The following is a 56,071-nucleotide window of genomic DNA, read 5'->3' on the forward strand; positions in this document are numbered from 1 at the left end:
CGATGAAGCCACCGCGGTAGTTCTTCAGGTAGTCGCGCAGCCACACGATCGAGTCGGCGTCGAGGTGGTTGGTCGGCTCGTCGAGGAGGAGCGTGTCGGCGTCCGAGAAGAGGATGCGGGCGAGCTCGACGCGGCGGCGCTGACCACCGGAGAGGGTGTGCAGGGGCTGGCCGAGCACCCGGTCGGGCAGGCCGAGGGCGGCGGAGATCGTCGCGGCCTCGGACTCGGCGGCGTACCCGCCCTTGGTCAGGAACTCCGTCTCCTGGCGCTCGTACTGCCGCATCGCCTTCTCGCGGGTGGCGCCGGAGCCGGAGGAGATGCGCTCCTCGTTCATGCGCATCTTCTTGAGCAGGACGTCCAGGCCGCGCGCGGAGAGGATCCGGTCGCTGGCCAGGACGTCGAGGTCGCCGGTGCGCGGGTCCTGCGGGAGGTAGCCGACCTCGCCCGAGCGGGCGATGCTGCCGCCGGCCGGCGTCCCCTCGCCCGCGAGGCACTTGGTGAGGGTGGTCTTGCCCGCTCCGTTGCGGCCGACGAGGCCGATGCGGTCGCCCTTGGCGATACGGAAGGACGCGTTCTCGATGAGGATGCGGGCGCCGGCGCGCAGCTCGATGCCGGTGGCGGTGATCACGGAAATACTCCAGGGCGGTGGGGACGGCGGAAGGGGGGCAGGGACGCGAGTCTTCGGCGCCGCTAATCCGCGAGGAGATTTGCCATGGAAGCCATTCTACCGGGGGCGCGCAACTACTTTGCGGGGCGCCCGGCGGCGGCCGGGCGCCGACCCGGGTCCCCCGTTCGGCCCCCGTACGGCGCCGCCGCGGGGCCGGGCATACCAGGATGAAGGGATCGGTACTCGCCGCAGGGGCGGACACGTGACCTCCCCCACTTCACGATGAGAGGGCGTGCGGGATGCAGTTCGACGACGACGCCAATCTGGACACATCCGAGGTCAAGGACGTCCGGAACAGCCGCATCCCCGGAGGCAGGGCCACCATCGGTGGCGGCATCGTGGGCCTCATCGCGCTGGTGATGGGGCTGCTCTTCGGGGTGGGGCCCGAACAGCTCGGGCTCTCCGACGGCAGCCCGGAGCCCGCCGCCACCTCCTCCTCGGCCGCCCAGGTGCAGCAGACCTGCAAGACCGGCCGGGACGCGAACGCGCGGGAGGACTGTCGGCTGGTCGCCGTGGTCAACAGCACGCAGGACTTCTGGAAGCAGGAGTTCACCAAGCGGGGCGGGCAGTACACCCCGGCGCAGACGGTCTTCTTCACCGGGAAGGTCGGCACCGCCTGCGGCACGGCCACCTCGGCGGTGGGCCCGTTCTACTGCCCCGGCGACCAGAAGGTCTACCTCGACCTGGGGTTCTTCAACGAGCTGCGGACCAAGTTCGGCGCGAGCGGCGGCCCGTTCGCCCAGGCCTACGTGATCGCCCACGAGTACGGGCACCACATCCAGAACCTGACCGGCACCCTGCAGAAGGCCCAGGACGGACGGCAGGGCGCGAACAGCAACGCGGTCAAGGTGGAGCTCCAGGCCGACTGCTACGCGGGGGTGTGGGCGCACAACGCCACCAAGACCCCGGACAAGTCCACCGGGCGGCCGCTGATCACCAGCCTGACCGAGCAGGACATCAAGGACGGCCTCGACGCGGCGGCGGCGGTCGGCGACGACCGGATCCAGGAGAAGTTCCAGGGGCGGGTGACCCCGGAGTCCTGGACGCACGGCAGCGCCGAGCAGCGCCAGCAGTGGTTCTACCAGGGCTACCGGACGGGCGACATGGCCCAGTGCAACACCTTCCGCTGACTGTCGCACCCTCCTGCGAGACTGGTGACCCGGGTCATATCGACGAGAGGGAGTGATCGCCGTGGCAGGTGTTCCGACCATCTTTCCGACGCTGCTCTACCGCGACGCCCAGGCCGCCATCAAACAGCTGACCGAGGCCTTCGGCTTCACCCAGGCCGCCGTGTACGAGGGTGAGGACGGCGCGGTCATGCACGCCGAGCTGGCCTACGGCAACGGCATGGTGATGCTGGGCAGCAAGGGCCGGGGCGGGGTCTTCGACGCGGCCATGGCCGACGCCGGCCCGACCGGGGTGTACATCGTGGTCGAGGACGTGGACGCGCACCACCGCCGGGCCGCGGAGCACGGAGTGGAGATCCTCATGCCGCCGACCGACCAGGACTACGGGTCCCGGGACTACATGGCCCGCGACGGCGAGGGCAACATCTGGAGCTTCGGGACGTACGCGCCGCAGGTCTGACCCGCGGCGCGCACGTCCGCGTCGGCTCAGACCCCGCCGGTGTGCACCTGGAAGGCGGCGCGGCGCATCGCCTTGGCCAGGGCCGGGTCGGGGTGCGCGGCCGCCAGCGCCACGAGCACCTGCACGGTGCGCGGGTGACCGACCGCCCGGACCTCGTCCAGCAGCCGGGGCACGGTGGTGCGCACGGCCGAGTCGAGGTGGCGGGCCAGCAGCTCCGCCTCGCCGTGGTCGGCGATGGCCGCGGCGGTGTCGACCCACAGCCAGGTCGATTCCTCGCGGGTGAGCACCTCCTGGGCCTCGTCGGGGTCCACCCCGTCGTGCTCGGCGAGCCAGAGCAGGGCGTAGGGACGCAGCGCGGCCTCGCGCGATGCGGCCCGGACCTCGGGCTCGGCCCGGGCGCCGACCACGCGCAGCGCCTCGAAGGCCAGGCCGCGCAGCAGCGCGTCCTCCCCGCGGGCGGCGTGCAGCAGCTCGCTGACGGCGTGGCCGACGGGGCGGGCGGCGAGCCAGGCCTGGTATTCGGCGCGGGCCGGGCCGGGGGTGAGTCGGGCGCAGCCGTGCAGCATGGCCGCGGCCGACTGCTCGATGTTCCCGGCGGGGCTCTGCGCGGCCACGCAGATCTGCTCCAACTTGACCCAGACCGCCCAGCTGCCGAGCGGGGTGAGCGCGGCCATGGCGGGGCCCAGCGTGACGGCGTCCACGGCGGCCAGGCCGCCGAGGGCCCAGCGCAGCAGGCGGGCCAGCGGGACGGGACGGTCGGCGGCGCCGGGCCCCTGGGGGTCGGACGCGGGGACGTCGTAGGGGACTTCGCAGCGCTCGTCGCGCAGTTCGACGACGCGCTGGCCGAGCAGGTCCAGCAGCGCGGGGACGGTCACCGGGCCCGCGGAGAGCTGGAGCAGGGAGAGGACCTGGGGCATCGACTCGACCACGTCGGCGACGGCCGAGGGGGCGATGTCGGCGGGTGCCGGGTGGACGAGCGACCAGGCGTCGAAGAGCGCGACCCAGCCGCGCAGGACCGCCGTGTCGTCGCGGTCCCAGGCGCGCAGCCGCCAGCCGGGGCGGGCGTGGCCGCCGTGCACCTCGACGAGGCCGGCGAGGCGCGCCCGGTCCCAACCGACCTGGATCTGGCCGTGCGTCAGGCCCAGGTGGTGGGCGGCCCGTTCGACGTCGGCGGGGGGCAGCGCGCCCGCGGGGGCGGGCCGGGACCCGTCCGCGACACCGAGGTGGTGTTCGGCCCAGCGGGCCAGGCGCACGGCGTCAGCCAGCGAGGCGCGGGCCCGGTTCGCGAGGTCGGGCGCGGCGGGGGTGCCCGCCGGCGGCCGGGGTGTCGGCCGGGTGCTCCGGTCCGTCACTGCCTTGCGGGCCGTGGCGACGGAGCGCGGAGAGACGAGTCGGAGTCTGGAGTCGCGAGCCAACTGCTCATCAGGCTTTCGGGACGTCACGGAAGCAGTCTCGCCCGTCACCGCCCGAAAGCCCAAACGGAACCGTTCGTTACCACTGGAGGGTGATGGTCGATAACGGTGCAAACCACCCTTCCCGTCACGGTGGCTACATAAGAGGGGTGAGGAACCTGCGCAGGGCTTCCTCATAGCCCGCGGGATCCGCGTTCCACATCGCCCCGTGCGGGGCGCCCGGGACGGTCCGCAGGGTGACGAGGTCGGGCCGGGCCGCGGCGAGGCGGCGCGAGGGCTCCCAGGGCGCGAGGGCGTCGTCCGGCCCGTGGAAGATCAGTACGGGCATCCGCAGCGCCGCCGGATCGGCCCCCGGGGGCTGCCGGTCGACCCGGAGCCCGGTGCGGCCCTCGGCGGCCCGCACCGCGAGCGGGAGCAGCGCGGCCGGGGTGCCCCGGGCCGCGGCGAGCCGCTCCAGGGTGGTGCGCCAGTCCAGCACCGGGGAGTCGAGGACCAGGCCGGAGATCCTGCCGGCGAGGGCGGAGCGCTCCGCGGCGAGCAGGGCCATGGTGGCGCCGGTGGACCAGCCGTGCAGGACGACCCGGCGGGCACCGAAGCGGAGGGCGTAGCGGATGGCCGCGTCCACGTCGCGCCACTCCGAGGCGCCGAGGTGCCCGAGGCCGTCCGGCGGGCGGGGGGCGCCGAGGTCGCCGCGGTAGGCGAGGTCGAGGACCGGGAGGCGGTGGTGGTTCAGGAAGGGCATGACCACCATCGGGTGTTCCCGGGTGCCGCCGAGCCCGTGGACGGTGATCACTCAGGTGTCGCGGACGGCGGGCACGAACCACGCGGGCAGGGCGCCCAGCTCCCCCGGCACGTCGACGTCGGCGTGGTCGAGCCCGAGCGCGGTGCGCGGGTCGCCCACGTGGATCTGGGGTGTCAGGCGGACCCGGGTGCCGGGGGCCAGCGTGCCGTGGGTGACCCCCACCAGCCGCCGCACGACGGTGTCCGGGGCGTGCGGGGCGTCGGGCAGGACCGCCCCGACGACCGCGTGCACCCCGGGCGCGGCCAGCGCGTACGTGCCGGGCCACCGGGAGGCGAGCGAGAGCGTCAGCGCGACCCGGTCCGCCGCGGTGGAGTGGACGCTGAGCCGGGGCCCGCCGGGCAGCGGCCGGCCGGGCTCGTTGCGCAGGGCCGCGTCGGCCGCGTGCCGGCCGACCGCGACCGCGGCGACCGTGGCCGCCGCGGCCAGGCCTGCGGCGGCGGTGAGGGTGGCGGTGACGGCCGCTGCCGTCGTCGTTGCGGAGCGCACCGCTCCAGTGTCGACCGGCACGCCCGCCCCGGCCAGTGGAGCGGTTGGTCCCGGCCGGCGGAGCCGAGCGTTCCGCAGGGTCCGGGTCCGGACCAGGGTCCAGGCGGGGTCCGCTCCGCCTCCGCTCAGGTTCCGCTCCGCCGCCGCTCCGGGCGTGATCTGGATCTCGTCCGGGCGTCGGGGCGAGTGGCCGGGCGGGCCGGAATGCCCCCGTCCGGCCAGTAGTCAACCCCGGCCTGACGTGCGTAAATCGATGTATCGACCCATCAACCGGGACGAGGGCCCCAAACCGACCCCTGACCGGTACACCGCTCCGCCCGTTCCAGTTCATCTTCCGTTCACTCAGATTGCCTACGGTCGGCTAGCCACTGACGTCAAACAGAAGCCTGGGTAAATGGAGCACATAACGCTTCTCCTCGGGATCGTGATCATCACCGCTCTCGTGTTCGACTTCACGAACGGTTTTCACGACACGGCCAACGCGATGGCTACCACCATCTCGACCGGCGCGCTCAAGCCCAAGACGGCGGTGGCCATGTCCGCCGTGCTGAACCTCGTCGGCGCTTTCATGTCCGTGGAGGTCGCCAAGACGATCTCCAAGGGCCTGGTCAACGAAGAAGGCATCCAGCCGGAAGTGATCTTCGCCGCGCTCGTCGGCGCGATCCTCTGGAACCTCGTCACCTGGCTGGTCGGCCTGCCGTCCAGCTCCTCGCACGCCCTGATGGGCGGCCTGGTCGGCGCGGCCGTCGCCTCCGCCGGCCTCGGCGCCGTCAACGGCGACACGCTCGTCACCAAGGTGCTGCTCCCCGCGATCGCCGCGCCGATCGTCGCCGGTGTGGCCGCGATGCTGGCCTCCAAGCTGACCTACAAGCTGGGCGCCAACGTCGACGAGAAGACCTCCGCCAAGGGCTACAAGGCCGGTCAGATCGCCTCGGCCGGTCTGGTCTCCCTCGCGCACGGCACCAACGACGCGCAGAAGACCATGGGCATCATCACCCTCGCGCTGGTCGCGGGCGGGGCGCTCGCGCCCGGCTCCAACCCTCCGGTCTGGGTCATCGTCTCCGCCGGCATGGCGATCGCGATGGGCACCTACCTCGGCGGCTGGCGCATCATCCGCACCATGGGCAGCGGCCTGACCGACCTCCAGCCGCAGCAGGGCTTCGCGGCCCAGACCTCGGCCGCGAGCGTCATCCTGGCCTCCTCCAGCCTCGGCTTCTCCCTCTCCACCACCCACGCCTGCTCCGGTGCGGTCATGGGTGCGGGTCTCGGTCGCAAGGGCGGCGTGGTCCGCTGGTCCACCGCCAGCCGGATGTTCATCGCCTGGGGCCTGACCCTGCCGGCCGCCGCCCTGGTGGCCGCGGGCGCCGAGCTGGTCATGCGCACCGGTGACGTCGGCGTGGCCGCCGTCGCCCTCTTCCTCGTCGGCTCCTGCGTCGCCATCTGGCTGATCTCGCGCCGCCAGGTCGTCGACCACACCAACGTGAACGAGGCCGCCGAGCCCACCGACACCACGGTCGAGGCACCGGGCGTGGTCACCACCGCGATCGCCGCCGTGGCCGTCCCGCCGGTCGCGGGCACCACCGCCGCGGTCACGGACGAGGCCTTCAAGGCGACCATCCCGACCCCGGCCCCGGCCGCTCCCCCGGCACCGGCGGCTCCCGCCGCCGCGGTCTGACCCACAGAGGAATCGGCAGTATGAAGATCGACTGGGCAGCACTCGGCTCCGTGTTCGGCGTCAGCCTCTCCGCGACCGTCGCCCTCGTGACCCTCTTCACCCTGGGCATCGTGGGCCTGTCGAAGCACGAGACCGCGACCGGCCAGGGCGGCACCGCCCACCTGGCGCGCACCGGCGCGTACGCCTGCTTCGCACTGTGCGCGGTGGCCGTCGGCTACGCGATCTACCTGATCGTCAGCTGACACCCCGGACACCCCCGGGCGCCCCTCCCGCACCAGCACGTCCGAAAGCTCCCTCCGGCCCGCGGCCGGGGGGAGCTTTCGCAGGTCAACGGCAAGTTGACGGGCGTTCGCGGTGCGTGGTGGACTGCCCGAGCCAATACGGCGGCATGAAGAGGAAGTCCGGTGCGAATCCGGCGCGGTCCCGCCACTGTCACCGAGGAGCCGAAGGCTCCCGGAAGCCAGGAACTCTCGCCACCGGACACGTCGAACCAGGGCGCGGACCCTGAGTGAGGACCTACCTGCCACATGCGTGCCGATCGCGTTTTCGCGTACGGCGCGACGGCCGGCCTGATCGGCGACCGGATCCTCGGTGATCCGCGCCGCGGGCATCCCGTCGCCGCCTTCGGGCGGGCCGCCGCCACCGTCGAACGAGCCCTGTGGGGCAAGAGCCGCGCCCGGGGCGCGGTCCACACCCTGGTGTGCGCCGGGGGCGCGGCCGCCGTCGGCGCGCTCGGCGCCCGCGCCGTGCGCTCCCGGCCCGCCGCCGCCCGCATCGCCCTGACCGCCGCCGCGACCTGGGCGGTGGTCGGCGGCACCTCGCTGGGCCGCGAGGCCCGCGCCATCGGGGGCGCGCTCGCCGCCGGGGACACCGAGGTGGCCCGCGAGCGGCTGCCGCACCTGTGCGGGCGCGACCCGCAGGCCCTGGACGACCAGCAGATCGCCCGCGCCGTCGTGGAGTCGGTCGCCGAGAACACCTCCGACGCCGTCGTCGGCGCCCTGGTCTGGGGCGCCCTGGCGGGAGTGCCCGGGCTGCTGGGCTTCCGCGCCGTGAACACCCTCGACGCGATGGTCGGCCACAAGTCCCCCCGCTACCTGCGCTACGGCTGGGCCTCGGCCCGGCTCGACGACGTCGCGGGCTGGCCGGGCGCGCGGCTGACCGCGCTGGCCGCCGTACTGGCCGGACCGGACCGGCGGGGCGCCGTACGGGCCTGGCGCGCGGACGCCGCGGCGCACCCCAGCCCGAACGCCGGACCGGTGGAGGCCTCCTTCGCCGGGGCGCTCGGGGTCCGCCTCGGCGGGACCCTGGCGTACGCCGGGCGCGTGGAGCACCGGGCGGTGCTGAACGGGGCGGCGGGCCGCCCGGTCGAGGTCGCGGACATCGAGCGGGCCGTGCGGCTGTCGCGTCGGGTGACCTGGATCTCCCTCGGGGCCTGCGTGTCCTTGCGGGTGTTGGTGGCACATTGCACATCGGGCCGCAGCGGTCCGGCCCGTACGACGAAGGCGAAGGGACGCGCATGAGCGGCGCACGGCGCGGCGGGGGGCTCCTGGTCGCCGGGACCACTTCCGACGCGGGCAAGAGCGTGGTCACGGCGGGCATCTGCCGCTGGCTGGCCCGCCAGGGCGTGAAGGTGGCCCCCTTCAAGGCCCAGAACATGTCGCTGAACTCCTTCGTCACCCTGGAGGGCGCCGAGATCGGCCGCGCCCAGGCGATGCAGGCCCAGGCGGCCCGGGTCGAGCCGACCGCCCTGATGAACCCGGTGCTGCTCAAGCCCGGCAGCGACAGCAGCAGCCAGGTGGTGCTGCTGGGCAAGCCGGTGGGCGAGATGAGCGCCCGTGGCTACCACGGAGGGCGCCAGGAACAGCTGCTCGGCATCGTCACGGACTGCCTGGAGCAACTGCGGGGCACGTATGACGCCGTGATCTGCGAGGGGGCGGGCAGTCCGGCCGAGATCAACCTGCGGCGCACGGACATCGTGAACATGGGGATCGCACGGGCCGCGCGCTTCCCGGTGGTCGTGGTCGGCGACATCGACCGCGGCGGGGTCTTCGCCTCGTTCTTCGGCACGACGGCGCTGCTGTCCCCCGAGGACCAGTCGCTGATCGCGGGCTACCTAGTCAACAAGTTCCGCGGTGACGTCTCCCTGCTGGAGCCGGGCATGGAGATGCTGCGGGGCCTGACCGGGCGCGCGACGTACGGCGTGCTCCCCTTCCAGCACGGCCTCGGCATCGACGAGGAGGACGGCCTGCGCGTCTCCCTGCGCGGCGCCGTACGGGAATCCGTGGTCGCCCCGCCGGTCGGCGAGGACGTGCTGCGGGTCGCCGTCTGCGCGGTGCCCCTGATGTCGAACTTCACGGACGTCGACGCGCTGGCCGCCGAACCGGGCGTCGTGGTGCGCTTCGTGGACCGGGCCGAGGAACTGGCCGACGCCGACCTGGTCGTCGTACCGGGCACCCGCGGCACCGTGAAGGCGCTGGCCTGGCTGCGCGAGCGCGGGCTCGCCGACGCGCTGGCCCGACGGGCCGCCGAGGGGCGCCCGGTGCTGGGCATCTGCGGCGGCTTCCAGGCCCTGGGCGAATCCATCGACGACGAGGTCGAATCCCGGGCCGGGGTCGTCGACGGGCTCGGGCTGCTGCCGGTGCGCGTCCGCTTCGCGCGGGAGAAGACCCTCGCCCGGCCCAGCGGGCAGGCGCTCGGCGAGAGCGTCCAGGGGTACGAGATCCACCACGGCGTGGCCGACGTGCGGGGCGGGACCCCCTTCCTGGACGGGTGCCGGGTCGGCGAGGTGTGGGGCACCCACTGGCACGGGTCGCTGGAGAGCGACGGCTTCCGGCGGGCCTTCCTGCGGGAGGTCGCGCGCGCGGCCGGGCGGCGGTTCGTGCCGGCGCCCGACACATCGTTCGGCTCCCTGCGGGAGGAGCAGTTGGACCTGCTCGGCGACCTGATCGAGGAGCACGCGGACACGGACGCGCTGCTGCGGCTGATCGAGCACGGCGCCCCCGCCGGCCTGCCGTTCCTCCCCCCGGGTGCGCCGTGACGGCCGCCCGGGGCCTGCGGGGGCTCTCCCCTACCCGCCCCTTCCCGAAACCGGGCTCCGCCCGGACCCGCGCCTCCAACGCCGGCGAGGCTGGAATCACCCAAGGAGTGAGCAACGCATGAGCACGCCCTACCCGTTCACCGCAGTGGTCGGCCAGGCCGACCTGCGCCTGGCGCTCCTGCTCAATGCCGTGAGCCCCGCGGTCGGCGGCGTGCTCGTGCGCGGCGAGAAGGGGACGGCCAAGTCCACGGCCGTCCGCGCTCTGTCCGCGCTGCTGCCGCAGGTCGACGTCGTCGCGGGCTGCCGGTTCAGCTGCGCGCCCGCCGCGCCCGACCCGGCCTGCCCCGACGGCCCGCACGAGGGCGGTCCGGGCACGGCACGGCCCGCGCGGATGGTGGAGCTGCCGGTCGGCGCCTCCGAGGACCGGCTGGTGGGCGCACTCGACATCGAACGCGCCCTGTCCGAAGGCGTGAAGGCCTTCGAGCCGGGCCTGCTGGCCGACGCGCACCGCGGGATCCTCTACGTCGACGAGGTCAACCTGCTGCACGACCACCTCATCGACCTGCTCCTCGACGCGGCGGCGATGGGCGCCTCCTACGTGGAGCGCGAGGGCGTCTCCGTCCGGCACGCCGCCCGCTTCCTGCTGGTCGGCACGATGAACCCGGAGGAGGGCGAGCTGCGGCCGCAGCTGCTGGACCGCTTCGGGCTGACCGTCGAGGTCGCCGCCTCCCGCGAGCCCGCGCAGCGCGTCGAGGTGGTGCGCCGCCGGCTCTCGTACGAGGACGACCCCGCGGCCTTCGCCGGGCGCTGGGCCGAGGACGAGGCGGACGTACGGACCCGGGTCGTCGCGGCGCGGGCCCTGCTGGGCCGCGTGGTCCTGGGGGACGGCGCCCTGATGCGGATCGCCGCGACCTGCGCCGCCTTCGAGGTGGACGGGATGCGCGCCGACATCGTGATGGCGCGCACCGCCACCGCGCTGGCCGCCTGGGCCGGACGGACGGACGTGCGCAAGGAGGACGTGCGGCAGGCCGCGCTGCTGGCGCTGCCGCACCGGCGGCGGCGCAACCCCTTCGACGCACCGGGGCTGGACGAGGACAAGCTCGACGAGATCCTCGACTCCTTCCCGGACGAGGAGCCGGAGCCGGAACCCGACCCGGAGCCCGAGCCGGAGGGCCCGGACGACGGCGGACCGGAAGGCGGCACGGACGGCGGACCGGGTGACGGACCCGAAGGCGGACCCGACGGCGGACCCGACGGCGGGCCCGACGACGGCGGGGCGCCGCCCCAGGACCACGGCCGCGATCCGGCGTCGGAGTCGGCCCCGGAGGGGGACCCCGAGCCCGCCGCGGAGCCCGCACCGGCCCGTGCCGACGCGGCCGACGGTCCCACCCAGGCCGCCGTGGGGGCCGCGGACCCCTTCCGGACCAAGATGCTCAGCGTCCCGGGGCTCGGCGAGGGCGCGTCCGGACGGCGCTCGCGGGCCCGTACCGCGCACGGGCGCACGACCGGCGCCCAGCGCCCCCGGGGCCAGCTGACCAAGCTGCACCTCGCGGCGACCGTCCAGGCGGCCGCCCCGCACCAACTCGCCCGCGGGCGCAGCGGCCGCGGCCTGGTCGTGCGCAAGGACGACCTGCGCCAGGCGACCCGGGAGGGGCGCGAGGGCAACCTCGTCCTCTTCGTCGTCGACGCCTCGGGATCGATGGCGGCCCGCAAGCGGATGGGCGCGGTCAAGGGCGCGGTCCTGTCCCTGCTGCTGGACGCCTACCAGCGGCGCGACAAGGTCGGCCTGATCACCTTCCGCGGGACCGGCGCCGAGCTGGCGCTGCCGCCCACCTCTTCGGTGGACGCGGCGGCGGCCCGGCTGGAGCAGCTGCCGACCGGCGGGCGCACCCCGCTGGCGGCGGGTCTCCTCAAGGCCCACGAGGTGCTGCGCATCGAGCGGCTCCGCGATCCCTCGCGCCGCCCGCTGCTGGTCGTCGTCACCGACGGCCGCGCCACCTCGGCGGGAGCGGCGGGCGGTGACGCCCGGGCGCTCGCGCGCCGGGCGGCGCTGCTGCTCCAGGGCCAGCACGTCGCCTCGGTCGTCGTGGACTGCGAGTCGGGCCCGGTCCGGCTCGGTCTGGCCGGGGTACTGGCCACCGATCTGGGCGGTCCCGCCGTGACCCTCGACGGGCTGCGGGCCGATTCGCTGGCCGGGCTCGTGAAGGACGTGCGCACCGCCGTGTCGGCGCAGCACCAGAACCAGAAGCAGAACCAGCACGCGCACCAGACGCAGACCCGGACCCAGACGCAGACCCAGACCCGGACCCGCACCCAGAGGAAGGCCGCCTAATGCCCCAGGGACAGCCCACCGTCGTCCCCGACGACGGACTCACCACGCGTCAGCGCCGCAACCGCCCGCTGGTCTTCGTCCACACCGGCCCCGGCAAGGGCAAGTCGACGGCCGCCTTCGGCCTGGCGCTGCGCGCCTGGAACCAGGGCTGGCCCGTCGGGGTGTTCCAGTTCGTCAAGTCGGCGAAGTGGAAGGTCGGCGAGGAGAACGCGCTCAAGGCCCTCGGCGAGACGGGCAAGGGCGGCCCGGTCGTCTGGCACAAGATGGGCGAGGGGTGGTCCTGGGTCCAGCGCGACGCGCAGCTCGACAACGAGCAGGCGGCCAAGGAGGGTTGGGAGCAGGTCAAGCGCGACCTGGCCGCCGAGACGCACACCCTGTACGTCCTGGACGAGTTCACGTACGCGCTGCACTGGGGATGGATCGACGTGGACGAGGTGATCGAGGTGCTGCGGGACCGTCCCGGAACCCAGCACGTGGTCATCACCGGCCGCAACGCCCCCGAGAAGCTCGTGGAGTTCGCCGACCTGGTCACCGAGATGACCAAGGTCAAGCACCCCATGGACACCGGCCAGAAGGGCCAGAGAGGCATCGAGTGGTGACGTCCGTGACCGTCCCGCGCCTGGTGATCGCCGCTCCGTCGTCCGGCAGCGGCAAGACCACCGTCGCGACGGGCCTGATGGCGGCCTTCACGGAGCGCGGCCTCGCCGTGTCCCCGCACAAGGCCGGGCCCGATTACATCGACCCGGGTTACCACGCGCTGGCCACCGGCCGCCCGGGCCGCAACCTGGACTCCTTCATGTCCGGGCCGGAGCTGATCGGTCCGCTGTTCGCGCACGGCTCGGCCGGGTGCGACCTCGCCGTGGTCGAAGGGGTGATGGGCCTCTACGACGGGGCCGCCGGGCGCGGTGAGCTGGCCTCGACCGCGCAGGTCGCCAAGCTGCTGCGGGCGCCGGTGGTGCTCGTGGTGGACGCCTCCTCGCAGTCCCGCTCGGTGGCGGCCCTCGCGCACGGCTTCGCGTCCTTCGACCCGCAGGTGCGGATCGGGGGCGTGATCCTCAACAAGGTCGGCTCCGACCGGCACGAGGTGATGCTGCGGGAGGCGCTGGAGGAGGCCGGGATGCCGGTGCTCGGCGTGCTGCGCCGGGTGCCGCAGGTCGCGGCGCCCTCGCGGCACCTGGGTCTGGTCCCGGTCGCCGAGCGCCGAGCGGACGCGCTGGCCTCGGTGGCCGCGCTGGCCGAGCAGGTGCGGGCGGGGTGCGACCTGGAGGCCCTGATGGCGCTGGCGCGGACCGCGCCGCCGCTGGACTGCGAGGCGTGGGACCCCGCGCGGGTGCCCGAGGGCGAGGCGTGGCACGACCCCGCCGCGGACGCCGGGCGGCGCCCGGTGGTCGCCGTCGCGGGCGGCCCCGCGTTCACGTTCTCCTACGCCGAGCACGCGGAGCTGCTGACCGCGGCCGGTGCGCGGGTCGTCACCTTCGACCCGCTGCGGGACGAGGCCCTGCCGGCGGGCACGGCCGGGCTGGTCATCGGCGGCGGCTTCCCCGAGATGTACGCGCCGGAGCTGTCGGCCAACACGCCGCTGCGCGCCGCGGTGGCCGCGTTCGCCGCGTCGGGGGCCCCGGTGGCCGCCGAGTGCGCCGGGCTGCTCTACCTGGCCGGTTCGCTGGACGGGAAGCCGATGTGCGGGGTGCTGGACGCCGACGCACGGATGTCGGACCGGCTCACCCTCGGCTACCGCGAGGCGGTCGCGATCTCGGACAGCCCGCTGGCGCCGGCCGGGACCCGGCTGCGCGGGCACGAGTTCCACCGCACGGTGATCGACCCCGGCGCGGGCAACGCCCCCGACGGGTCCGGGGCGGCTCCGGCATGGGGGTTCACCCACCCCGAGCGTCGGGTCGAGGGCTTCGTCCGGGGCGGCGTCCACGCGAGTTACCTGCACACCCACTGGGCCGCCCAGCCGTCGGTGGCGTGGCGCTTCGTGGCCGCCGCGCGCGCGGCGGCGGGTTCCGCTTCCGGTTCCGGTTCTGACGCCGGGTGAACTCAGTCCGCGAGGCCGACGACCAGCCAGATGCCCGCCACGCCGCCCACCGTGCACATCAGCGTGGACAGGGCGGGGTGGCGGTGGTGCGCCTCGGGCAGGATCTCGGCGGACGCGAGGTAGAGCAGGATGCCGGCGAAGAAGCCGAGGTATCCCCCGAGCGGTTCCTCCGGAAGGGTGAACAGCAGGGTGGAGGCGGCTCCGACGACCGGGGCCACGGCGTCGGCGAAGAGCATCATCAGGGCCTTGCGGCGGGCGTTCCCGTACAGGCTCGTCAGGGTGTAGGTGTTGAACCCGTCGGCGAAGTCGTGGGTGATCACGGCCAGCGCGACGGCCACCCCCATCCCGCCGCCGACCTGGAAGGCCGCCCCCAGCGCCACCCCGTCGGCGAGGCTGTGGCCGACCATGGCGCCCGCGGCCGTCAGGCCGACCTGGGGGACCCGGGCGCTCTGTTCCCCGTGGCCGGAGCCGTGTCCGGAGCCGTTCTCGGCGCCGTGCGCGGCCTGGCGGACCGCCAGGACCCGCTCCACCACGTGCGCGACGAGGAACCCGGCCACGAAGAGCAGCAGGGCCAGCGGGACGCCGAACACCTCGTGCCCGGCCGCCCTCATCGCCTCGGGCAGCAGGTCCAGGCCCACCACGCCGAGCATCAGTCCACCGGCGAGGCCCAGCACGAGGTGGCGGCGGTCGGTGACGCGTTGCGCCGTCCACCCGCCCGCCAGCGTCATCAGGAACGCGCCCAACGCCACGATCACGGCCATAGGCCCCTGAATACCGACTGCCGGGCCCGCGCGCACCTTCACGCGCGGGGTGGCGGACGACGCAATGTTGACGGCTGACGATGTCGAGGGAGCGAGGACCCCGGGTGGGCGAGCAAGGCGGTTACAGCGGGTACGAACGGGTGGTCGTCGGAGTCGGCGGGCGCTCGGGGGTCACGGCGGAGGAGATCTGCTCCCTGGTCGAGGAGACCCTGCGCGGCGCCGGGCTGGCGGTGGCCGCGGTCACCGCGCTGGCCACGGTCGAGTCGAAGGCCGCCGAGGCGGGGATCTCCGGCGCCGCGGAACGCTTCGGCGTACCGCTGCTGACGTACGGGCCCCAGGAGCTGGAGCGGATCGCGGTCCCGCATCCGAGCGAGGCCGTACGGGCGGCGGCGGCGACCCCCTCGGTGGCCGAGGCGGCGGCGCTGGCGGGCGGCGGTGAGCTGCTCGTGCCCAAGCGGAAGTCGGCGGCGGCCACCTGCGCCGTGGCCCGGGCGGAGGCGCACGACCTGCGCCACCACGGGGACGCGGAGCTGGTGGACGCGCCGGGGCGGTTGGTGGACCTGGCCGTCAACGTCCGGTCGGACACTCCCCCGGCCTGGCTCAAGGAGCGGATCGCCGCCTCGCTGGACACCCTTTCGGCCTATCCGGACGGGCGGGTGGCGCGGGCCGCGGTGGCCGCGCGCCACGGGCTGCCGGTGGAGCGGGTGCTGCTGACGGCCGGTGCGGCGGAGGCCTTCGTGCTGATCGCGCGGGCGCTGGGCGCCGTACGGCCGGTGGTGGTGCACCCGCAGTTCACCGAGCCGGAGGCGGCCCTGCGGGACGCCGGGCACCGGGTGGAGCGGGTGCTGCTGCGGCCGGAGGACGGTTTCCGGCTGGACCCGGCGGCGATACCCGAGGACGCGGACCTCGTGGTCATCGGCAATCCGACCAATCCGACCTCGGTGCTGCACCCGGCGGCGGGGTTGGCCGCGCTGGCCCGGCCGGGGCGGACGCTGGTGGTCGACGAGGCGTTCATGGACGCGGTGCCGGGGGAACGCGAGGCGCTGGCCGGGCGGACGGACGTGCCCGGGCTGGTGGTGCTGCGGAGCCTGACCAAGACGTGGGGGCTGGCGGGGCTGCGGATCGGCTACGTGCTGGCCGAGCCCGCCGTGATCGCCGCGCTGTCGGCGGCGCAGCCGCTGTGGCCGGTGTCGAGCCCTGCACTCGCGGCGGCCGAGGCGTGCGTGGCCCCGGCGGCGCTGGCCGAGGCGGAGGCCGCCGCGCGGCAGATCGAGGTGGACCGGGCTCACCTGTTGGCGGGGCTGGCCGAGTTCGACGAGGTCACGGTGGCCGGGGTGGCGGCCGGGCCCTTCGTACTGATCCGGGTGGACCGGGCACTGGAGGTGCGGGCCCGGCTGCGGGCCCTCGGCTTCGCCGTCCGGCGCGGGGACACCTTCCCCGGGCTGGACCGGTCCTGGCTGCGGCTGGCGGTGCGCGACCGGGCGACGACGGGCCGGCTGCTCCAGGCGCTGGACCACGCGCTGACGCTGACGTCGCCCTGACCGGTTCCGGGCGCCTCCCTCCTCCCGTCTCCCCTCGCCCGGCACGAACGACCGTGCGAGAGTGTGCCGACACGCACGGTGGCCGGGACCGGCCGGCCCGCAGGTTCGGGGGAAGACCAGGATGAGGACGTCCGCGAAGATCACGACGGGGGTGGCCGGACTCGCGCTCGTCGCCGGGGGCGTCTACGCCGTGCCGAGGCTGCTCGACGACGGGGGCCGCCCGGCGGCCGCGCAGCGGCTGGGCGGTGACGCGCCCGAGCCGGTCAGGAGCGGCGCGACCACGCCGCCCGGCGCCCGGCCCTTCACCCTCGTCGCCACGGGCGACATCATCCCGTACCCGTCGATCATCGAGCGCTCGGCCCTCGACGCGGGGGGCGACGGGCACGACTTCCGCAAGATACTCGGGGGCGTCAAGGCCGTCGTGAGCGCCGCGGACATGGCGGTGTGCCACCACGAGATACCGTACGGCGAGCCCGGCGGCCCCTTCACCGGGTACCCGACCTTCAAGGCCCCGCACGAGCTGGCCGACGCGCTCAAGGACACCGGGTACGACAGCTGCTCGACGGCCTCGAACCACACGCTGGACGCCGGATACCCCGGCCTCGCCCGGACCCTGGACCACCTCGACCAGGTCGGCATCAAGCACACGGGCTCGGCCCGCGGCGCGGCGGAGGCCGCCACACCCGTCCTGTTCGAGGCGGGCGGCGCGAAGGTCGCCCAGCTGTCGTACACCTACGGCACGAACGGCATCCCGGTCCCCGAGGGCAAGCCCTGGTCCGTGAACCTCATCGACCAGCAGCGGATCATCGCCGACGCCCGCGCGGCGCGGGCCGCGGGTGCGAACGTGGTGGTGCTCAGCGTGCACTGGGGCACCGAATGGCAGACGGCCCCCGACGAGCAGCAGCTGGAGCTGGCACAGGCGTTGACCGCCTCGCGGACCGAGGCCGGGCCGGACCTCGACCTGATCCTCGGCACCCACAACCACGTGCCGCAGCCGTACGAGAAGGTCAACGGCACGTGGGTGGTCTACGGGATGGGCGACCAGGTCGCCAGCTTCGTGCCGCCGGAGATGAAGCGCGGCAACATGGGCTCGATCCCGCGCTTCACCTTCACCCCGTCGACCGAGCGGCCGGGCCGCTGGGAGGTGACGAGGGCCGAGTTCCTCACCGAGTACTCGGACATGACCCCGCCGTTCCGCGTGGTGTGCGCCGCCTGCGCCGCCTCGGACGCCGCTCTGGGCGCCGCGAAGCGGGCGGAGTACGCGGCCGTCGACCGGCAGGTGACGGAGGCCGTGCTCTCGCGCGGGGCCGGCGAACAGGGCCTGACGCACGCCACCCGCTAGGGGCGCGGCTCGGCTCGGCCTACTGGATCCGGCCGCGGCCCCGGTTGCGGGTCACGACGAGGGCCGCCGCACCCATGCCGAGCAGCAGCAGCGCGCCGCCCGCCACGTACGGGGTGACCGAACCGGCCCCGGTCTCCGCCAGGTTGGCCTGCGCCCCGGCGGACCGGGGCTTGACGTCCGCGACGGCGGCCGGCTTCGCCGAGACCTGCGTCGAGGGCGCGGTGGAGGGTGCCGGCGACGGCGCGATGCCGCCGGGGCCCTCGCAGTGCGCCTCGGCCAGGACCACCTCGCCGGTCACCTGGGCGACGTTGAGGTTGCCGGGGTTCACCGACACCTTGAGCCGCAGGGCGGCGGCCGCGGCGGTGGTCGAGGTGGTCCGCGTACCGGAGAGCTCCATGTCGACCTCGCCCACGCCCGGGACGGAGATCCTGGTCGGGCCGCCCGCGGAGAGGGTGATCCGCTTGCCGAGCGCGGTCACCGTGCCGAGCACGTTGGAGCCGGCCACCGGCTTCTTCCCCGGCTCGCACACGGCCTTCGAGGTGACCTTCTCCACCTCGATCAGGGAGAGCGCGGGCAGTCCGGGGACGTGGACCTTGGCGTGGACCAGGTTCACCTCGGCCCGCGCCCCGGTCTTGTCCGCCGTCGCCTTCGAGGTGGCGACGTCGGCGCGCAGGACGTTCACCGGCTGCCCCTTGTCGACTCCGTCGAGGGTGACGGTCAGGGCAGTCTTCGCGGCGTCGGCGGGCGCGCTGACCTCGTTCAAGGTGGCCGTGAGCGGTACGTCGACGGTCTTGTTGAGCAGGCCCACGTCGAGCCCGGCGCGCAGGACGACGGCGCCGGCCTTGCCGGAGCCGCCCGCGCTGCCCGTGCCCGCGGCTCCGGAGCCGCCCGTGGCGTGGGCGGCGGGTGCGGTGAGCAGGGCGACCGCTCCGGCGGCGAGCAGGGCGGCCGCGGGCATGCGGAAGGTGTTGCTGTTCAAGGTGGTGGAACCCCCAGGGAGGTGGGAGCCGTCGCGCCGCCAATGGGGGACATCGCGCGCCGACGGCCTGGACCCCGGAATCTTTACGCACGGAGAGTGAACGCGTGACGACCTGACGTGAGTTCACCCCAAAGGGTGGTTTCCACGCACATATTCGATTCTGGTGGCACGGGAGTGCGCCTCACACGGCACGGAGGTGCGCCGAAACCTCACGGACCACAGGTTTCGGCCACACCGGCCACAGCTAACGACCGGACGCACGACCGTGTCACGCCCCGGTCAACTCCGCGCGCTCAGCCCCGGATCCGCCCCGCCAGCACCACCCGACGCGGATCGGCCAGCACGGACACGTCCGCCCGCGGGTCCTCGCCGTAGACCACCAGGTCCGCCCGGGCGCCCTCCTCCAGACCGGGCCGCCCCAGCCACGCACGGGCCCCCCACGTCGTCGCCGACAGCGCGGCCGACGCCGGGATCCCGGCCTTCACCAGCTCGGCCACCTCGGCGGCGACCAGCCCGTGGGGCAGCGAACCGCCCGCGTCCGTACCGACGTAGACCGGCACGCCCGCGTCGTACGCCGAGCGCACCGTGTCGTAGCGCCGCTCGTGCAGCCGCCGCAAATGGGCCGACCAGCGGGGGAACTTGGCCTCGCCGCCCGTCGCCAGCTTCGGGAAGGTCGCGATGTTCACCAGCGTCGGTACGATCGCCACCCCCCGCTCGGCGAAGAGCGGAATGGTGTCCTCGGTCAGGCCGGTGGCGTGCTCGACGCAGTCGATGCCCGCCTCCACGAGGTCGCGCAGCGAATCCTCGGCGAAGCAATGGGCGGTCACCCGGGCCCCCAGGCGGTGCGCCTCGGCGATCGCCGCCTCGACCTCGGCGCGCGGCCAACAGGCCGTCAGGTCTCCCACCTCGCGGTCGATCCAGTCGCCGACCAGCTTCACCCAGCCGTCGCCGCGCCGGGCCTCGCGGCCGACGTACTCGACGAGGTCGGCGGGCTCGATCTCGTGCGCGTAGTTGCGGATGTAGCGACGGGTACGGGCGATGTGCCGGCCGGCGCGGATCACCTCGGGCAGGTCCTCGCGCCCGTCGATCCAGCGGGTGTCGGAGGGCGAACCGGCGTCCCGGATCAGCAGGGTGCCCGCCTCCCGGTCGGCCAGTGCCTGCTTCTCGCTGGTCGCGTCGTCGACCGGACCGTGGGCGTCCAGGCCCACGTGGCAGTGCGCGTCGACCAGCCCCGGCAGCACCCAACCGGTCACGGTGGTGACCTCGTGCGCGCCCGCCCCGGCGCGCGGGCGCTCGTACGAGATCCGGCCACCGACGACCCACAACTCGTCGCGGACCTCGTCCGGTCCGACGAGCACCCGCCCCTTCACGTGCAGCACATCGCTCATGGCCGCACTGTAGCCACCCGCTCGGTACGCTCTGTCCGTACCCTCGAACGAAGAGAGCACCTCGGTGACCAGCACTGCGCCCCACCCCCTCCTTGACCTGCCGCCGCTGACCGCGGAGCGGTTCGCGTCGATCGAACGGGGGGTCGCGGACCTCCTCTCCACCCGCCAGGACGTGGTGATCACCCAGGGCGAGGCGCTGCTCCCGCTGGAGGGCTGCATCCGCTCCGGCGCGCGGCCCGGTTCGACGGCGCTGAACATCGTGACGGGCCCGTACGGGACCACCTTCGGCAACTGGCTGCGGGACTGCGGCGCGACGGTGGTGGACCTGACCGTGCCCTTCGACACCGCCGTGAGCGCGGCACAGGTCGCCCGGGCGCTGGCCGCGCACCCGGAGATCGACTTCGTCTCGCTGGTGCACGCGGAAGCGGCGACCGGGAACACCAACCCGGTCGCGGAGATCGGCGAGGTCGTCCGGGCGCACGGCGCGCTGTTCATGCTCGACGCGGTGGCGTCGGTGGGCGCGGAGCCGCTGCTGCCGGACGCGTGGGGCGTGGACCTGTGCGTGATCGGGGCGCAGAAGGCGATGGGCGGCCCGGCCGGTGTGTCGGCCGTCTCGGTCTCGCAGCGCGCGTGGGAACGGTTCGCCGGGAACGCGTCGGCGCCGCGCCGCTCCTACCTCTCCCTCCTGGACTGGAAGGAGCGCTGGATCGACGGCGGGCGCAGGACGCTGCTGCACGCTCCCGCACAGCTGGAAATGCTCGCGCTGGAGGCCTGCCTGGCCCGGATCGCCGAAGAGGGCCCGGCGGCCCTGATGGCCCGCCACGCGGCGGCCGCGGCGGCGACCCGGGCGGGAGCGGCCGAGTTGGGCGTGGCGCCGTACGTCGTCGACGCGGCGGACGCGGCCCCGGTGGCCACCACCCTGCGCGTGCCGGAGGCCTCGGCGGTGGTGGCGCGGGCCCTCGCGGCCGACCCCGCGGCCCCGCTGGCCGCGGGCGGCGGCGCGCTGGCCCAGGAGATGGTCCGGGTCAACCACTACGGCCCGGCGGCCGCGCTCCCCGCGGTGCACGCCTCGCTGGCGGCCCTGGCCGCGGCCCTGTCCGTGCCGCCGACCGCCGCCCTGGCCGCGGCCACCGTGGCCTGGGACAAGGCCGTCGCGGTCGTTTAGTCGCCGAGGGCGTCCAGCGCGCGGTCCACGTCCGCCTCCGTGTTGTACAGGTGGAAGGAGGCCCGGAGGGCGCCCGCGCGGGCGGCCGTCGGGATGCCCGCCGCCAGCAGCGCGGGCTGGCGGTCGGCCAGGCCCGGGACCGAGACGATCGGGGCGCGGCCCGGGACGGGCTCGTGGCCGAGGTCGGCGAGGCCGGCCCGGAAGCGGTCGGCCAGCGCCGTGTCGTGGGCGTGCACCGCCTCGATGCCGACCCTTTCCAGCAGGGCCAGCGACGGCTCGGCCGCGTGGTAGGCGAGGAAGGCCGGGGACTCGTCGAACCGCCGCGCGTCCTCGGCCAGTTCGACCATCGGCCCGTAGAAGGAGTCGCGCCCGGGGCGGGCGGCCGTCCACCCCGCGTGCAGCGGCACCAGCGTCTCCTGCGCCTCCTCGGAGACCGTCAGGTACGAGACCCCGCGCGAGGCGAGCAGCCACTTGAACCCGGCGGTCACGGTGTAGTCGTAGGGCGTCGCGTCGAAGGGCAGCCAGCCGATCGTCTGCGAGGCGTCCACCAGCATCCGCGCCCCGTGCGCGGCAGTGGCCGCACGGATCGCCGCGAGGTCGGCCGTCCGCCCGTCCGCGGACTGTACGGCGCTCAGCGCGACCAGCGCGGTCCGCGCGCGGACGGCTTCGGCGACCGACTCCAGGGGGACGAAGCGCAGCGCCAGGTCCCCCCGCACCACGAAGGGGTTCATCACCGAGGCGAAGTCGTCCTCGACACAGAGGACCTCGGCCCCGGCGGGCAGCGCGGCGGCGACCAGACCGACGTGGGTGGCCACGGCCGAACCGAGGGCCACCCGCGAGGGCGCGACCCCGGCCAGGCGCGCGAAGCCCTCGCGCACCCGGCCGGCGATGGCGAGGTCCCCGAAACCGGCCGGATCCCCGGCCCCCGCCGCGTCCGCCATGGCGTGCACGGCCGCCACCGCGGCGCGCGGGAAGACGCCGCAGGTGGCGGTGTCGAGGTAGGCGGTGGTGTGCCCGAACTCTGCACGGGCCACGGCGACGAGCGCCGCCCGCGCGGCCGCCGCCGCATCGGCTGCGGTCGGGGTCGCCGCTTCGGCGGGGCTCACATCGGCAGGGGTCTCTTCAGTACCGGGAAGATCCATGGGACCCACTCTGCTTCAGCAACGACCCCCCGTCCATGACCGGTTCGGCCGGATGGCACGGGGTCGGGGCGGGCTCGGACTTCAGACCCGGTCCGGCACCGCGCACGCGCCGTCCGGCTCGCAGGCGGGCGCCTCGGGCGAGGTGTCGACGCTCTCGCGCCCGGCCCACGCCTGCTCCAGCGCCTGGGTGAAGACCTCGGCGGGCTGCCCGCCGGAGACCCCGAAGCGGCGGTCCAGGACGAAGAACGGCACGGCGTTCGCGCCCAGTTCGGCCGCCTCCCGCTCGTCGGCGCGCACGGCGTCGGCGTAGGCGGTGGCGTCGGCGAGCACCGCGGCCGCCTCCGCCTCGTCCAGCCCGGCCTCGACGGCGAGCACCAGCAGGGTCACGGAGTCGAAGACGGACCGCTCCTCGGCGAAGTTGGCCCGGTAGGCGAGGTCCAGCAGCTCGTCCTGGCGGCCGCGGGCGGCGGCCAGGTGCAGGAGGCGGTGGATGTCGAAGGTGTTGCCGTGGTCGCGGCCCTCGGTGCGGTACTCCAGCCCCTCGGCGCGCGCACTGGCCGCCACGTGCTCCTCCATGCCGCGCGCCTCGTCGAGGGTGCGGCCGTACTTCTTGGCCAGCATCTCCACGACGGGGGCGACGGCGCCCTTGGCGCTGTTCGGGTCGAGCTCGAAGGAGCGGTGGACCACCTCGACCTCGTCGCGGTGCGCGAAGGCGGCCAGCCCCTTCTCGAAACGGGCCTTGCCTATGTAGCACCAGGGGCAGGCGATGTCGCTCCAGATCTCGACGCGCATGATCCTTCTTCTCTCCGGGTCCGGGGTGGGCTCTGGGGCGCGCAGGGGTCCCCTCCGTCGTCCCAGGGGCACAACGCCCACCCCGCGTCCCTCATTCCCCGACCGTCAGCCAGAGGACGTGGTGGGATCCGGCGCGCGGGGCGAGCGGGTCGGGGCGCCAACCGTGGGCCGCGTAGAAGGCCTGGGCCCGCAGGTTGTGCTCGTAGACCTCCAGTCGGACCCGCGGCACGCCCGCCCGGCGCCAGCGCTCCAGGCAGGCGGCGTGCAGGGCGGTGCCGGTGCCGCGGCGCCAGTGGGCGGGGTCCACGTGCAGCTGGGTGAGCGTGGTCTCACCGGCCACGGTCCGGAAGGCGGCGACCCCGGTCAGCTCGCCGTCCTGCTCGGCGCAGAGCACCCCGCCGGTCTCCCCGGCACCGCCGCTGGTGCCGCTGGCACCCTTGCCGTCGCCGCCGCCGCTGCCGTCGCTGCGGGCGACGGCGTGCGACCAGCCCTCGCGGCTGCGGGCCAGCTCGTCCTCGCCCGCGTAGGCGTTCTCGGGGATCCGGTCGCGGTAGTAGGTGGCGCGGGCGCGGCTGTGCAGGGCGGCGATCGCGTCGAGATCGGCGGGGAGTGCGGTCCTGATCATGGGAGAGAGAACGCGCCGGGGACCTCGCGGGTTCCCGGCGCGTTCGTACTCCCGTACGTCGATCGTGACGTCGACGGTCGGGCGGTGGCTACTTCTTGAGCCACGCCGCCATCATCTTCTGGGCCACGGGCGCGGCCAGCTTCCCGCCGCCGATCTCGTCCCGCTCCGTGTCCGAGCCCTCGACGACGACGGCCACCACGATCTGCTTGCCGCCCGTCTTGCCGTACGAGGTGAACCAGGCGAGCGGGTTGAGGCTGTTCTTGACACCGCGCTGGGCGGTACCGGTCTTGCCGCCGACCTCGGCGCCGGAGACCTGCGCGGGCTTGCCGCCGCCGTCGGAGACCACGGTCCGCATCGCGTCGCGGATCATCGAGGCCGTCTTCTCGCTCATGACCTGCTTGGACTTCGGGTCCTTGAAGCTCTCCAGGACGTTGCCGCTGGAGTCGGTGACCTCGGAGACCACGTGCGGGGCGACCAGCTTGCCGCCGTTCTCGATCGCCGCCGTCACCATCGCCATCTGGAGCGGGGTGGCCTGGACGTCGAACTGGCCGATGCCCGTCTGCGCGACCTGGTCCTTGGACATCTTCTTCGACGGGTACTTGCTCGTCGGAGTGGTCCCGATCGGGATCTTGGCGTCCGTGTTGAAGCCGAGCTTCTCCGCCATCGCCCGCATCTTGTCCTGGCCGAGCCGGTGGGCCAGCTCCGCGAAGACGTTGTTGCAGGACTTCTTGAGACCGTCGCGCAGGGTCACGTTGTTGCAGCCCGGCGTCGGGACCTCGCTCTGCAGCGGGGTCGTGGTACCGGGGATCGTGTAGGGGTCCGGGATGCCGGTGGGCGTGTCGATCGAGCTGAACAGCCCGTTCTCCAGCGCCGCGGCCAGCGTGACCAGCTTGAAGGTGGATCCGGGGGCCTGGGGCTTGCGCAGCGCCGTGTTCAGCATGGGCGCGCCCAGGTTCTCCGAGAGCTTCACCCAGGCCGCCTCGGCGTCCTTGCCGCTGCCGGTGATGCTGCCCGGGTCGTAGGTCGGATTGTTCACGACGCCGAGGATCTCGCCGGAGTCCGGGTCGATCGCGACGGCGGCGCCCTGCTTGCCCTGGAGCGCGTCGAAGCCGGCCTTCTGGACGTCCTTGTCGATCGTCGTCAGGACGTTCCCGGGGTCGGCCCGCTTGTTCGTGAGGATGTCCATGAACGACTTCAGCCGGTTGTCCGAGCCGTTCAGGATGTTCTTGTAGATCCCCTCCAACATGGTGGAGGTGTACACCTGCGAGGTGTGGCCGGTGATCGGCGCGTACAGCGGGCCGTCGGTGTAGGTCCGCTTGTACCCGAAGTCCTTGCTCCCCTCGGTCTTCACCGAGCCGGTGATCGCCTCACCGCCCACGATGATGTTGCCCAGCGGGTTCGCGTACTGCCCGATGAGGTTCCGCCGGTTGTTCTTGTCGTCTGCGAGCGCCTGGCCTTGGTACGCCTGCACCCATGTGACCCGCACCAGCAGGGCAAGCACCAGAAGCAGACAGAAGACCGACGCACGCCTGATCGTCTTGTTCATCTCTGAAAAGGACGCACCAGCGGTCCCGGGCGTTCCACTGTGCCCCGATTGTGGCGGGGTTCTCAGCTTTTCTTCATGAGGAAGCCTCCTTCGTAGGCGGCGATGACCGCCTGGGTCCGGTCCCGGGAGCCGGTCTTGGCCAGGACCGCCCCGACATGGGTCTTCACCGTCTGCGGGCCGACGCCGAGCCGCTCACCTATCTCGTGGTTGGACAGCCCGCTCGCCATCAGGCGCAGCACGTCCGCCTCGCGCTCGGTCAGCCGCTTGGCCCAGGCGGCGACGGCGGCCGGCCCCGGGTCGTGGGCGGCGGCCAGCGCGCGGACCGCTGCCGGGAAGAGCAGCGAATCGCCGCGGGCGACCAGCCGGACCGCGCCGATCAGCTCCTCGGCATGGGCGCGCTTGAGCAGGAACCCGGCGGCGCCCGCACGCAGCGCGTCGTACACGTACGAGTCGTTCTCGAAGGTGGTGACCACCAGAATCCGGGGCGGCTCCGCCATGGTGGCGAGGATCTGCTCGGTGGCCCGGATGCCGTCGATCTCGGGCATCCGGACGTCCATGAGGACCACGTCGGGGGCCGCGGCCCGGACCAGGGAGACGGCCTCGGCGCCGGAGGCCGCCTCGCCCACCACTTCCAGGTCCGGCTCGGCGTCGAGGATGGCCCGCAGGGCGGTGCGGACCATCCGCTCGTCGTCCGCGACCACGATGCGCAGCGGCGGGCGGTTCACCGGGCGCCACCGCCCAGCGGCAGGACGGCGCGCAGTCGCCACTGCCCGCCCAGCTCGCCCGCCTCCACGACCCCGCCGAGCAGCACCGCCCGCTCGGCGGCGCCGCGCAGTCCCAGGCCCCCACCGGTCCGGCGCTCGCGCCCGGTGTCCTCGGCCAAGGGGTTCGTCATGATCAACTCCAGTTCGCGGGATCCGTCGTGTACGTCGTCACCGCCGCGCGGGCGGCCGGGCTCATGGACGCGCGGCCGGTGGACGCGCAGCCGGAGGTCGACCGGGCCGCCGCCGTGCCGCAGCGCGTTGCTGAGCCCCTCCTGGACGATCCGGTACGCCTCCCGGGAGACGATCGCGGGCAGCTGCCCCCAGTCGCCCACGGGTCCCGGATCCTGGCGGGCCGTGATCCGGACGCCCCCCGCCCGGCTGCGGGCCAGCAGCCCCTCCAGGTCGGCGGCCAGGGTCGGCGCGGGCGCCGCGCCGGGCCGCTCGCCCACCCCGTCGCCCTCCCGCAGCAGGCCGAGGACCGCGTCCAGCTCCCCCACCGTGCGCCGGGTGGTGTCCTCGATCGCGGCCAGCGCCTCGCGGACGAACTCCAGGTCCGTCTCCAGCACCCGCCGGGCCGCCCCCGCCTGGAGGGTGACCGCGCTGAGCGCGTGCCCCACCGCGTCGTGCAGTTCCCGGGCCAGTCGGTTGCGCACGGCCAGGTCGGCCGCCCGCTCCTCGGCCGCGGCCAGCCGGTCCGCGCCGGTCGGCCCGAGCAGTACGGGCGCCAGCCGGGCCAGCAGCGCTCCGGCCCCCGCCGCGCAGAGCGCCAGCGCGCCGAGCACGGCGACCCCGAGCAGCGGGGCGACGTACGCCCCGGCCCCGGTGGCGGCCCAGCCGAGTCCCTGCGGGGTGGTGTCGGCCAGCAGGGTCACGAACGGCAGGACGACCAGCATCACCCCCATCGGCGGAACCGCGAGGGTCATCCCGCTCACCACCGCCCCGAGCCCCAGGTGCAGGGTCCACCACGCCGAGGCCCGGCCCCGCGCCGCCCAGGACCGCCCGGGCCCCTGTGCCAACAGCTCCCCCGGCACCCCGCACAGGGCCCGGACCGCGGCCACCGACATCGGCCTGGTCAGGGGGAACACCCCGCTGACGGCCACCAGAGGCAGCGCCGCCGCATAGGAGATCAGCGTCAGCGGGAACGAGTCGAGCGCGTTGACCCCGCCGCCGGAGGCCCCCACCACCACCTCGGCCAGCAGGAAGTACGGCATCAACAACGCCCCACCGAGCACCAGGTGCACCCAGCGCAGCCCCGCCTTCGCCAGCCCGGCCCGGGTCAGCCCGGACCGTTTCAGCCGCCACCCGCCGGGCCGCGCTCCGACGGGTCCCACCGCGCGCGACCGCCCCGTACCCAGCCCCATCCCGCTCCCCCGCCCTGGTCGGCCCCGCACCCGCGCGCCGGTCGGCCTCACATCGGCCGGTCCGCTCGGCGCGCCATGCGGTGAGCCATGAGGTCCGCTATACGGTGCGCCATGAGGAACCGCGTGATCACGGCGACCCCGAGCAGCCCGGTGATCATCTGGCCAGCGTAGGTGAGCCAGTTGCTGCTCGTGGCCCCCGCACCCTCGAACTCCCCTCCCAGCGCGGCGATCGCGAGCCACGCCCCCCAGCTGAGCGCCGCCGCCGACCCGGTCCACGCGACGGCCAGCGGCCACCTCATCCCGCCCCGGCCCCAGCTCCGGCCCCGCGCCAGCGACACCGCCCCCAGGCCGGCACCGAGCGCGCACGCCGCGTGGATCACCGACACCACGGTCCAGTCCGCGGTGCGCTCGGCCCGCTGGAGCGCGGACAGTCCGGCCGAGCCCCCGAACCCCCAATACAGATACGTCGCGCCCACCACCAGGCCGGCCACCGCCGCGGCTCCCGCCACCACCCCCGTGGGCGACGGGAGCCGCTGACCCGGCACGCCCTGCCACCGGTGTCCCCAGCGCTGCCGCGCGTAGGGCACGAACAATCCGGCGAGGGCGAGTCCTTGAACGATGAAGCCGCCGTAGACGAGGTCGAACACCCACGGTTCGAGGAAGGGTTTGCGGACGGCCCGCGCCGCGGCCGTGTCCGTCTCCACCCCCAGCGCCCGTATGAGCAACTGCCCCGGGTACCCGGTGAGGATGGGCGTCAGCAACCCGGTGGCGACGAAGGCGGGGACGATCAGCGACCAGCCCGGCACCCGCAGCCCCCAGGGCCGGGTGAGCACGAGCGCGAGCACGATGACGCACGCGTCCATCGCCACCGTGACGGAATTGGCCACGACGAAGAAGGGCCCGGGATCCAGCAGCACGCTCCCTTCCGGTATCCCGATCCTGCTCCCACCCAGCCAGGCGGCTTTGAGCACCAGGTACGGCACGGTGGCGACAAGGGCCGCCACCCGCAGGGCCCTTCGGACGGTCCCCAACGCGGGGGCCACAGCCCTCGTGTCGACAGCCCTCGTGTCCACGCCTCTCGTGTCCACAGCCCTCGTGTCCACGCCTCTCGTGTCCACGCCTCTCGCTTGCACGGCTCTCGTGTTCATGGCTCAACGGTCCCGTCCCGGCCGCCCCGCCGCCTCCCCCGCGAAGGTGATCCGTCTCCCCCGCCCGGGGGAGACGGATCACATCCGGCGCGTCACGACCGTCAACCGGTCCCGCGCCTCGAACAGCGCCGCCTTGATCGCCCGTTCGTGCCCCGGCGTCAGTCGTGCCACCGGCACCGAGCAGCTCACCGCGTCCCGCGCCGGGGTGCGGTACGGCACGGCCACCCCGAAGCAGCACAGCCCCAGCGTGTTCTCCTCCCGGTCCACCGCGTACCCCTGCTCGCGCACCAGCGCCAGCTCCTCGATCAGCACCTCCCGGTCCGTGATCGTGTGCTGCGTGACGGCCTGCAACCGCTCCGGCAGCAGCCGCCGCACCTCCTCGTCCGTGTGCGTGGCCAGCAGCGCCTTGCCGAGCGCGGTCGAGTGCACGGGCAGCCGCCGACCGACCCGGGTGAAGGGCCGCAGGTAGTGCTGGGACTGCCGGGTGGCGAGGTAGACCACGCTCGTCTCGTCCAGCCGGGCCAGGTGGATGGTCTCGGTGGTCCCGTCCGAGAGCCGGTCCAGGGCCGGCCGGGCGGCCGCGACCACCTCGTCCCCGTCGATGTACGAACTGCCGACCAGCAGCGCCCGTACGCCGATCCCGTACCGGGTCCCCTGGGCGTCCGTCTCCACCCACCCCATGCCCACCAGCGTGCGCAGCAGCATGTAAAGGCTGGACTTGGGCAGTGCGAGGTCGTGCTGGATGTCCGCCAGGCTGTGCAGCCCGGGCCGCGCCGCGAAGTGCTCCAGCAACTGCACCGTCCGCACCGCGGACTTCACCGGAGCACCCAGCGCGCCCGGTGTGCCAGGTACACCCGGTGCACCCGGCTCGCCCAACGCACCCAACGCACCCGGCGCACCCGGCGCACCCGGTGCCTCGACCCCCGACTCGGCTGTCGTCATGCGCGTTCTCGCCCCTCTGCCTTGTCAACCCCGAAGACACGGAAATAGAGTCCACAGCGGATGTGATCATTCATCCACCGGAACGGCGTTCAGAATACTGAACGATCCCTCTCCAGCCCAGGAGGCATTGCGTCATGGCAGGAACACCAGTCTGGAGTGTGGACCCCCGTACCGGGAAGCAGCGCGAGCAGGTTGCGGTCGAGGCCACCCCGAGCGAGGTGGACCGGGCCGTGCGCGCGGCGGACGCCGCCCGCGGCGCACTCGCCGACCGCGCCGCCCGCATCGTCTTCCTGCGCGCCGCCGCCGATCTGCTGGACGCCTCCGCCGCGCACGTCGTCGAGGCGGCCGACGCCGAGACGGCGCTCGGCCCCGGCCGCCTCACCGGCGAGCTGGGCCGGACGACGTACCAGCTGCGGGCGGTCGCCGACGCCGTCGAGGACGGTGCGTACCTCGACGTCCGGATCGACCGCGCCGACCCCGCGCTCGCCCCGCCCCGCCCCGATCTGCGCCGCTACAAGGTGCCGCTCGGCGTGGTCGCGGTCTATGCCGCCTCCAACTTCCCGCTCGCCTTCTCCGTCCCGGGCGGCGACACCGCCAGCGCGCTCGGCGCGGGCTGCCCCGTCGTGGTCAAGGTCCACCCCGACCACCCGGCCACCTCCGAGCTGTGCGCCTCGCTGCTGCGCCGCGCCGCCGAGGACAGCGGGCTGCCGGCGGACGTCGTGTCCGTCGTCCACGGCTTCGACGCGGGCCTGGAGCTGATCCGTCACCCGCTCGTCGCGGCGGCCGGGTTCACCGGGTCCATCCGTGGCGGCCGGGCCCTGTTCGACGCGGCCGCCGCCCGCCCGGTCCCCATCCCCTTCCACGGCGAGCTCGGCTCCCTCAACCCCGTCGTGGTCACGCCCGCGGCGGCCGCCGAGCGCGCCGAGGAGATCGGCGCCGGGCTGGCGGGCTCGGTGACGCTCGGCGTCGGCCAGTTCTGCGTCAAGCCCGGGCTGGTGCTCGTACCCGAAGGAGCGGACGGCGACCGGCTCACCGGTGCGCTCGCCAAGGCGCTCGGGGAGACCGAGCCGGGGGTCCTGCTCGACCACCGGATGCGGGACGGCTTCGTCACCGGGGTCGGCGAGCGGGCGGCGCTGCCCGGGGTCGTCGCCCCGGTCACGCCCGGCGCCGGCGGCGAGCACACGGTCGGCGCGGGCTACCTGACCCTCGCCGCGCGCGGCCTGCTGGCCGATCCGCGGGCGTACGGGACGCTGCTGGAGGAGTGCTTCGGCCCGGTCACCGTCGTCGTGCGGTACGCCGACCAGGTCGAGGCGTCCGCCGTACTGGCCCTGCTCCCCGGCAACCTCACGGCCACCCTCCAGCTGTCGGCCGCGGAGTGCGCCGGCAACGGCGCCACGCCCGCACCCACGCCTGTCCCCGCCCCCGCGGAGCAGCTGATCGGGCTGGTCACGCGGCTGGCCGGGCGGGTCGTGGTGAACGCCTGGCCGACCGGGGTCGCGGTGGCGCCGGCCCAGCACCACGGCGGCCCGTACCCGGCCGCGACCTCGCACTCCACCTCCGTCGGCGGGACCGCGATCGAGCGGTGGCTGCGCCCGGTGGCCTACCAGTCGGTGCCGGACCCCTTGCTCCCCCCGGAGCTGCGCGAGGCCAACCCGCTGGGACTGCCCCGCCTGGTGACGGGTACCCCTACGACCTGACGGGCCCCGGTACGGCCTGACGGACTCCGGTACGGCCTGACGGGCTCCGGTACGGCCTGACGGGCCCGGCCGCCCCGGCCAAATGCGGTTGCCCGCCCCGCCCCCCGCGGGGCAGGCTGCCGCCATGCCGAGACCCCACGGATTCACGTACGCGCAGCACCACGACGGCACGGTCGTCATCACCCACCAGGGCCGCGAGGCGAGCACGCTGCGCGGGTCCCGGGCGGAGAAGTTCCTGGCCGAGGTGGAGTCGGGGGACGCCCAGCTGGTCATGGCCCGCTGGACCGGCGCGTACAAGTTCGGCAACGAGCGGATGGCGAAGAACCACCCCCGCAACCGTCGGTAGCCGCGCCACCGTACCGCCACCGAACCGCCACCGAACCGCCATCGGCAGCCGTCCGGGGAAGGGACCCGCGGGTAAGGGAACGGCAAAGGGCCTTCGGTCGTTCTCCGGGCATGACCGCTATGACCCCTGGTTCGAACCTGCCGCTCAATGCCGTCCGCGTGACGGTGGATGTGGCTGCTCCGGTACGGCTGGACGTATCCGGGCTCCTGCTCGCCGCGGACGGCAAGGTGCGCTCCGACGCCGACTTCATCTTCTACAACCAGCCCGCCGGCCCCGGTGTCACCTACCGGTCCGGCGGCGGTTCGGCGCCGGACTCGATCACCGTGGACACCTCCGCGGTCCCGCCCGGCATCGAGCGCATCGTGGTGACGGCCAGCCCCGACGCCGCCGGGCAGAGCTTCCAGGGCGTCGAGCCCACCGCCACCGTGCGCAACGCCGACGGCGGCGCGGTGATCGCCAGCTTCACCCCGCCGCAGTTGGGCACCGAGACCGCGCTCGTCGTCGTCGAGGTCTACCTGCGGGGCGGCGTGTGGAAGGTCCGCGCCGTCGGCCAGGGCTACGCCAACGGGCTCGCCGGAATCGCCACCGACTTCGGCGTCTCCGTGGACGAGGAGCCCGCCGCCCCGGCCCCCGCGCCCGTCCCCGCGGCCGCCTTCCCCCCGGCGCCGCCCGCGCCGCCCGTCGCCCCGCCCGTGGCCCAGCCCGCCGCGCCCGCCCCCGGCGCCGGGAAGGTCAACCTCGACAAGGGCCGGGTCAGCCTCCAGAAGAACCAGACCGTCTCCCTGGTCAAGGGCGGTCGCCCGCTGCTCTCCCAGGTCAAGATGGGCCTCGGCTGGGAGCCCGCGTACGGCGGCCGGGACATCGACCTCGACGCCTCGGTCATCGCGTACGGCCCGCAGCGCAACCACATCGACAGCTGCTACTTCGGCAAGCTCTCGATCCTGGGCGGCGCCATCAAGCACTCCGGCGACAACCTGACCGGTGAGGGCGCCGGGGACGACGAGGTCATCGTCGTGGACCTCGGCCGCATCCCCGCCGAGGCCACCGGTCTCGTCTTCACCGTGAATTCCTTCTCGGGCCAGAAGTTCAGCGAGGTCGCCAAGGCGTACTGCCGGCTCATCGACGCGGCCAGCGGCGAGGAGCTCGTCCGCTTCGACCTCACCGGTGCCGAGCCGCAGACCGGCGTGATGATGGCCAAGCTGATCAAGCAGTTCTCCGGCGAGTGGGAGATGACGGCCATCGGAGAGTTTGTGAAGTCCCGCACAGTGCGCGGCATGGTCAAGCCCGCCGCCCAGGCGCTCTGACGCAGGTGGGCGGGGACTGACCGCTCCGCGCGCAGGGCCCGGGGTGACCCATGCCACCCCCGGCTCTCCTTAATCCGGAGGTTGTTGTCAGTGCCCGCCCGTAGCCTTGACCCCATGTACAAGACACTCCCGACCGCGGGTCCCGCCCGCCCGTCCGCCTCCGAGGCGAACGAGGCGATACGGCACCTCGTCGAGACCGGGGTGGACAGCGAGTGGCCCTCCGAGGCGTATGAGTTCCTCCTCGGCGAATGGGCCGCGGGAAGCCGCGCGGAAGTCGGCTCCGCGGCCCTGTAGGTCACCCGCCGCTCCCCCGGTCCCGGCGACGGCGCCCTGCCCACCGCCAGCACCGGCACCGGCACCGGCACCGGCACCGGCCCAGTCGACCCCGTTCGGCCCCGTTCCGGCCCCGGTCCGACCCCCGCCGTCGGCCCCTCCCCGCGTCAGTGCTTGCGCCGCCACGGCCCGGTGACGGCCAGCATGATGCCCGGATCCTGGATGTTGGCGAAGAGGGTCCGCCCGTCCGGGGAGAAGCAGACGCCCGTGAACTCCGAGTACTCGGGCTCCGCCGCGGTACCGATGTTCAGCTCGTTGCGCGCCAGCGGGTAGGTGCGCCCCTCATCCGTCGCCCCGAAGAGGTGCTGGAGGCCGCTGCCGTCCTCCGCGATGATCAGGCCGCCGTACGGCGAGACCGTGATGTTGTCGGGGCCGTCCAGGCCGCCCTCCGCCGCCGGGTCGGCGTTCACCCCGAGGATCACGACCAGCTTCATCGTGCGCCGCTTCGGGTCGTAGAACCACACCTGTCCGTCGTGCGCCGCGCCCGGGCTCTCCGTGCGGGCGTAGGAGGAGACGAAGTACGTCCCCCCGTCGGCCCACCACATGCCCTCCAACTTCCGTGCCCGGGTCACCGCGCCCGTCGCGAACTGCTTGCGCACCGAGAGCGTGCGCGCGTCGCGGTCGGTGACCTCCGCCCAGTCCACCCCGTACACGGTCCCGACCTTGGTGGCGCGCGAGAGGTCGTCCACGAACTGCCCGGCCTTGTCGAAGCACTTGGCCGCCGCCAGCACGCCCGCGTCGGCCGCCAGCGTGCGCAGCCTGCCGCGCCCGTGCCGGAAGCCCTGGGGCGGGGTCCAGCGGTACAGCAGCCCGTTGGGGCCCGAGGCGTCCTCGGTCAGGTAGGCGTGGCCGCTGCGCGGGTCGATCACCACGGCCTCGTGGGCGTAGCGGCCGAAGGCCTTCACCGGGCGCGGGTCGCGGTTGGCCCGCCGGTCGTGCGGGTCGACCTCGAAGACGTAGCCGTGGTCCTTGGTCATCCCGTTCTTGCCCGCCAGGTCCTCGGTCTCCTCGCAGGTCAGCCAGGTGTCCCAGGGGGTGGCCCCGCCCGCGCAGTTGGTCGACGTACCGGCGACGCCGACCCATTCGGCGACCTCGCCGCCGCGCCGGACCTCGACGACCGTGCACCCGCCGGCCGCCGCGGGGTCGTAGACGAGGCCCTCGGTCAACGGGACGGGGTGGGGCCAGTCGGCCCGCTTGCCCTTCAGCTCGTGGTTGTTGACCAGCAGGGTGACCCCGCGGTGGCCCTCGAAGGCGGCCGTGCCGTCGTGGTTGGACGGGGTGCTCTCCCCGGAGTCCAGCTTCGTCACGCCGGTGCGGGTGATCACGCGGTACGAGAACCCGGCCGGTAGGGCCAGCAGTCCGGCCGGGTCCGGGACGAGCGGGCCGTATCCGGGCCGTCCCGGGCGGCCGCGCTCGTCCTGGCGGTCGGTGTCGTCGGCGGCGAGGGCTCCCGGGGCGGTGGCGAGGGCTCCGACCGTACCGGTGAGCGCGACGCCCGCTCCGGCGAGGACGGTGCGGGTGGTGAAGTCTCTACGGCTGAGCGGCATGGGGTCTCCAGGCTCGGGAGTGGGCTCGAATCGTGCGGTCCGCGAGGCCAGAATTCCGCCCCCGCGTGAACGGCGGCTGACTTCCCCGCCAAGAGGAGTGGTCCCCTTGTCCGCCGCCGATTGGCCGACTCCCGACCAGGAACGGCGCGTTACGCCCCGGAAGGCTGCCGCGAACGCGCCTTGAAGGCGGCCTTGCGGGCCTCCTTCGCCGACTTGCGATCCGGATGGAGCCGCCCCATCGCCTCCAGCACCTGCGCCGTGTACGGGTGCTCCACCCGCCACGCCGCGTCGAAGAAGCCGGTGTGATGTGCCGTCAGATTAGCCATCAATGACGGGAGTTCGTCGGATTCGACGCCTTCGGCGAGCTGCGCCGCGATCGTGTCGACGGTCAGCCAGAAGACCATGGCTTCGGAAGGGGCGGGGACGTCGGTCGCGCCGCGCTCGGCGAGCCAGACCCGGGCGAGCCCGCCGAGCTCGGCGTCGTCCAGGACCGCCCTGATCACCGGTTCGGCGACCGGTCCGGCGGGGGCGAGGGCCTGCTGGCAGCGCAGCCGCCGCAGCGGCCCGCCCGGGTCGCCGCCGCGCGCGGCGGCGAGCAGTTCACCGACGGCCTCGGGCAGTTCGTGGCCCTCGATCCACTGCTCGATCTCGGCCTGCGCGGCGCCCTCGGGGTAGCCGGAGACGGCGTCGAGCAGCGCGTCCGCGCCCTTGTCGGCCAGGTCGCCGATGGCGGGCGCCTCGACCCCGGCCTCCCGCATGCGGGCGCGGATCCCGTACAGGCCGAGCGGGGTCAGCCGGACCATGCCGTAGCGGGAGACGTCCTCGTCGTCGAGCTCGTCGGACGCGGGGAGCAGGTCCTCGTCGTCCGCTTCGGCCATCAGCTCCTCGTCGACCGGGCGGAAGTCGACCAGCCCGATCGGCTCCAGCTGCCGGAACTGGTCGTCCAGGCGCATCATCGCGTCCGAGACCTGCTCCAACACCTCGTTCGTGGGCTCGACCATGCCGTCGGGCACGACCATCGAAGCGGCCAGGACGGGCAGCGGCACGGGCGTGTCGGTGGCGCCGCCCTCCGCGACGGTCAGCAGGTACAGGTTGGCGAGCACCCCGTCGAGGAAGTCGGCCTCGCGCTGCGGGTTCCAGTCGAGCCGGGTGAAGTCGATCTCGCCGCCGGAGTCGAGGGCGTCGACGAGGTCGTCGAGGTCGGGCACGGCCGCGTCCGCGAGCACCGCGTCGAGCGCGGCGAGCCACAGGTCCAGTACGTCGCCGGGCGCGCCGCCGGTCACCAGGGCCAGGTCCTCGCCCGGCCCGGCGACCCCGAAGACGCCGTCGTCGTCGGCCAGATCCGCGGCGTCCGGCTCGGCGCGCTCTCCGGTGAGGCCCTCGCCCCGCTCCTCGGCGCGGGCCTCACCACGATCGTCGGCCGGGCCCTCGCCGCCCCCCTCGGCCAGGTCTTCGATGTCCGTCACCTCGACGAGGCCGGTGTCCACCGCCACCCGCCAGGCCTCGCTCGCGTACGCCGCCCCGTCCTCGTCACCCTCGAAGCCGAGCAGCCGCACCGCCTCGGGCAGCCGGTCGGCGAGGAGTTCGCCGCCGGAGCCGACGGGGGTGCCGGGGGCGGTCCAGCGGGCCAGGCGGACGGCGCGGGCGAACAGCGGTGCGGCGAGGGCGTCGCGCGCCAGTTCGGCCTCGGAGTGCAGCCGGACCGGCGGCAACGTGGGGTGCGCCTCAGCGGACATGGGGTGGTTCTCCTCGCGTGAACTGTGTGAGAGCGCTCACCAGCGTAGACGCATCGGGGCCGCTCTCCGGGGGTCATCGCCTTTGGTTCATCCCACAGTCGGCTGCCGTATTCCCTGGAGGCCTTGACAACGTCGCTGGCCAGGAACGAAATTGACGCGCGTAGATATGTTCGTAGACATGTTCGGCGCCCCGTCCGGGACCCCGGACGGATCGTGCGACCGCTCCGCTCCACCCACCCACACACCGGAGTTCCTGCCCATGCGCTCCTCGCATCCCCGTTCTGCCGCCGTCGCGGCCCTCGTGGCCACCGCTCTGGCCACCGGTCTGCTCGCCGGGTCCGCCGATGCCGCCGAAGGCGGCGCGAGCGCCGACGCGGTCCGCATCCACGACGTCCAGGGCACCACCCGCATATCGCCGCTCAACGGCAAGGCGGTCGCCGATGTCACCGGAATCGTGACGGGCGTCCGCACCTACGGCTCGCGCGGATTCTGGATCCAGGACCCCGACGCGGACGACAACGACGCGACGAGCGAGGGCGTCTTCGTCTTCACCAGCTCCGCGCCGACCGTCGCCGTCGGCGACGCGGTGAAGGTCTCGGGCACGGTCGGCGAGTACATCCCCGGCGGCGTGTCCTCCGGCAACCAGTCGGTCACCCAGATCGCCAAGCCGGTCGTGACCGTGCTCTCCTCCGGCAACGCGCTCCCCGCCGCCGTCTCGATCAACGAGTACTCGGTCCCGGCCGAGTACGCCCCGGCGGGCGACCCGGCCGCGGCGGGCAGCGTCAACGCGCTGACCCTGGACCCCTCGCGCTACGCCCTGGACTACTACGAGTCGCTGGAGGGCATGAACGTCAAGATCGGCACCTCCCGCGTGGTCGGCGCGACCGACCCGTACTCGGAGCTGTGGGTCACCGTGAAGGGCTGGGAGAACACCCTCAAGCGCGGCGGCACGCTCTACGGTTCGTACGAGTCCCAGAACACGGGCCGGCTCCAGGTCCAGCAGCTCGCCCCCGTCGCCACCCAGCCCTTCCCCGTGGCGAACGTCGGCGACAAGCTGACCGGGACCACCGAAGGCCCGCTGGACTTCAACCAGTTCGGCGGCTACACCCTGGTGGCCCGCACCCTCGGCACGGTCAAGGCGGGCACCCTCGCCCCCGAGAAGACCAAGGCCCAGGCGGCGGGCGAGCTCGCGGTGGCGACGTACAACGTCGAGAACCTCGACCCGAGCGACCCGCAGACGAAGTTCGACAACCTGGCGAAGGCCGTCGTCGAGAACCTCGCCTCCCCCGACATCCTCGCCCTGGAGGAGATCCAGGACGACAACGGCGCCAAGAACGACGGCACGGTCTCCGCCGAGCAGACGCTGACGAAGTTCACCACGGCCATCGCCGCCGCGGGCGGCCCGGCGTACCAGTGGCGCACGATCAACCCGGAGAACAACAAGGACGGCGGCGAGCCCGGCGGCAACATCCGCCAGGTCTTCCTCTTCAACCCGCTGCGCGTCTCCTTCACCGACCGCGCCCCGGGTGACGCGGTCACCGCGACCGCCGTGACCGCGGGCGACAAGGGCCAGGCGGCCCTGACCCACTCCCCCGGCCGGATCGACCCGTCGAACGCGGCGTGGGCGGACAGCCGCAAGCCGCTGGCGGGCGAGTTCGTCTTCCAGGGCAAGACGGTCTTCGTGATCGCCAACCACTTCTCCTCGAAGGGCGGCGACGAGGGCCTGACCTCGGTGCACCAGCCCCCCGTGCGCTCCTCGGAGGCCAAGCGGCTGCTCCAGGCGCAGGCCGTGAACGGCTTCGTCAAGAGCCTGCTGGCCACGCAGAAGGACGCGAAGGTCCTCGCGGTCGGCGACATCAACGACTTCGACTTCTCAGGGACCACGGCCGGGCTGACCGACGGCGGGGCGCTGTACCCGGCGATCCAGTCGCTGCCGAAGGCGGAGCGCTACTCGTACGTCTACCAGGGCAACGCCCAGGTGCTGGACCAGATCCTGACCAGCCCGGCGGTCAAGGGCTTCACGTACGACAGCGTGCACATCAACGCCGAGTTCTCGGCGCAGAACAGCGACCACGACCCGCAGGTGCTGCGCTTCCGCCCGTGACCCGCGCCGCACGACCCGGGTCCCACGACCCGCGTCGCGTGACCCGCGTCAGCTGACGCACACCCCGTGATCCGCAGGGGGCCCGGCCGCCGTCCCGGCCGGGCCCCCTGTTGCGTGCTCGGGCGCCGGGGGGGCTCTGCGGGCCCGGAGAGCCGGTCGAAACGGGCCCTCCACCCCACAGGTCGGGACTTTCGGCCCTGGCGTGATACTGGCCACACCCCTACTCAATCCGCGATTTGTCGTGTTGAGTATCCCCACGCCCGATCTTGTACCCCGCACTCTTGGAGGACCGCGTGTTCCCCTCCATCTCCCTCGCGCAGGAAATCGGCATCGCCGTCCTGCTCGTGGCCGCCTTCGTCTGGATCCTCGGCCTCGGCCACATGATGTTCGACAGCCGGTTCCACCACCCGGAACCAGGCGCCTTCGAGGGGCTCGCGGTGATCCCGGCCCAGCGCGATTGCAGTGCCCACCCCCTGGAACGCGTCGAGCTGACCGAGGCGGAGCAGCAGGCCTTCGCGGGCCTGGTCCGCACGATCCCGCTGCACTGACCCGCACCGAAACGCGCAGACGTCGAAAGCGGCCCCCGGAAGGACTTCCGGGGGCCGCTTTCGGCTGCGCGGGGCCGCGGACCGGCCGCGGACCGGCGTCAGTTGTGGCTGTGCAGGACCTCGTTGAGGCCGCCCCAGACCGCGTTGTTCGGGCGGGCCTCGACGGCGCCGGTGACCGAGTTGCGGCGGAAGAGGATGTTGCTGGCGCCCGAGAGCTCCAGCGCCTTGACGATCTGGCCGTCCGGGAGGGTCACGCGGGTGCCCGCGGTCACGTACAGACCGGCCTCGACGATGCACTCGTCGCCCAGCGCGATGCCGACGCCCGCCTCGGCGCCGACCAGGGTGCGCTCGCCGATCGAGATGATCTGCTTGCCGCCGCCGGACAGGGTGCCCATCGTGGACGCGCCGCCGCCGATGTCGGAGCCGTCGCCGACCACGACGCCCGCGGAGATGCGGCCCTCGACCATGGAGGTGCCGAGGGTGCCGGCGTTGAAGTTGACGAAGCCCTCGTGCATGACGGTGGTGCCCTCGGCGAGGTGAGCGCCGAGGCGGACGCGGTCGGCGTCGGCGATGCGCACGCCCTTGGGGGCGACGTAGTCCGTCATCCGCGGGAACTTGTCGATCGAGGTGACCTGGAGGTGCAGGCCCTCGGCGCGCGCGTTCAGCCGTACGGTCTCGACCTGGTCGACGGCGACCGGGCCGAGCGAGGTCCAGGCGACGTTGGTCAGCAGGCCGAAGACGCCGTCCAGGTTCTGGCCGTGCGGCTTGACGAGGCGGTGGCTGAGCAGGTGCAGGCGCAGGTACGCGTCGTGCGCGTCCAGCGGCTTGTCCTCCAGGGAGGAGATCACGGTGCGGACCGCTACGACCTCGACGCCGCGGACCGCGTCCCGGCGGATCGCCTTGGGCGCGGTGGCGCCCAGCAGCTCCACGGCCTGTTCGGCGGTGAGGCGCTCGGTGCCGGCCGGGCCGGGCTCGGCGACCAGCTGGGGGGCGGGGAACCAGGTGTCGAGGACGGTGCCGTCGGCGGTGAGGGTGGCAAGGCCGGCGGCGACGGCGCCGGTGGTACGCGTAGCAGTCATGCCCGAAACCTAACCGGCGACGGCCCGCCGGAGCGAACCGGTCTCATGTGCCGGTCGCGGCGCGCGCCTCAGGTACCGGGGCGGCGCGCACGGCCCCGGCGCGCCGACCCGGCCGGTCGCCCTGCGCGGACGCGTACAGGACGGCCGCCCCCGCCCCGCCCGCGAGCAGGGCGCAGAGCGGCCACAGCAGGCCGGGCGCGGCGTCGTACAACGCCCCGCCCAGCGGCGGGCCGAGCACCACGCCGCTCACCGAGACGCCGGCGTACAGGCTCTGGAAGCGGCCGACGGCGTGTTCGGGGGCCCGATCCGCGACGTACGCGGTGGCGGTGGTCTTGTACAGGATCTCGCCGACGCTCAGCAGCAGCATCATGGCGACCGCGCCGGCCACGCCCGCGCCCAGCATCAGCATCGCGTACCCCGCCCCCACCAGGAGCAGTCCGGCGCCGATGACGCGCAGCGGCGGGTGGGCGCGCAGGGCGACGGCGGCGGGCATCTCCAACAGCAGGACGACGGCGCCGTTGAGGGCGACGGCGAAGCCGAAGACGCGGGCGTCGAAGCCGTGGTCGGCGAGGAAGACGGGGAAGGCGGAGTACTGCTGCCGATAGACGAGGTCGACGACCAGGATCGCGCCGAGCAGCAGGAGCACGCCGGGCCGCGCGCGCAGCTGCGACCAGAGGCCGCCGCGGCCCGGACCCCCGTCCCGGGCCGCGGCGGAGCGGGGGGCGCCGCGGGCCGGCACGGCCCGGGCGGTCCACAGGGCGAAGAAGAGGGTCCCGAGGCCGTCGGCGACGAAGAGCCAGTCGTACGAGATCCCGGTGGCCACCAGGGCGCCGAGCGGCGGGCCGATGGCGAAGCCGCCGTTGGAGGCACTGCGCACCACGGCGTACGCCAGGCGGCGGGAGCCTTCGGGGACGGTGACCGCGACCAGCGCGGAGTTGGCGGCGCGGACCACCCCGGAGGCGTACTGGGCCAGCGGCAGGGCGCCGAACAGCAGCGGGGTGGGCAGCAGCGGAAAGGCCATCAGGACGAGCCCGCCGAGGGCGGAGGCGGCCAGCAGCACCCGGCGGTGGCCGAAGCGGTCGCCGTACCAGCCGCCGGTGAAGTTCCCGGCGACCAGGCCGACGCCGCCGAGGCCGGTGGCCAGGCCGGCTCCGGTGACCGGGAGTCCGCGCGGGCCGGTCAGGTAGAGGAAGACGAAGACGAAGGTGAAGCTGACGACGGCGTTGACGAACACCCCCGCCGCCAGGAGCCACACCGCGCGCGGCACGTCCTTGAATCCCCGCAGCATGTCCGCCCCCGGATCTCATCGAGTTAGTTCCTTTTGGGAACGGACTATGTCAGCATGACAGCCTCGGGTCAACGGACGAAGGAGTTCCCATGGCCCAGCGCACCCAACTCGGCGACGCCGACTGCGCCATCGCCCAGGCCCTCGACGTCGTGGGCGACTGGTGGACGCTGCTGATCGTGCGCGACGCCGCGCGCGGCGTCGCCCGCTTCGACGCGTTCCAGCGGGAGCTCGGCATGTCCCGCAAGGTGCTGACCGAGCGACTGCGGCTGCTCGTCGAAGCGGACGTGCTGACGCGCGAGCCGTACCAGGAACGTCCGGTGCGGCACGAGTACCGGCTCACCCCGCGCGGGCGGGCGCTGCTGCCGGTGCTGGTGGCCCTCCAGGACTGGGGGGACGCCTGGATCCTGGGAGAGGGAGAGATGACGGCGACCACCGAAGAGGCTTCGCGGGAGGCGGCCCGGGTGCACGCGCTGAAGGGCACGCGGGTGCCGGAGCTGCTGCTGCCGGACGCCGCCGGGGAGCTGCGCGACCCGGTCGCGGACAGCCCGTACACCGTCTTGTACTGCTTCCCGGGGGCCTACGCCCGCGCCGCGTCCTACCCGCCCGGCTGGGCCGGGATCCCGGGGGCGAAGGGCTGCACGCTGGAGTCGTGCACCTACCGCGACCAGCTGGCGCAGTTCACGGCGGCGGGGGCGACGGTGCACGGGGTCTCGACCCAGCGACCGGACGAGCAGCGGGAGTTCGCCGAGGCCGAGGGGCTGCGCTTCCCCCTGCTGTCGGACGCGGGGCTCTCCCTGGTGGCGGCGCTGCGGCTGCCGACCTTCCGGGCCGCGGGGGTGAGCCGGATGAAGCGGCTGACCCTGGTGGTGGCCCGGGACCGGACGGTGGTCGAGGCGATCTACCCGATCACGGACATCGAGGCGAGCGTCTCGGCGGCACTCGCCGCGGTGCGCTCGGCTTCCTGATGGCGCGCCGGGGTGCGCGCACCGCAGCGCGCCGGGGTCAGCAGCTGGGTCGCAGGACCCGGGCGAGGACCTCGCGGGCGTACGCCTCGTCGTAGTCGGAGCCCGTCAGGAGCACCTGGAGGCCGATCCCGTCCAGGGCCGCCACCAGTGCCCGCGCCGTCACCGGATCCGTGCGCCGCGCGAGGATCCCGGCGACCGCCTCGCCCCACTGCGCGGCCACCGGCCGCAGCGCGGGGCGGCGCAGGGCGGCCAGGTAGAGCTCGTACTCCAGCTCCACCCGCCCCCGGTCCGCGGCCAGGGCCTCCCCCAGCACCCGGGCCAGCGCGCCCGCCAGGTCGCCCGTCGGATCGGCCAGGGCGGGGCTGTCGGCGAGGGCCCGCGCGAAGCCCTCGTTGGCCTGGCGCAGGGCCGCGACCAGGAGCTCGTCCAGGGTCTTGAAGTGGTAGGTCGTCGAGCCGAGCGGTACGTCCGCCGCCGCGGCCGCGCTGCGGTGCGTCAGCCCGGCGATCCCCTGGTCACCCACGACCCGGATCGCCGCGTCGATGATCCGCTGCCGCCGCTCGGGGTCGTAGCGGCGCGCGCCCGCCGCCATCAGTGCGCACCGCCCACGTTCAGCAGGACCACCCCGCCGATGACCAGCGCGATCCCGGCGATCTTCGCCGCCGTCGCCGGTTCGCCCATGAAGACCATGCCGATCGCGGCGATGGCGGCGGTGCCGACCCCGGCCCATATCGCGTACGCCGTCCCGACCGACATGCTCTTCAGCGTCTGCGCCAGCAGGGTGAAGGCGATGACGTAGCCGAGCAGGGTCCCGAGCGAGGGCCACAGCCGGGTGAAGCCGTCGCTGTACTTCATGGCGGTGGTCCCGGCCACCTCGGCGGCGATGGCGGCGGCGAGCAGTACGTAGGGCATGTGTACGAGGGTACACATCGTTGCGTACGTCCGTACACAGTGAGCTCAGCGAGCTCGGTCGGCGGTGTGGCCGCGAAGCATCGACAGATCGACGGGTCGGCGGATCGGCGGATCGGCGGATCGGCGGCCGGGCGAAAACCCGTGGACGGACCCGCGCAAGATCACATACCGTGTGGATCCACGCCTTGAGACCGACGGAAGGAGGCGAGTGCCGTGCAGTTCACACCCATCCAGCGCTCCCTCTTCCCCCGTCCCGGCGTGGTTCGTCCGTTCTGACCGGGAGCGCTCCGCACAGCTCTTTTCCCGGAGGAATCCATGACCGGTCCGGTCATCCGCACGCTCTCCGCGAGCGACGCCCATCTCTTCGACGCACTCCCCGACCCCCTGGGCGCCCGCGAGGCCCATCGGCGCACCCACTTCCGCCCCGACTGGAAGCGCGTCGCCCTGCGCGACGGCGAGGTCGTCGCACGCGGCGCGTGGTGGGGCGGCCCCGACGACGCGGAGCCCGTCAACATCAACTGGTTCGACGTGGCCGAGGGCGAGGAGGAGGCCGGGGCCGCGCTCCTGCGCTCCGCTCCCCGGCAGGTCGAACTGGAGATCAACCTGCCCGGCGGCTGGCGGGAGGAACCCCGCCTGCGCGCCGCCGCCGAGGCCCGCTTCGCCGCCGCGCGGGCCGCCGGGTACGCGCTCCTGGTGGAACGCTTCCTGTACCGCTGGACCCCGGAATCGGGTCTGCCCGAGCGGCCCGGACGTCTGCGCTTCCGCGCCGAACCCGACGACGCCGTGTTCTTCGACGCGTTGCGCCGCATCCACTCCGCCACCCTGGACGCCCACGCGCGACGGGCCGTCACGGAGGGCGGCTTGGACCGGGCGGCCCAGGAGGAACTCGACTTCTTCCACTGGTGCCCCTCCCCGCGGGAGTGGTGGCAGCTCGCGCACACCCCGGACGGCGAACTGGCCGGCATCCACATCCCGGCCCACAACCCCTCCGGCCCGACGATCGGCTTCATCGGGGTCCTCCCGGAACAGCGCGGGCGCGGCTACGCCTACGACCTCCTCGCGGAGTGCACCCACTTCCTGGTGGAGCGGGGCGCGGAGTTCGTCACCGGAGCCACGGACCAGGGCAACTTCCCCATGGCCGCGAACTTCACCAAGGCCGGCTTCCCGGTCGTCCGCGAACGCCTCAACTTCCACCCGGTAGGCCGAGCCGGCTAGCGGGGCACAGCGGATGAAGAGCGGCCCGGCCCCGCCCTCCTGGGCAGGTCCGGGCCGCTCGCCAACGGCCGCGTACTAGCCGACCGTGAACCACCCCGAGCGCGACTTCTTCCATTCCGCGTGCGTCAGGTCCTTGGCCTCGGTCCCGTCCCCGTACAGGTCCGCCGACCCGCAGTCGGTGATCAGCTGCACCCGGGCCCCCGGCACGCTCAGGTCCGGCACATCGACGATGGCCTCCCAGCCGCCCGCGTCGCTGGTCGGCAGGTCGGTCCGCTTCACCGGGGCATGTCCGGCCACTCCGTCCCAGGAGTAGAGGGCGTAGGGGTCGGTGTTGTCGTCGGCGGCCCAGGAGCCGGCCAGGATCAGGTACTGGTTCGCCGCGTTCTTGCGGATGTCGCGGATCGCGAGCCCGCCCAGGTCCAGCTCGATGCCCGGACCGAAGACGGCCTTGGCACCGCTCGCGAGCACCTTGTCGAAGTTGGTGACGGGCACGATCAGGGCCTTGCCGCCGGGCACGGCCGGCGCCAGCGGCGCGCGGAAACCCAGGTAGGCCGTGGTCGTGGAGCCCGGCGCGAACTCCAGACCCTCCACGTTGAATCCGTCGATCTGCTTGGGCGCCTCGCCGTCGGCGGTGCCCGCCGCGAAGCCGTAGCGGTTGCCGTTCGCCTTGTCCCACGCCACCAGGTCGTCGCGGAGCTTCTTGTACGAACGCCCGTAGGCGAGCTGCGTGGTGGACCCGGAGCCGCTCAGCGTCGTGGTGAACACCGTGTTGCGGGGGGCCTTGTACTCGCCGTCCTTGTTGTTGCCGAGCGAACCGGTCCAGTAGATGGTGTTGCCGATGCGCGTGGCGCCCTCGATGTCCACCTCCTTGCTGACCCCGAGCTGCGAGCTGAAGTCCCAGGTCCTGGCGGGCGCACCGGACGTGGAACGGTCGTACAGGCGCAGGACGTTGGATTCGTCGTCCGCGACGACGGTGTAGCCGCCACCGACGTCCACGGCGGCCGAGGAGTCCGAGGAGCCGGTGAGGTAGCGGGCGTCGGCCGGGTTCCGCACGGCCGCCGAGGCGGCGTAGGACAGGGTCTTGGTGGCGCTCTTGCCGCCCAGGCCGGTCACCTTGACGGTGAGGTTGGTGTACCCGCGGCCGCGTGCGGTGACGGCGAGCTTGCGCACCGCCCCGGCTCCGGTGACGCTCACGTCGCCGGTCCCGGCCACCGAGGACTTGCTCGACGCGGAGGCGCTCACGGTGAGCGCGGAGACGTCGGCGCCGCTCTGGGCGACGGTGACGTCGACGAGCGGGTCACCGACCCCGCCCACGGCCCCGGAGAGGTAGCCGGCGGACAGCGAGATGGTCGGCGTGCCGTAACTGGCGGCCTGGGCCGGCATGTTCATCACGCCGGCCAGCATCAGCGCGGCGATCGCCGCGGTGCCCAGCTGCTTCCGCATCGGCTTCCGCATCGGCTTCTGCGTCTTCAGTGACTTCATCGGGTACCCCCACGGACGGAATCGAGCGTGAACCATGCGGACCGGGACTTCTTCCACTCGGGGTGGCCGAGGTCCTTGGCCTCGGTGCCGTCGCCGTACAGGTCGGCGGAGCCGCTGTCGGTGATCAGCTGGACGCGGGCGCCGGGCGCCCGCAGATCGGGTACGGCGACCACGGCTTCCCAGCCGCCGGGGTCGGTGGTGGGCAGGTCGAGGCGCTTCTTCGGAGCATGCCCGGCCACTCCGTCCCAGGAGTAGAGGGCGTAGGGGTCGGTGTTGTCGTCGGCGGCCCAGGAGCCGGCCAGGATCAGGTACTGGTTCGCCGCGTTCTTGCGGATGTCGCGGATCGCGAGCCCGCCCAGATCGAGCTCGATGCCCGGACCGAAGACGGCCTTGGCACCCTTCGCCACCACCTGGTCGATGTTCGTGACGGGCACGATCAGGGCCTTGCCGCCGGGCACGGCCGGCGCCAGCGGCGCGCGGAAGCCCAGGTAGGCCGTGCTCGTGGAGCCCGGCGCGAACTCCAGACCCTCCACGTTGAAACCGTCGATCCGCTTGGGGACCTGCCCGGCGGCGGTGCCCGCGGCGAAGCCGTAGCGGTTGCCGTTCGCCGTGTCCCAGGCGATGAGGTCCTCGCGCAGCCCCTTGTAGGCGGCGGTGAAGGTGACCTCGGTGGCGGCGCCGGAACCGGTGATCTTCGTGGTGAAGACCGTGTTCCGTTCCGCCTTGTACTTGCCGTCCTTGTTGTTGCCGAGCGAACCGGTCCAGTAGACGGTGTCGCCGACCCGGGCGGCGGCCTCGATGTCGACTTCCTTCTTCACCCCGAGAGCGGCGCCGAGGTCCCAGGTCCTGACCGGCGCACCGGAGCGGGAACGGTCGTACAGTCGCAGCACGTTGGACTCGTCGTCGGCCACCAGCGCGTACCCGCCGCCCGCGTCCACCGCCGCCGAGGCGTCCGAGGAGCCGGTGAGGTAGCGCGTGCCCGCGGACCCGCCGCTCACCCGCGCGGAGGCGGCGTAACCGAGGGTGGCGGTGGCGCTCTTCCCGCCGCGGCCGGTGACCCGCACGGTCAGCTCGGTGTAGCCGCGCCCGCGCGGGTGCACGGTCAGCTCGCGCCCGCCCCGGGTCCGGTCGATGCGTACGTCGCCGGGCGCGGCGACCGCCGGGTTGCTGGAGGCGATCACCTCGACCTTGAGTGCGGCGTCCCGGAGCGGGGTGCCCGTGGCGGCGGCCTGCGCCACCCGCACGGTCACGCCCGCGTCACCGACTGCCCCGACGGCTCCCGACAGGTAGCCGGCGGAGAGCGTGATGGTCGGCGCGGCCACCTGCGCCGACGGCATGGGCGCCGGCGCCGCGAAGGCGGGCGCGGTGAGCCCCGCGACGAGCAGGGCCGCGGCCCCGGCGGCTCCCGCGGCGGCCACACGGCGTGCCGGTGAAGGGAGAGACGGCCTGACGGTCACAAGGGGTCCTCTCGACTGCGGCGCCGCCATGACATGACGGCCATCGAGAAGATTCGGCCACCGTGGCCAACTCCCGGTGCACGCGATCCGTCCGCCGGGATAACAGCGGACCCCGGAGGACAGCGGCAGCCCCCGCAACGCACGGAACCCCCCGCACTCGCGTGCGGGGGGTTCCGTGGGGAACATCTGGAATCAGACGTCGAACGGGATCAGACGTTGAAGCCGAGTGCGCGCAGCTGCTCGCGGCCGTCGTCGGTGATCTTGTCCGGGCCCCACGGCGGCATCCACACCCAGTTGATGCGCAGCTCGTTGACGATGCCCTCCGTCGCCGACTTCGCCTGGTCCTCGATCACGTCGGTCAGCGGGCAGGCCGCGGACGTCAGCGTCATGTCGAGGGTGGCGATGTTCGCGTCGTCGACGTGGATGCCGTAGATCAGGCCCAGGTTGACGACGTCGATGCCCAGCTCGGGGTCGACCACGTCGTAGAGGGCCTCGCGGACCTCTTCCTCGCTGGCCGGCTTGATCGACGCCTCGGGCGTCGCGTTCTCGGTCATGCCGTCTTCCTCTCCGCGTCGCCCAGAGCCTGGGCGGTCGCGTCCTTCCACGCCATCCAGCTCAGCAGAGCACACTTGACCCGCGCGGGAAACTTGGCGACACCGGCGAACGCGACCGCGTCCTCCAGCACCTCTTCCATGGCCTCGTCGGGCTCGATCTTGCCCTTCGACTGCATCAGCTCCAGGAAGGTCTCCTGGATCCGGCGCGCGTCGGCGAGGTCCTTGCCGACCAGCAGCTCGTTCAGCACGGACGCGCTGGCCTGGCTGATCGAGCAGCCCTGGCCCTCGTACGAGACGTCGGTGAGCGTCTCGCCGTCGTACTTCACGCGCAGCGTGATCTCGTCGCCGCACGTCGGGTTGACGTGGTGCACCTCGGCGTCGCCGTCGCGCAGGCCACGCCCGTGCGGGTGCTTGTAGTGGTCCAGGATCAGTTCCTGGTACATCGAATCCAGCTTCACTGCTGCCCCAACGCCTTCGTCATGTCCGTCACTATCCGAAGAAGTTCCGTACGTGCTCCAGCCCGTCGATCAGCGCGTCGACCTCGGCCGGAGAGGAGTACAGGTAGAACGACGCCCGCGTGGTCGCAGGAATTCCGTAGCGCAGGCAGACGGGGCGCGCGCAGTGGTGTCCCACGCGGACCGCGATGCCCTGCTCGTCCAGGACCTGGCCGACGTCGTGGGGGTGGATGTCGCCCAGCGTGAAGGAGATGGCCGCGCCGCGGTCCTCGGCCGTGGTGGGGCCGATGATCCGCAGGTCGGGGACTTCCAGCAGGCGCTTGACCGCGTACTCGGTGATCGCGTGCTCGTGCGCGGCGATCTTGTCCATGCCGATCGCGGTCAGGTAGTCCACGGCCGCGCCGAGGCCGACGGCCTGGGCGATCGGGGGCGTGCCCGCCTCGAACTTGTGCGGCGCGGGAGCGTAGGTCGAGGCGTGCATCGACACGGTCTCGATCATCTCGCCGCCACCGAGGAACGGGGGCAGGTCCTCCAGCAGCTCCTGGCGTCCCCACAGGACGCCGATGCCGGTCGGGCCGCACATCTTGTGACCGGTGAAGGCCACGAAGTCGGCGCCGAGCGCCTGCACGTCGAGCGGCATGTGCGGAGCGGCCTGCGAGGCGTCGATCAGCACCAGCGCGCCGACCTCCTGCGCGCGCCGGACGATCGCCTCGGTCGGGTTGACCGTGCCCATGATGTTGGAGACCAGCGTGAAGGAGACGATCTTCGTCTTCTCCGTGATGACCTCTTCGATGTTGGACAGGTCGAGGCGGCCGTCGTCGGTGAGGCCGAACCACTTCAGCTTCGCGCCGGTGCGCTGCGAGAGCAGCTGCCACGGCACGATGTTGGAGTGGTGCTCCATCTCCGTGATGGCGATCTCGGTCTCGCGGTCGACCCGGTAGGGCTCGTCGGCCCAGCCGAGCATGTTCGCGACCAGGTTGAGCGACTCGGAGGCGTTCTTGGTGAAGATCACCTCGTCGCGGCTCGGCGCGTTGATGAAGGCGGCGACCTTGTCGCGGGCGCCCTCGTACAGCGCCGTGGCCTCCTCGGCGAGCACGTGCACGCCACGGTGGACGTTGGCGTTGTGCTGCTCGTAGTACTCGTTCAGCGCGTCGAGCACCTGGCGCGGCTTCTGCGAGGTCGCCGCGTTGTCCAGGTAAACGATCTTCTTCCCGTCGTGGACCACACGATCCAGCAGGGGGAAGTCCTTGCGGATCGCCTCGATGTCGAGGAGGCCAGGCAGCTGTGTCACGCGGTAGCGCCACCCTTCGTGCTGTACGCCACGTAACCCTCGGCCTCCAGCTTGTCGGCGAGTTCGGCGCCACCGGACTCGACGATGCGGCCTTCGGAGAAGACGTGGACGAAATCGGGCTTGATGTAGCGGAGGATCCGCGTGTAGTGCGTGATCAGCAGGGTGCCGACCTCGCCGGACTCGCGGACGCGGTTGACGCCCTCGGAGACCTGGCGCAGCGCGTCGACGTCGAGGCCGGAGTCGGTCTCGTCGAGGATCGCGATCTTCGGCTTGAGGAGCTCCAGCTGGAGGATCTCGTGGCGCTTCTTCTCACCGCCGGAGAAGCCCTCGTTGACGTTGCGCTCGGCGAAGGCCGGGTCCATCTGGAGCTGCTCCATCGCGGACTTGACCTCCTTCACCCAGGTGCGCAGCTTGGGGGCCTCGCCGCGGATCGCCGTGGCGGAGGTGCGCAGGAAGTTGGAGACCGAGACGCCGGGGACCTCGACCGGGTACTGCATGGCGAGGAAGACGCCGGCGCGGGCGCGCTCGTCGACCGACATCTCCAGGACGTCTTCGCCGTCGAGGGTCACGGTGCCACCGGTGATGGTGTACTTCGGGTGACCGGCGAGCGAGTACGCGAGGGTGGACTTGCCGGAGCCGTTCGGACCCATGATGGCGTGCGTCTCACCCTGCTTGACGGTGAGGTCGACGCCCTTGAGGATCTCGCGGGCGCCGTTTTCGGCCTCGACGGAGACGTGCAGGTCGTGGATTTCAAGCGTTGCCATGGATACCTCAGGACTCCTGGGTGAGGGAGGCGCGTACGTCGACAAGGACGTTGCCCCCTTCGATCTTTACGGGGTATACGGGTACGGGCCGCGTCGCCGGCAGACCGGACGGCTTGCCGGTCCGCAGGTCGAACGCCGAGCCGTGCAGCCAGCACTCGATCATGCAGTCGTCGACCTCACCCTCCGAGAGGGACACGTTCGCGTGCGAGCAGATGTCGTTGATCGCGAACACCTCCCCCTCGGTGAGGACGACGGACACCGGCGTGCCGTCGAGTTCCACCCGCTTGGGGGTGTCCGTCTCCAGCTCGCTCAGCGCGCAGGCCTTGACGTAGGTCATCAGACCGACGCCTGCAGTTCGAGGTCGATCTTCGCCAGCAGGCGCTCCTCGATGTCGTCGACACCGATCTGCTGGACCAGCTCGGCGAAGAAGCCGCGCACGACCAGGCGGCGGGCCTCGTCGGCCGGGATGCCGCGGGACTGGAGGTAGAAGAGCTGCTCGTCGTCGAAGCGGCCGGTCGCGGAGGCGTGGCCGGCGCCGACGATCTCGCCGGTCTCGATCTCCAGGTTCGGCACCGAGTCGACCCGCGCGCCGTCCGTGAGGACGAGGTTGCGGTTCATCTCGTAGGTGTCGGTGCCCTCGGCGGTCTTCTCGATGAGGACGTCACCGATCCACACCGCGTGCGCGTCCTGGCCCTGCAGCGCGCCCTTGTAGACCACGTGGGACTTGCAGTGCGGGGCGACGTGGTCGACCAGGAGGCGGTGCTCCTGGTGCTGGCCCTTGTCGGTGAAGTAAAGGCCGAGGAGCTCGGCCTCGCCGCCGGGACCGGCGTAGTGAACGCGCGGGTGCAGTCGGACGAGGTCACCGCCGAAGGTGATCACGATCGACTTGAAGCTCGCGTCACGGCCGATCAGCGCGTTGTGCTGGGAGCAGTGGACGGCGGTGTCGTCCCAGTCCTGGACCGAGACCACGGTGAGCTTGGCGCCGTCGCCGACCAGGAAGTCGACGTTGGCGGCGCGGACGCCGTCACCGGTGTGGTCGATGACGATGATCGCCTCGGCGAAGGCCTGCACGTCGAAGACCGTGTGGCCGAAGGTGGTGCCGCCCTCGCCGTGCAGCGAGACGCGCACCGGCTCGGTGAGCACCTGCTCCTTGGGCACGGTGACGACCGTGGCCTTGGCGAACGACGAGAACGCCTGGGCCGCGACGCGGTCGACCGGCGTACCGGCCTTGCCGACGCGGGCGTCGTCGCGGTCCACCGACTCGATGGTGACGCCCTCGGGCGCGTCGATCTGCGCCTTCATGGTGCCGTTGGCGACCGCGGTGCCGTCGTGGAGACCACGCAGGCGGGCCAGCGGGGTGAAGCGCCACTCTTCCTCACGGCCGTGCGGCACGGGGAAGTCCGCCACGTCGAAGGACGGGGGCGCGCTCATCCGGGTGGCGACGGTGGACTCGGCGGCCACCGCGATCGCGCCGGCGGTGGTGGAGCCCACCGCGGGGGTTCCGCCCTGGACCGTCAGGTCCTTGGGGGCGCTCTGAGCCTCTGCCATGGCTGTCGTCTTGCTCTCTTCCTGCGTCGTGCGTCAAAGGGATCTGCGCTGCGGGGCGGGCGGGTCGGACTAGCCGACCGAACCCTCCATCTGCAGCTCGATCAGCCGGTTCAGCTCCAGCGCGTACTCCATCGGCAGCTCGCGCGCGATCGGCTCGACGAAGCCGCGCACGATCATCGCCATCGCCTCGAACTCGGTCAGACCGCGGCTCATCAGGTAGAAGAGCTGGTCGTCGGAGACCTTGGAGACGGTGGCCTCGTGGCCCATGGAGACGTCGTCCTCGCGGACGTCCACGTACGGGTACGTGTCCGAGCGGGAGATCGTGTCGACCAGCAGGGCGTCACAGAGCACGTTCGACTTGGAGCCGTGCGCGCCCTCGCCGATCTCGACCAGACCGCGGTACGAGGTGCGGCCGCCACCGCGGGCCACCGACTTGGAGACGATGTTCGAGGAGGTGTTCGGCGCCATGTGGACCATCTTGGAGCCGGCGTCCTGGTGCTGGCCCTCGCCCGCGAAGGCGATGGAGAGGGTCTCGCCCTTGGCGTGCTCGCCCATCAGGTAGACGGCCGGGTACTTCATGGTGACCTTGGAACCGATGTTGCCGTCGATCCACTCCATGGTCGCGCCCTCGTACGCCACGGCGCGCTTGGTGACCAGGTTGTAGACGTTGTTCGACCAGTTCTGGATCGTCGTGTAGCGGCAGCGGCCGCCCTTCTTCACGATGATCTCCACGACGGCGCTGTGCAGCGAGTCCGAGGAGTAGATCGGGGCGGTGCAGCCCTCGACGTAGTGGACGTAGGCGTCCTCGTCCACGATGATCAGCGTCCGCTCGAACTGGCCCATGTTCTCCGTGTTGATACGGAAGTAGGCCTGGAGCGGGATGTCGACCTTGACGCCCTTGGGGACGTAGATGAACGAGCCGCCCGACCACACGGCGGTGTTCAGCGACGCGAACTTGTTGTCGCCGACCGGGATGACCGTGCCGAAGTACTCCTGGAAGAGCTCCGGGTGCTCCTTGAGCGCGGTGTCCGTGTCGAGGAAGATCACGCCCTGCTCCTCCAGGTCCTCACGGATCTGGTGGTAGACGACCTCGGACTCGTACTGGGCCGCGACACCGGCGACGAGGCGCTGCTTCTCCGCCTCCGGGATGCCGAGCCTGTCGTACGTGTTCTTGATGTCCTCGGGCAGGTCCTCCCAGGAAGCGGCCTGCTTCTCGGTCGAACGCACGAAGTACTTGATGTTGTCGAAGTCGATGCCGGAGAGGTCGGAGCCCCAGTTCGGCATGGGCTTCTTACCGAAGAGCTTGAGGCCCTTGAGGCGGAGCTTCAGCATCCACTCCGGCTCGGACTTCTTCGCCGAGATGTCGCGGACGACCTCCTCGGACAGACCCCGCTTGGCCGTGGCACCGGCCGTGTCGGAGTCGGCCCAACCGTATTCGTAGGTGCCCAGGCCATCCAGCTCAGGGTGAGCGATCTCCGTGGTCATGCGGGGTTCCTCCCGGCGGTGCGTACAGAAGTTGATGCAGATGTGTCGGTCTGTGGGGCGTGCGCGCCCGGCCCGGTGCCGCGCGGGATGAAGGTGGTGCACACCCCGTCGCCGTGGGCGATGGTGGCGAGCCGCTGCACGTGCGTCCCGAGCAAACGGGAGAAGACCTCGGTCTCCGCCTCGCACAGCTGCGGGAACTGCTCGGCCACGTGGGCGACCGGGCAGTGGTGCTGGCAGAGCTGTTCTCCACTGTGCGGTCCCGGGGCGCTCTTCGCCGTAGCAGCGTACCCGTCCGCGGTCAACGCCCTGGCAAGGGCCTCGGTGCGGTCCGCGGGGTCCGCCGCGTCGACCGCTTCGCGGTAGGCCCGCGCCGGCGCGTCCATCCTCGCCCGGGCGAAGGCGGCGACCGCCGCTTCGCCCTGCTCCCCGCCGCCGGCGGCCAGCGCGATCCAGCGCAGGGCCTCGGCGGCGAGGGCGTCGTAGGACTGGTCGAAGGCGTCCCGGCCGCAGTCGGTGAGCGCGAAGACCTTGGCGGGTCGGCCCCGGGTGCGGGCGCCGTACACCCGCTGTTCCCGGGCGGCGACCACGTCGTCCGCGAGGAGCGCGTCGAGGTGGCGCCGGACTGCGGCCTGGGTGAGGCCGAGCCGCTGGGCCAGGTCGGCGACGGTCGACGGACCGTGGTCCAGGATCGACCGCGCGACCCGGTTGCGGGTGGACCGCTCTCCGGTCGCGAGTTCCCCCGGAGGGGTCTCGGTCAGCCGTTCGCCGTATTTCACAACGCCATTGTTGCGTAATTGCCCGGGGGCCGACAAGCCGTGATGGAGGCCACCACTGGTGGCCTCTATCACTAAGGGTTACCTAATCTGTCGACGCAGCGTGACGCCGATCAACCGGAAGCAACTATTCCGCAATCCCGGCGGGACCCTCCGGTGAACCAGTACACGGCCCCCACCAGCAAGCCTCCGCCCACGATGTTCCCCGGCACGGTGAACATCAGGTTGCGCAGGAGGTCACCGAATCCGGCCCGCCCGTCCAGGATCGCCAGGCTGAAGACCGCCATGTTCGCCACGCAGTGTTCGAATCCGACCGCCACGAACACCGCCACGGGCAGCCACAGGACGAAAATCTTGGCCGCGTCACCGCGCGCCCGGGTGAACATCCAGATCGCCAGGCAGACCAGCATGTTGCAGAGCACCGCGCGCCAGAAGAGCTGACCGCCGCTGAGCGCCGTCTTCCCGTGCACCATCTCGGTGAGCATGGCCCGCGCGGAGGGCGAGGAGGTCACACCCGAGGCGTGCACCATGGCGCCGAAGCCGAAGGCCCCCACCAGGTTGCCGCTCAGCGAGAGCGCCCAGGACGCGAGCAGGTCCTTCACCCCGGTACGGCCGGACAGCGCGCCGACCAGCATGACCATCACGTTGCTGGTGAAGAGCTGGGCGCCGGCGAACATCACGATGGTCAGCGCGATCGGGAAGACCGCGCCCTCCAGCAGTTTCACGGCCGCCGACCCCTTGGCCACGAAGGGCGAGATCGCGACCAGGAGCAGGATCTCCCCGATCCCGATATAGGCGCCGGCGAGCATCGCCGAGACGAAGTAGCGCGTCGGGTGCCCGAGGTCGTGCGCCTTGTGCTCGGCCTGCCCCGAGGTGGCTTCGACGTTCTGCGCGATGCTGTTCACCTTTCGAAGTTAGGTCCTCCCCGATGCTCCGTTCGGTATGAAAAAGTCATGAAAGGGCGGACCCGCGACCTGGTGGACCCGGGACCTAGGACCCCCGGGCCGCCTCCGTAGACTCACCCGCATGAGCAACGACCCCGCCGTGGAGATCCGCGGACTGGTGAAGCGGTACGGCCCCAAAACGGCGGTGGACGGCCTCGACCTCACCGTCCCCAGGGCCTCGGTCACCGCGGTCCTAGGTCCCAACGGCGCGGGCAAGACGACCACTGTGGAAATCTGCGAGGGTTACCACCGCCCCGACGCCGGAACCGTCCGCGTCCTCGGCCTGGACCCCGTCGCCGACGCCCCGGCCCTGCGCCCGCGGATCGGCGTGATGCTCCAGTCCGGCGGGATCTACTCCGGCGCCCGCGCCGTCGAGATGCTGCGGCACATGGCCGCGCTGTACGCCGACCCCCTCGACGTCGGGATGCTGGTGGAGCGGCTGGGGCTCGGCGACTGCGGCCGCACCGCCTACCGCCGCCTCTCCGGCGGCCAGCAGCAGCGCCTGTCCCTCGCCATGGCCGTCGTCGGCCGCCCCGAGCTGGTCTTCCTGGACGAGCCGACCGCCGGCCTGGACCCCCAGGCCCGCCGCGCCACCTGGGACCTCGTACGGGAACTGCGCGCCGACGGGGTCACCGTCGTGCTCACCACCCACCACATGGACGAGGCCGAGCAGCTCGCCGACGAGGTCGCCATCGTCGACGCGGGCCGCGTC

The 56,071-nt window shown here is 73.0% G+C and carries 50 protein-coding genes, 2 pseudogenes and 1 riboswitch (2 of these 53 only partly in view); of the genes and pseudogenes, 21 read left to right on the top strand and 31 right to left on the bottom strand.

From position 1 onward, the window contains the following. On the bottom strand, window positions 1-628 hold the 5' end (the start) of the coding sequence (locus ACIBEA_RS08705; RefSeq protein WP_399259128.1) for an ABC-F family ATP-binding cassette domain-containing protein. 971 nt of this gene lie to the left of the window's left edge; 628 of the gene's 1,599 nt are visible here — the first part of the coding sequence; it begins with the start codon at window positions 626-628; its stop codon lies beyond the left edge, outside the window. A 278-nt stretch (window positions 629-906) separates the two neighbouring features. Here ACIBEA_RS08705 and ACIBEA_RS08710 point away from each other — a divergent pair, with 278 nt between their 5' ends. Together ACIBEA_RS08710 and ACIBEA_RS08715 are read left to right on the top strand one after the other, a co-directional pair. After that, on the top strand, window positions 907-1,797 hold the full coding sequence (locus tag ACIBEA_RS08710) for a neutral zinc metallopeptidase (RefSeq protein WP_399259129.1): 891 nt from the start codon (window positions 907-909) through the stop codon (window positions 1,795-1,797). A 61-nt stretch (window positions 1,798-1,858) separates the two neighbouring features. Continuing rightward, the gene (locus tag ACIBEA_RS08715; RefSeq protein WP_399259130.1) at window positions 1,859-2,254 is read left to right on the top strand and encodes a VOC family protein; all 396 of its coding nucleotides are present in this window, start codon (window positions 1,859-1,861) and stop codon (window positions 2,252-2,254) included. A gap of 26 nt (window positions 2,255-2,280) precedes the next feature. On the opposite strand, the gene ACIBEA_RS08720 is transcribed toward ACIBEA_RS08715, so the two are convergent. Beyond that, window positions 2,281-3,696: a hypothetical protein gene (locus ACIBEA_RS08720; protein ID WP_399259131.1), complete on the bottom strand. Its 1,416-nt coding sequence runs from the start codon at window positions 3,694-3,696 to the stop codon at window positions 2,281-2,283. Window positions 3,697-3,802: 106 nt separating this feature from the next. Beyond that, window positions 3,803-4,954, bottom strand: a pseudogene (locus ACIBEA_RS08725) (alpha/beta hydrolase). 394 nt (window positions 4,955-5,348) lie between these two features. Here ACIBEA_RS08725 and ACIBEA_RS08730 point away from each other — a divergent pair. From ACIBEA_RS08730 to ACIBEA_RS08760, 7 genes and pseudogenes are all read left to right on the top strand, one after another. Next, window positions 5,349-6,629, top strand: coding sequence for an anion permease (locus ACIBEA_RS08730; RefSeq protein ID WP_399259132.1), 1,281 nt, complete (start codon window positions 5,349-5,351; stop codon window positions 6,627-6,629). Window positions 6,630-6,649: 20 nt separating this feature from the next. Continuing rightward, window positions 6,650-6,871: a hypothetical protein gene (locus tag ACIBEA_RS08735; protein ID WP_354382247.1), complete on the top strand. Its 222-nt coding sequence runs from the start codon at window positions 6,650-6,652 to the stop codon at window positions 6,869-6,871. Between the two features lie 103 nt (window positions 6,872-6,974). Beyond that, window positions 6,975-7,122: riboswitch (cobalamin riboswitch) on the top strand. 34 nt (window positions 7,123-7,156) lie between these two features. Then, window positions 7,157-8,149, top strand: coding sequence for a cobalamin biosynthesis protein (locus tag ACIBEA_RS08740; RefSeq protein WP_399259133.1), 993 nt, complete (start codon window positions 7,157-7,159; stop codon window positions 8,147-8,149). Further along, window positions 8,146-9,777, top strand: a pseudogene (locus ACIBEA_RS08745) (cobyric acid synthase). The gene ACIBEA_RS08740 and the pseudogene ACIBEA_RS08745 overlap by 4 nt, the downstream one beginning before the upstream one ends. A gap of 7 nt (window positions 9,778-9,784) precedes the next feature. Next, entirely contained in the window at window positions 9,785-11,998 is a 2,214-nt protein-coding gene (locus ACIBEA_RS08750; RefSeq protein WP_399259134.1) for a putative cobaltochelatase, read from the top strand. Then, window positions 11,998-12,597 carry a cob(I)yrinic acid a,c-diamide adenosyltransferase gene (gene cobO / locus ACIBEA_RS08755; protein WP_399259136.1) on the top strand — a complete coding sequence of 200 codons (600 nt, stop codon included), beginning with the start codon at window positions 11,998-12,000 and terminating at the stop codon, window positions 12,595-12,597. The genes ACIBEA_RS08750 and cobO overlap by 1 nt, the downstream gene beginning before the upstream one ends. 5 nt (window positions 12,598-12,602) lie before the next feature. After that, the gene (locus ACIBEA_RS08760) at window positions 12,603-14,036 is read left to right on the top strand and encodes a cobyrinate a,c-diamide synthase (protein ID WP_399259137.1); all 1,434 of its coding nucleotides are present in this window, start codon (window positions 12,603-12,605) and stop codon (window positions 14,034-14,036) included. 2 nt (window positions 14,037-14,038) lie between these two features. Here ACIBEA_RS08760 and ACIBEA_RS08765 read toward each other — a convergent pair whose 3' ends face one another. After that, a complete protein-coding gene (locus ACIBEA_RS08765; RefSeq protein WP_399259138.1) occupies window positions 14,039-14,797 on the bottom strand; it encodes a ZIP family metal transporter in 759 nt (252 codons plus the stop codon). Between the two features lie 80 nt (window positions 14,798-14,877). Between ACIBEA_RS08765 and cobC the strand changes: the two genes are divergently transcribed. Beyond that, window positions 14,878-16,338: an Rv2231c family pyridoxal phosphate-dependent protein CobC gene (cobC, locus tag ACIBEA_RS08770; RefSeq protein ID WP_399259139.1), complete on the top strand. Its 1,461-nt coding sequence runs from the start codon at window positions 14,878-14,880 to the stop codon at window positions 16,336-16,338. A 121-nt stretch (window positions 16,339-16,459) separates the two neighbouring features. Next, window positions 16,460-17,680 (top strand): CapA family protein, encoded by a 1,221-nt coding sequence (locus ACIBEA_RS08775; protein ID WP_399259140.1) that lies wholly within the window; start codon window positions 16,460-16,462, stop codon window positions 17,678-17,680. A 19-nt stretch (window positions 17,681-17,699) separates the two neighbouring features. Here ACIBEA_RS08775 and ACIBEA_RS08780 read toward each other — a convergent pair whose 3' ends face one another. Next, the gene (locus tag ACIBEA_RS08780) at window positions 17,700-18,659 is read right to left on the bottom strand and encodes an SCO1860 family LAETG-anchored protein (RefSeq protein WP_399259141.1); all 960 of its coding nucleotides are present in this window, start codon (window positions 18,657-18,659) and stop codon (window positions 17,700-17,702) included. A gap of 293 nt (window positions 18,660-18,952) precedes the next feature. Then, window positions 18,953-20,047 carry an amidohydrolase family protein gene (locus ACIBEA_RS08785; RefSeq protein ID WP_399259142.1) on the bottom strand — a complete coding sequence of 365 codons (1,095 nt, stop codon included), beginning with the start codon at window positions 20,045-20,047 and terminating at the stop codon, window positions 18,953-18,955. Between the two features lie 64 nt (window positions 20,048-20,111). Here ACIBEA_RS08785 and ACIBEA_RS08790 point away from each other — a divergent pair, with 64 nt between their 5' ends. Further along, the gene (locus ACIBEA_RS08790) at window positions 20,112-21,212 is read left to right on the top strand and encodes an aminotransferase class V-fold PLP-dependent enzyme (RefSeq protein WP_399259143.1); all 1,101 of its coding nucleotides are present in this window, start codon (window positions 20,112-20,114) and stop codon (window positions 21,210-21,212) included. Here the strand turns inward: ACIBEA_RS08790 and ACIBEA_RS08795 are convergent. From ACIBEA_RS08795 to ACIBEA_RS08830, 8 genes are all read right to left on the bottom strand, one after another. Then, window positions 21,209-22,354 (bottom strand): aminotransferase class V-fold PLP-dependent enzyme, encoded by a 1,146-nt coding sequence (locus ACIBEA_RS08795; protein WP_399259144.1) that lies wholly within the window; start codon window positions 22,352-22,354, stop codon window positions 21,209-21,211. The genes ACIBEA_RS08790 and ACIBEA_RS08795 overlap by 4 nt on opposite strands. 81 nt (window positions 22,355-22,435) lie before the next feature. Beyond that, entirely contained in the window at window positions 22,436-23,146 is a 711-nt protein-coding gene (locus ACIBEA_RS08800) for a DsbA family oxidoreductase (protein WP_399259145.1), read from the bottom strand. 91 nt (window positions 23,147-23,237) lie between these two features. Continuing rightward, window positions 23,238-23,771 carry a GNAT family N-acetyltransferase gene (locus ACIBEA_RS08805; protein WP_399259146.1) on the bottom strand — a complete coding sequence of 178 codons (534 nt, stop codon included), beginning with the start codon at window positions 23,769-23,771 and terminating at the stop codon, window positions 23,238-23,240. 88 nt (window positions 23,772-23,859) lie between these two features. After that, the gene (locus ACIBEA_RS08810) at window positions 23,860-25,317 is read right to left on the bottom strand and encodes a peptidoglycan D,D-transpeptidase FtsI family protein (protein WP_399259147.1); all 1,458 of its coding nucleotides are present in this window, start codon (window positions 25,315-25,317) and stop codon (window positions 23,860-23,862) included. A 62-nt stretch (window positions 25,318-25,379) separates the two neighbouring features. After that, window positions 25,380-26,042, bottom strand: a complete 663-nt coding sequence (locus ACIBEA_RS08815; protein ID WP_399259148.1) for a response regulator — start codon at window positions 26,040-26,042, stop codon at window positions 25,380-25,382. Continuing rightward, window positions 26,039-27,442: a sensor histidine kinase gene (locus ACIBEA_RS08820; RefSeq protein ID WP_399259149.1), complete on the bottom strand. Its 1,404-nt coding sequence runs from the start codon at window positions 27,440-27,442 to the stop codon at window positions 26,039-26,041. Before ACIBEA_RS08820 ends, ACIBEA_RS08815 begins: the two co-directional genes overlap by 4 nt. Before the next feature lie 47 nt (window positions 27,443-27,489). Beyond that, on the bottom strand, window positions 27,490-28,446 hold the full coding sequence (locus tag ACIBEA_RS08825; protein WP_399259150.1) for a hypothetical protein: 957 nt from the start codon (window positions 28,444-28,446) through the stop codon (window positions 27,490-27,492). 222 nt (window positions 28,447-28,668) lie between these two features. After that, window positions 28,669-29,532: an IclR family transcriptional regulator gene (locus tag ACIBEA_RS08830; RefSeq protein ID WP_399259151.1), complete on the bottom strand. Its 864-nt coding sequence runs from the start codon at window positions 29,530-29,532 to the stop codon at window positions 28,669-28,671. A gap of 134 nt (window positions 29,533-29,666) precedes the next feature. Here ACIBEA_RS08830 and ACIBEA_RS08835 point away from each other — a divergent pair, with 134 nt between their 5' ends. The 4 genes from ACIBEA_RS08835 to ACIBEA_RS08850 all read left to right on the top strand — a co-directional run bounded on the left by ACIBEA_RS08835 (window position 29,667) and on the right by ACIBEA_RS08850 (window position 33,173). Continuing rightward, window positions 29,667-31,229 (top strand): aldehyde dehydrogenase (NADP(+)), encoded by a 1,563-nt coding sequence (locus tag ACIBEA_RS08835; RefSeq protein WP_399259152.1) that lies wholly within the window; start codon window positions 29,667-29,669, stop codon window positions 31,227-31,229. A 124-nt stretch (window positions 31,230-31,353) separates the two neighbouring features. Continuing rightward, complete coding sequence (locus ACIBEA_RS08840) at window positions 31,354-31,575, top strand: hypothetical protein (RefSeq protein ID WP_399259153.1); 222 nt, start codon at window positions 31,354-31,356, stop codon at window positions 31,573-31,575. 119 nt (window positions 31,576-31,694) lie between these two features. Further along, window positions 31,695-32,879: a TerD family protein gene (locus ACIBEA_RS08845; protein ID WP_399259524.1), complete on the top strand. Its 1,185-nt coding sequence runs from the start codon at window positions 31,695-31,697 to the stop codon at window positions 32,877-32,879. 114 nt (window positions 32,880-32,993) lie between these two features. Beyond that, complete coding sequence (locus ACIBEA_RS08850) at window positions 32,994-33,173, top strand: hypothetical protein (protein ID WP_399259154.1); 180 nt, start codon at window positions 32,994-32,996, stop codon at window positions 33,171-33,173. Window positions 33,174-33,319: 146 nt separating this feature from the next. Here the strand turns inward: ACIBEA_RS08850 and ACIBEA_RS08855 are convergent, their stop codons facing one another. Then, window positions 33,320-34,759 (bottom strand): alkaline phosphatase PhoX, encoded by a 1,440-nt coding sequence (locus ACIBEA_RS08855; protein WP_399259155.1) that lies wholly within the window; start codon window positions 34,757-34,759, stop codon window positions 33,320-33,322. A gap of 149 nt (window positions 34,760-34,908) precedes the next feature. Continuing rightward, window positions 34,909-36,495, bottom strand: coding sequence for a hypothetical protein (locus ACIBEA_RS08860; protein ID WP_399259156.1), 1,587 nt, complete (start codon window positions 36,493-36,495; stop codon window positions 34,909-34,911). 259 nt (window positions 36,496-36,754) lie between these two features. Here ACIBEA_RS08860 and ACIBEA_RS08865 point away from each other — a divergent pair, with 259 nt between their 5' ends. Next, window positions 36,755-38,599 carry an endonuclease/exonuclease/phosphatase family protein gene (locus ACIBEA_RS08865; RefSeq protein ID WP_399259525.1) on the top strand — a complete coding sequence of 615 codons (1,845 nt, stop codon included), beginning with the start codon at window positions 36,755-36,757 and terminating at the stop codon, window positions 38,597-38,599. 293 nt (window positions 38,600-38,892) lie between these two features. Next, window positions 38,893-39,147 (top strand): hypothetical protein, encoded by a 255-nt coding sequence (locus tag ACIBEA_RS08870; protein ID WP_399259157.1) that lies wholly within the window; start codon window positions 38,893-38,895, stop codon window positions 39,145-39,147. 98 nt (window positions 39,148-39,245) lie between these two features. Here the strand turns inward: ACIBEA_RS08870 and dapD are convergent, their stop codons facing one another. Both dapD and ACIBEA_RS08880 read right to left on the bottom strand, forming a co-directional pair. Then, complete coding sequence (dapD, locus tag ACIBEA_RS08875; protein ID WP_399259158.1) at window positions 39,246-40,226, bottom strand: 2,3,4,5-tetrahydropyridine-2,6-dicarboxylate N-succinyltransferase; 981 nt, start codon at window positions 40,224-40,226, stop codon at window positions 39,246-39,248. A 43-nt stretch (window positions 40,227-40,269) separates the two neighbouring features. Beyond that, window positions 40,270-41,514, bottom strand: coding sequence for an MFS transporter (locus ACIBEA_RS08880; protein ID WP_399259159.1), 1,245 nt, complete (start codon window positions 41,512-41,514; stop codon window positions 40,270-40,272). Window positions 41,515-41,603: 89 nt separating this feature from the next. On the opposite strand from ACIBEA_RS08880, the gene ACIBEA_RS08885 reads away from it, so the two are divergent. Then, a complete protein-coding gene (locus tag ACIBEA_RS08885; protein WP_399259160.1) occupies window positions 41,604-42,479 on the top strand; it encodes a winged helix-turn-helix transcriptional regulator in 876 nt (291 codons plus the stop codon). A 37-nt stretch (window positions 42,480-42,516) separates the two neighbouring features. Here the strand turns inward: ACIBEA_RS08885 and ACIBEA_RS08890 are convergent, their stop codons facing one another. Continuing rightward, window positions 42,517-43,071: a TetR/AcrR family transcriptional regulator gene (locus tag ACIBEA_RS08890; RefSeq protein WP_399259161.1), complete on the bottom strand. Its 555-nt coding sequence runs from the start codon at window positions 43,069-43,071 to the stop codon at window positions 42,517-42,519. After that, window positions 43,071-43,391: a DMT family transporter gene (locus ACIBEA_RS08895; protein ID WP_399259162.1), complete on the bottom strand. Its 321-nt coding sequence runs from the start codon at window positions 43,389-43,391 to the stop codon at window positions 43,071-43,073. Before ACIBEA_RS08895 ends, ACIBEA_RS08890 begins: the two co-directional genes overlap by 1 nt. A 315-nt stretch (window positions 43,392-43,706) precedes the next feature. On the opposite strand from ACIBEA_RS08895, the gene ACIBEA_RS08900 reads away from it, so the two are divergent. After that, entirely contained in the window at window positions 43,707-44,606 is a 900-nt protein-coding gene (locus ACIBEA_RS08900; protein ID WP_399259163.1) for a GNAT family N-acetyltransferase, read from the top strand. Window positions 44,607-44,681: 75 nt separating this feature from the next. Here ACIBEA_RS08900 and ACIBEA_RS08905 read toward each other — a convergent pair whose 3' ends face one another. From ACIBEA_RS08905 to ACIBEA_RS08955, 11 genes are all read right to left on the bottom strand, one after another. Further along, window positions 44,682-46,010, bottom strand: coding sequence for a hypothetical protein (locus tag ACIBEA_RS08905; protein WP_399259526.1), 1,329 nt, complete (start codon window positions 46,008-46,010; stop codon window positions 44,682-44,684). Between the two features lie 74 nt (window positions 46,011-46,084). After that, a complete protein-coding gene (locus ACIBEA_RS08910; protein ID WP_399259164.1) occupies window positions 46,085-47,506 on the bottom strand; it encodes a hypothetical protein in 1,422 nt (473 codons plus the stop codon). Window positions 47,507-47,754: 248 nt separating this feature from the next. Then, window positions 47,755-48,099: a metal-sulfur cluster assembly factor gene (locus ACIBEA_RS08915; protein WP_053681645.1), complete on the bottom strand. Its 345-nt coding sequence runs from the start codon at window positions 48,097-48,099 to the stop codon at window positions 47,755-47,757. Next, the gene (sufU, locus tag ACIBEA_RS08920) at window positions 48,096-48,557 is read right to left on the bottom strand and encodes a Fe-S cluster assembly sulfur transfer protein SufU (RefSeq protein ID WP_053681643.1); all 462 of its coding nucleotides are present in this window, start codon (window positions 48,555-48,557) and stop codon (window positions 48,096-48,098) included. The genes ACIBEA_RS08915 and sufU overlap by 4 nt, the downstream gene beginning before the upstream one ends. Before the next feature lie 31 nt (window positions 48,558-48,588). Then, the gene (locus tag ACIBEA_RS08925; RefSeq protein WP_399259165.1) at window positions 48,589-49,845 is read right to left on the bottom strand and encodes a cysteine desulfurase; all 1,257 of its coding nucleotides are present in this window, start codon (window positions 49,843-49,845) and stop codon (window positions 48,589-48,591) included. Beyond that, window positions 49,842-50,609, bottom strand: coding sequence for a Fe-S cluster assembly ATPase SufC (gene sufC / locus ACIBEA_RS08930; RefSeq protein ID WP_356409219.1), 768 nt, complete (start codon window positions 50,607-50,609; stop codon window positions 49,842-49,844). Before sufC ends, ACIBEA_RS08925 begins: the two co-directional genes overlap by 4 nt. 7 nt (window positions 50,610-50,616) lie before the next feature. Then, window positions 50,617-50,946 carry a non-heme iron oxygenase ferredoxin subunit gene (locus ACIBEA_RS08935; RefSeq protein ID WP_399259166.1) on the bottom strand — a complete coding sequence of 110 codons (330 nt, stop codon included), beginning with the start codon at window positions 50,944-50,946 and terminating at the stop codon, window positions 50,617-50,619. Beyond that, window positions 50,946-52,157 carry a Fe-S cluster assembly protein SufD gene (gene sufD / locus ACIBEA_RS08940; RefSeq protein ID WP_399259167.1) on the bottom strand — a complete coding sequence of 404 codons (1,212 nt, stop codon included), beginning with the start codon at window positions 52,155-52,157 and terminating at the stop codon, window positions 50,946-50,948. Before sufD ends, ACIBEA_RS08935 begins: the two co-directional genes overlap by 1 nt. A gap of 69 nt (window positions 52,158-52,226) precedes the next feature. Next, window positions 52,227-53,642, bottom strand: coding sequence for a Fe-S cluster assembly protein SufB (gene sufB, locus ACIBEA_RS08945; protein WP_399259168.1), 1,416 nt, complete (start codon window positions 53,640-53,642; stop codon window positions 52,227-52,229). Further along, window positions 53,639-54,418, bottom strand: a complete 780-nt coding sequence (locus tag ACIBEA_RS08950; RefSeq protein WP_399259169.1) for a helix-turn-helix transcriptional regulator — start codon at window positions 54,416-54,418, stop codon at window positions 53,639-53,641. The genes sufB and ACIBEA_RS08950 overlap by 4 nt, the downstream gene beginning before the upstream one ends. A 110-nt stretch (window positions 54,419-54,528) precedes the next feature. Next, window positions 54,529-55,320 (bottom strand): formate/nitrite transporter family protein, encoded by a 792-nt coding sequence (locus ACIBEA_RS08955; protein ID WP_399259170.1) that lies wholly within the window; start codon window positions 55,318-55,320, stop codon window positions 54,529-54,531. A gap of 121 nt (window positions 55,321-55,441) precedes the next feature. On the opposite strand from ACIBEA_RS08955, the gene ACIBEA_RS08960 reads away from it, so the two are divergent. Beyond that, window positions 55,442-56,071: the 5' portion of an ABC transporter ATP-binding protein gene (locus tag ACIBEA_RS08960; protein WP_399259171.1), read on the top strand. It continues 297 nt past the right edge of the window; the window shows 630 of its 927 coding nt (coding positions 1-630); it begins with the start codon at window positions 55,442-55,444; its stop codon lies beyond the right edge, outside the window.

The organism is Streptomyces sp. NPDC051555, from assembly GCF_044454405.1.
Lineage (GTDB): Bacteria > Actinomycetota > Actinomycetes > Streptomycetales > Streptomycetaceae > Streptomyces.

What these genes read in the sequence shown, in the direction of transcription:
- sufD (WP_399259167.1), bottom strand. Translation starts at nt 52,157, where the DNA reads ATGGCAGAGGCTCAGAGCGCCCCCAAGGACCTGACGGTCCAGGGCGGA.
- ACIBEA_RS08895 (WP_399259162.1), bottom strand. Translation starts at nt 43,391, where the DNA reads ATGCCCTACGTACTGCTCGCCGCCGCCATCGCCGCCGAGGTGGCCGGG.
- ACIBEA_RS08830 (WP_399259151.1), bottom strand. Translation starts at nt 29,532, where the DNA reads ATGACGACAGCCGAGTCGGGGGTCGAGGCACCGGGTGCGCCGGGTGCG.
- ACIBEA_RS08865 (WP_399259525.1), top strand. Translation starts at nt 36,755, where the DNA reads ATGCGCTCCTCGCATCCCCGTTCTGCCGCCGTCGCGGCCCTCGTGGCC.
- ACIBEA_RS08860 (WP_399259156.1), bottom strand. Translation starts at nt 36,495, where the DNA reads ATGTCCGCTGAGGCGCACCCCACGTTGCCGCCGGTCCGGCTGCACTCC.
- ACIBEA_RS08810 (WP_399259147.1), bottom strand. Translation starts at nt 25,317, where the DNA reads ATGAACAAGACGATCAGGCGTGCGTCGGTCTTCTGTCTGCTTCTGGTG.
- ACIBEA_RS08845 (WP_399259524.1), top strand. Translation starts at nt 31,695, where the DNA reads ATGACCCCTGGTTCGAACCTGCCGCTCAATGCCGTCCGCGTGACGGTG.
- sufB (WP_399259168.1), bottom strand. Translation starts at nt 53,642, where the DNA reads ATGACCACGGAGATCGCTCACCCTGAGCTGGATGGCCTGGGCACCTAC.
- ACIBEA_RS08935 (WP_399259166.1), bottom strand. Translation starts at nt 50,946, where the DNA reads ATGACCTACGTCAAGGCCTGCGCGCTGAGCGAGCTGGAGACGGACACC.
- ACIBEA_RS08710 (WP_399259129.1), top strand. Translation starts at nt 907, where the DNA reads ATGCAGTTCGACGACGACGCCAATCTGGACACATCCGAGGTCAAGGAC.
- ACIBEA_RS08730 (WP_399259132.1), top strand. Translation starts at nt 5,349, where the DNA reads ATGGAGCACATAACGCTTCTCCTCGGGATCGTGATCATCACCGCTCTC.
- ACIBEA_RS08840 (WP_399259153.1), top strand. Translation starts at nt 31,354, where the DNA reads ATGCCGAGACCCCACGGATTCACGTACGCGCAGCACCACGACGGCACG.
- ACIBEA_RS08785 (WP_399259142.1), bottom strand. Translation starts at nt 20,047, where the DNA reads ATGAGCGATGTGCTGCACGTGAAGGGGCGGGTGCTCGTCGGACCGGAC.
- ACIBEA_RS08855 (WP_399259155.1), bottom strand. Translation starts at nt 34,759, where the DNA reads ATGCCGCTCAGCCGTAGAGACTTCACCACCCGCACCGTCCTCGCCGGA.
- dapD (WP_399259158.1), bottom strand. Translation starts at nt 40,226, where the DNA reads ATGACTGCTACGCGTACCACCGGCGCCGTCGCCGCCGGCCTTGCCACC.
- sufC (WP_356409219.1), bottom strand. Translation starts at nt 50,609, where the DNA reads ATGGCAACGCTTGAAATCCACGACCTGCACGTCTCCGTCGAGGCCGAA.
- ACIBEA_RS08820 (WP_399259149.1), bottom strand. Translation starts at nt 27,442, where the DNA reads ATGGGGCTGGGTACGGGGCGGTCGCGCGCGGTGGGACCCGTCGGAGCG.
- cobO (WP_399259136.1), top strand. Translation starts at nt 11,998, where the DNA reads ATGCCCCAGGGACAGCCCACCGTCGTCCCCGACGACGGACTCACCACG.
- ACIBEA_RS08805 (WP_399259146.1), bottom strand. Translation starts at nt 23,771, where the DNA reads ATGATCAGGACCGCACTCCCCGCCGATCTCGACGCGATCGCCGCCCTG.
- ACIBEA_RS08900 (WP_399259163.1), top strand. Translation starts at nt 43,707, where the DNA reads ATGACCGGTCCGGTCATCCGCACGCTCTCCGCGAGCGACGCCCATCTC.
- ACIBEA_RS08800 (WP_399259145.1), bottom strand. Translation starts at nt 23,146, where the DNA reads ATGCGCGTCGAGATCTGGAGCGACATCGCCTGCCCCTGGTGCTACATA.
- ACIBEA_RS08890 (WP_399259161.1), bottom strand. Translation starts at nt 43,071, where the DNA reads ATGGCGGCGGGCGCGCGCCGCTACGACCCCGAGCGGCGGCAGCGGATC.
- cobC (WP_399259139.1), top strand. Translation starts at nt 14,878, where the DNA reads ATGTCGAGGGAGCGAGGACCCCGGGTGGGCGAGCAAGGCGGTTACAGC.
- ACIBEA_RS08735 (WP_354382247.1), top strand. Translation starts at nt 6,650, where the DNA reads ATGAAGATCGACTGGGCAGCACTCGGCTCCGTGTTCGGCGTCAGCCTC.
- ACIBEA_RS08765 (WP_399259138.1), bottom strand. Translation starts at nt 14,797, where the DNA reads ATGGCCGTGATCGTGGCGTTGGGCGCGTTCCTGATGACGCTGGCGGGC.
- ACIBEA_RS08905 (WP_399259526.1), bottom strand. Translation starts at nt 46,010, where the DNA reads ATGCTGGCCGGCGTGATGAACATGCCGGCCCAGGCCGCCAGTTACGGC.
- ACIBEA_RS08740 (WP_399259133.1), top strand. Translation starts at nt 7,157, where the DNA reads ATGCGTGCCGATCGCGTTTTCGCGTACGGCGCGACGGCCGGCCTGATC.
- ACIBEA_RS08775 (WP_399259140.1), top strand. Translation starts at nt 16,460, where the DNA reads ATGAGGACGTCCGCGAAGATCACGACGGGGGTGGCCGGACTCGCGCTC.
- ACIBEA_RS08885 (WP_399259160.1), top strand. Translation starts at nt 41,604, where the DNA reads ATGGCCCAGCGCACCCAACTCGGCGACGCCGACTGCGCCATCGCCCAG.
- ACIBEA_RS08835 (WP_399259152.1), top strand. Translation starts at nt 29,667, where the DNA reads ATGGCAGGAACACCAGTCTGGAGTGTGGACCCCCGTACCGGGAAGCAG.
- ACIBEA_RS08915 (WP_053681645.1), bottom strand. Translation starts at nt 48,099, where the DNA reads ATGACCGAGAACGCGACGCCCGAGGCGTCGATCAAGCCGGCCAGCGAG.
- ACIBEA_RS08795 (WP_399259144.1), bottom strand. Translation starts at nt 22,354, where the DNA reads ATGGATCTTCCCGGTACTGAAGAGACCCCTGCCGATGTGAGCCCCGCC.
- ACIBEA_RS08850 (WP_399259154.1), top strand. Translation starts at nt 32,994, where the DNA reads ATGTACAAGACACTCCCGACCGCGGGTCCCGCCCGCCCGTCCGCCTCC.
- ACIBEA_RS08750 (WP_399259134.1), top strand. Translation starts at nt 9,785, where the DNA reads ATGAGCACGCCCTACCCGTTCACCGCAGTGGTCGGCCAGGCCGACCTG.
- ACIBEA_RS08880 (WP_399259159.1), bottom strand. Translation starts at nt 41,514, where the DNA reads ATGCTGCGGGGATTCAAGGACGTGCCGCGCGCGGTGTGGCTCCTGGCG.